The sequence below is a fragment of the Streptococcus cristatus ATCC 51100 genome (assembly GCF_011612585.1).
Classification (GTDB): domain Bacteria; phylum Bacillota; class Bacilli; order Lactobacillales; family Streptococcaceae; genus Streptococcus; species Streptococcus cristatus_H.
Window position 1 is genome coordinate 1,850,343 of sequence record NZ_CP050133.1, and the last position, 57,671, is coordinate 1,908,013.

Annotated in this window: 51 protein-coding genes (2 of these 51 cut by a window edge); 8 read left to right on the plus strand and 43 right to left on the minus strand. The window is 45.8% G+C overall.

Features of this window, described 5'->3' with window-relative positions; all coding sequences use genetic code 11:
• Both HBA50_RS09160 and HBA50_RS09165 read left to right on the plus strand, forming a co-directional pair.
• Positions 1–46: the final stretch of an ATP-binding cassette domain-containing protein gene (locus HBA50_RS09160; protein ID WP_045498015.1), read on the plus strand. Its footprint begins 884 nt before the window's first position; the window shows 46 of its 930 coding nt (coding positions 885–930); its start codon lies beyond the left edge, outside the window; the stop codon is at positions 44–46.
• Entirely contained in the window at positions 43–807 is a 765-nt protein-coding gene (locus HBA50_RS09165) for an ABC-2 transporter permease family protein (protein ID WP_045498017.1), read from the plus strand. Before HBA50_RS09160 ends, HBA50_RS09165 begins: the two co-directional genes overlap by 4 nt.
• A 41-nt stretch (positions 808–848) precedes the next feature.
• On the opposite strand, the gene HBA50_RS09170 is transcribed toward HBA50_RS09165, so the two are convergent.
• From HBA50_RS09170 to HBA50_RS09225, 11 genes are all read right to left on the minus strand, one after another.
• Entirely contained in the window at positions 849–1,724 is an 876-nt protein-coding gene (locus tag HBA50_RS09170) for a sensor histidine kinase (protein WP_045498020.1), read from the minus strand.
• Positions 1,725–1,726: 2 nt separating this feature from the next.
• Positions 1,727–2,407: a response regulator transcription factor gene (locus HBA50_RS09175; RefSeq protein ID WP_005592464.1), complete on the minus strand. Its 681-nt coding sequence runs from the start codon at positions 2,405–2,407 to the stop codon at positions 1,727–1,729.
• A 265-nt stretch (positions 2,408–2,672) separates the two neighbouring features.
• The gene (locus HBA50_RS09185) at positions 2,673–4,112 is read right to left on the minus strand and encodes a 6-phospho-beta-glucosidase (protein ID WP_045498027.1); all 1,440 of its coding nucleotides are present in this window, start codon (positions 4,110–4,112) and stop codon (positions 2,673–2,675) included.
• A gap of 224 nt (positions 4,113–4,336) precedes the next feature.
• Positions 4,337–4,597 (minus strand): SemiSWEET family transporter, encoded by a 261-nt coding sequence (locus HBA50_RS09190; protein WP_001291473.1) that lies wholly within the window; start codon positions 4,595–4,597, stop codon positions 4,337–4,339.
• A gap of 265 nt (positions 4,598–4,862) precedes the next feature.
• The gene (gene spxB, locus HBA50_RS09195) at positions 4,863–6,638 is read right to left on the minus strand and encodes a pyruvate oxidase (RefSeq protein WP_002923229.1); all 1,776 of its coding nucleotides are present in this window, start codon (positions 6,636–6,638) and stop codon (positions 4,863–4,865) included.
• 349 nt (positions 6,639–6,987) lie between these two features.
• Entirely contained in the window at positions 6,988–9,231 is a 2,244-nt protein-coding gene (locus HBA50_RS09200) for a heavy metal translocating P-type ATPase (RefSeq protein ID WP_179856638.1), read from the minus strand.
• A complete protein-coding gene (locus HBA50_RS09205; RefSeq protein ID WP_045498039.1) occupies positions 9,221–9,592 on the minus strand; it encodes a cupredoxin domain-containing protein in 372 nt (123 codons plus the stop codon). The genes HBA50_RS09200 and HBA50_RS09205 overlap by 11 nt, the downstream gene beginning before the upstream one ends.
• Before the next feature lie 18 nt (positions 9,593–9,610).
• Complete coding sequence (locus HBA50_RS09210) at positions 9,611–10,006, minus strand: CopY/TcrY family copper transport repressor (RefSeq protein WP_045498041.1); 396 nt, start codon at positions 10,004–10,006, stop codon at positions 9,611–9,613.
• 148 nt (positions 10,007–10,154) lie between these two features.
• Positions 10,155–10,787 (minus strand): SGNH/GDSL hydrolase family protein, encoded by a 633-nt coding sequence (locus HBA50_RS09215; RefSeq protein WP_045498043.1) that lies wholly within the window; start codon positions 10,785–10,787, stop codon positions 10,155–10,157.
• Complete coding sequence (locus HBA50_RS09220) at positions 10,788–11,615, minus strand: Cof-type HAD-IIB family hydrolase (RefSeq protein ID WP_045498045.1); 828 nt, start codon at positions 11,613–11,615, stop codon at positions 10,788–10,790.
• A 15-nt stretch (positions 11,616–11,630) separates the two neighbouring features.
• Complete coding sequence (locus HBA50_RS09225; protein WP_243746223.1) at positions 11,631–12,713, minus strand: DUF3114 domain-containing protein; 1,083 nt, start codon at positions 12,711–12,713, stop codon at positions 11,631–11,633.
• 202 nt (positions 12,714–12,915) lie between these two features.
• Between HBA50_RS09225 and HBA50_RS09230 the strand changes: the two genes are divergently transcribed.
• The 4 genes from HBA50_RS09230 to HBA50_RS09245 all read left to right on the plus strand — a co-directional run bounded on the left by HBA50_RS09230 (position 12,916) and on the right by HBA50_RS09245 (position 15,666).
• Positions 12,916–13,563, plus strand: a complete 648-nt coding sequence (locus HBA50_RS09230) for a metal-dependent transcriptional regulator (RefSeq protein ID WP_045498050.1) — start codon at positions 12,916–12,918, stop codon at positions 13,561–13,563.
• Positions 13,564–13,668: 105 nt separating this feature from the next.
• The gene (locus HBA50_RS09235) at positions 13,669–14,130 is read left to right on the plus strand and encodes a MarR family winged helix-turn-helix transcriptional regulator (protein WP_045498053.1); all 462 of its coding nucleotides are present in this window, start codon (positions 13,669–13,671) and stop codon (positions 14,128–14,130) included.
• Positions 14,123–14,533, plus strand: coding sequence for an EVE domain-containing protein (locus HBA50_RS09240; RefSeq protein WP_045498056.1), 411 nt, complete (start codon positions 14,123–14,125; stop codon positions 14,531–14,533). Before HBA50_RS09235 ends, HBA50_RS09240 begins: the two co-directional genes overlap by 8 nt.
• A gap of 341 nt (positions 14,534–14,874) precedes the next feature.
• Positions 14,875–15,666: a nucleotidyltransferase domain-containing protein gene (locus HBA50_RS09245; protein WP_045498059.1), complete on the plus strand. Its 792-nt coding sequence runs from the start codon at positions 14,875–14,877 to the stop codon at positions 15,664–15,666.
• Between the two features lie 84 nt (positions 15,667–15,750).
• Here HBA50_RS09245 and HBA50_RS09250 read toward each other — a convergent pair whose 3' ends face one another.
• The 16 genes from HBA50_RS09250 to HBA50_RS09325 form a co-directional block, all read right to left on the minus strand.
• On the minus strand, positions 15,751–24,732 hold the full coding sequence (locus HBA50_RS09250) for an SIALI-17 repeat-containing surface protein (RefSeq protein ID WP_080940865.1): 8,982 nt from the start codon (positions 24,730–24,732) through the stop codon (positions 15,751–15,753).
• A gap of 179 nt (positions 24,733–24,911) precedes the next feature.
• Entirely contained in the window at positions 24,912–25,988 is a 1,077-nt protein-coding gene (locus HBA50_RS09255) for a hypothetical protein (protein ID WP_045498062.1), read from the minus strand.
• Positions 25,975–28,458 (minus strand): phosphoenolpyruvate synthase, encoded by a 2,484-nt coding sequence (locus tag HBA50_RS09260; RefSeq protein WP_045498065.1) that lies wholly within the window; start codon positions 28,456–28,458, stop codon positions 25,975–25,977. Before HBA50_RS09260 ends, HBA50_RS09255 begins: the two co-directional genes overlap by 14 nt.
• Positions 28,458–29,357, minus strand: coding sequence for a UbiA family prenyltransferase (locus HBA50_RS09265; RefSeq protein ID WP_004187163.1), 900 nt, complete (start codon positions 29,355–29,357; stop codon positions 28,458–28,460). Before HBA50_RS09265 ends, HBA50_RS09260 begins: the two co-directional genes overlap by 1 nt.
• Positions 29,342–30,214, minus strand: coding sequence for a phosphatidylserine decarboxylase (locus HBA50_RS09270; protein ID WP_045498075.1), 873 nt, complete (start codon positions 30,212–30,214; stop codon positions 29,342–29,344). The genes HBA50_RS09265 and HBA50_RS09270 overlap by 16 nt, the downstream gene beginning before the upstream one ends.
• Positions 30,207–30,839 (minus strand): CDP-alcohol phosphatidyltransferase family protein, encoded by a 633-nt coding sequence (locus HBA50_RS09275; protein ID WP_045498077.1) that lies wholly within the window; start codon positions 30,837–30,839, stop codon positions 30,207–30,209. The genes HBA50_RS09270 and HBA50_RS09275 overlap by 8 nt, the downstream gene beginning before the upstream one ends.
• Positions 30,826–33,321: a PEP/pyruvate-binding domain-containing protein gene (locus HBA50_RS09280; RefSeq protein WP_045498078.1), complete on the minus strand. Its 2,496-nt coding sequence runs from the start codon at positions 33,319–33,321 to the stop codon at positions 30,826–30,828. The genes HBA50_RS09275 and HBA50_RS09280 overlap by 14 nt, the downstream gene beginning before the upstream one ends.
• A gap of 14 nt (positions 33,322–33,335) precedes the next feature.
• Positions 33,336–33,926: a CDP-archaeol synthase gene (locus tag HBA50_RS09285; protein ID WP_045498080.1), complete on the minus strand. Its 591-nt coding sequence runs from the start codon at positions 33,924–33,926 to the stop codon at positions 33,336–33,338.
• 357 nt (positions 33,927–34,283) lie between these two features.
• Entirely contained in the window at positions 34,284–34,727 is a 444-nt protein-coding gene (gene dtd, locus HBA50_RS09290; protein WP_045498082.1) for a D-aminoacyl-tRNA deacylase, read from the minus strand.
• A gap of 45 nt (positions 34,728–34,772) precedes the next feature.
• Positions 34,773–36,992 (minus strand): RelA/SpoT family protein, encoded by a 2,220-nt coding sequence (locus HBA50_RS09295; protein ID WP_045498084.1) that lies wholly within the window; start codon positions 36,990–36,992, stop codon positions 34,773–34,775.
• 274 nt (positions 36,993–37,266) lie between these two features.
• Complete coding sequence (locus tag HBA50_RS09300; RefSeq protein ID WP_166492642.1) at positions 37,267–37,407, minus strand: hypothetical protein; 141 nt, start codon at positions 37,405–37,407, stop codon at positions 37,267–37,269.
• A gap of 301 nt (positions 37,408–37,708) precedes the next feature.
• The gene (locus tag HBA50_RS09305; protein ID WP_015604291.1) at positions 37,709–38,104 is read right to left on the minus strand and encodes a single-stranded DNA-binding protein; all 396 of its coding nucleotides are present in this window, start codon (positions 38,102–38,104) and stop codon (positions 37,709–37,711) included.
• A gap of 78 nt (positions 38,105–38,182) precedes the next feature.
• Complete coding sequence (locus HBA50_RS09310) at positions 38,183–38,944, minus strand: SDR family NAD(P)-dependent oxidoreductase (RefSeq protein WP_037586376.1); 762 nt, start codon at positions 38,942–38,944, stop codon at positions 38,183–38,185.
• Positions 38,945–38,985: 41 nt separating this feature from the next.
• On the minus strand, positions 38,986–39,612 hold the full coding sequence (gene ytpR / locus HBA50_RS09315) for a YtpR family tRNA-binding protein (protein WP_045498090.1): 627 nt from the start codon (positions 39,610–39,612) through the stop codon (positions 38,986–38,988).
• 30 nt (positions 39,613–39,642) lie between these two features.
• Positions 39,643–39,957 (minus strand): thioredoxin family protein, encoded by a 315-nt coding sequence (locus tag HBA50_RS09320; protein ID WP_005591252.1) that lies wholly within the window; start codon positions 39,955–39,957, stop codon positions 39,643–39,645.
• The gene (locus tag HBA50_RS09325; RefSeq protein WP_045498095.1) at positions 39,957–40,241 is read right to left on the minus strand and encodes a DUF4651 domain-containing protein; all 285 of its coding nucleotides are present in this window, start codon (positions 40,239–40,241) and stop codon (positions 39,957–39,959) included. Before HBA50_RS09325 ends, HBA50_RS09320 begins: the two co-directional genes overlap by 1 nt.
• 126 nt (positions 40,242–40,367) lie before the next feature.
• Between HBA50_RS09325 and pepA the strand changes: the two genes are divergently transcribed.
• Together pepA and HBA50_RS09335 are read left to right on the plus strand one after the other, a co-directional pair.
• Entirely contained in the window at positions 40,368–41,432 is a 1,065-nt protein-coding gene (gene pepA / locus HBA50_RS09330; protein ID WP_045498098.1) for a glutamyl aminopeptidase, read from the plus strand.
• Between the two features lie 119 nt (positions 41,433–41,551).
• Positions 41,552–43,036: a DUF1846 domain-containing protein gene (locus tag HBA50_RS09335; RefSeq protein WP_005591255.1), complete on the plus strand. Its 1,485-nt coding sequence runs from the start codon at positions 41,552–41,554 to the stop codon at positions 43,034–43,036.
• Between the two features lie 54 nt (positions 43,037–43,090).
• Here the strand turns inward: HBA50_RS09335 and HBA50_RS09340 are convergent, their stop codons facing one another.
• The 16 genes from HBA50_RS09340 to rpoC all read right to left on the minus strand — a co-directional run.
• Positions 43,091–43,525 carry a DUF2178 domain-containing protein gene (locus HBA50_RS09340; protein WP_045498101.1) on the minus strand — a complete coding sequence of 145 codons (435 nt, stop codon included), beginning with the start codon at positions 43,523–43,525 and terminating at the stop codon, positions 43,091–43,093.
• A 9-nt stretch (positions 43,526–43,534) separates the two neighbouring features.
• Positions 43,535–43,699 carry a hypothetical protein gene (locus HBA50_RS09345; RefSeq protein ID WP_142322420.1) on the minus strand — a complete coding sequence of 55 codons (165 nt, stop codon included), beginning with the start codon at positions 43,697–43,699 and terminating at the stop codon, positions 43,535–43,537.
• Entirely contained in the window at positions 43,696–43,899 is a 204-nt protein-coding gene (locus HBA50_RS09350) for a helix-turn-helix transcriptional regulator (RefSeq protein ID WP_045498104.1), read from the minus strand. The genes HBA50_RS09345 and HBA50_RS09350 overlap by 4 nt, the downstream gene beginning before the upstream one ends.
• Positions 43,900–44,195: 296 nt before the next feature.
• A complete protein-coding gene (locus tag HBA50_RS09360) occupies positions 44,196–45,233 on the minus strand; it encodes a sensor histidine kinase (protein ID WP_045498106.1) in 1,038 nt (345 codons plus the stop codon).
• Entirely contained in the window at positions 45,200–45,898 is a 699-nt protein-coding gene (locus HBA50_RS09365) for a response regulator transcription factor (protein ID WP_045498108.1), read from the minus strand. Before HBA50_RS09365 ends, HBA50_RS09360 begins: the two co-directional genes overlap by 34 nt.
• Positions 45,899–45,910: 12 nt before the next feature.
• Entirely contained in the window at positions 45,911–46,633 is a 723-nt protein-coding gene (locus tag HBA50_RS09370) for a lantibiotic ABC transporter permease (RefSeq protein WP_045498111.1), read from the minus strand.
• Positions 46,633–47,421 (minus strand): lantibiotic ABC transporter permease, encoded by a 789-nt coding sequence (locus HBA50_RS09375; RefSeq protein WP_045498113.1) that lies wholly within the window; start codon positions 47,419–47,421, stop codon positions 46,633–46,635. The genes HBA50_RS09370 and HBA50_RS09375 overlap by 1 nt, the downstream gene beginning before the upstream one ends.
• Before the next feature lies 1 nt (position 47,422).
• Positions 47,423–48,130 (minus strand): ABC transporter ATP-binding protein, encoded by a 708-nt coding sequence (locus tag HBA50_RS09380; protein ID WP_045498116.1) that lies wholly within the window; start codon positions 48,128–48,130, stop codon positions 47,423–47,425.
• A 134-nt stretch (positions 48,131–48,264) separates the two neighbouring features.
• A complete protein-coding gene (locus HBA50_RS09385; protein ID WP_243746224.1) occupies positions 48,265–49,161 on the minus strand; it encodes a hypothetical protein in 897 nt (298 codons plus the stop codon).
• A 270-nt stretch (positions 49,162–49,431) separates the two neighbouring features.
• Positions 49,432–50,244, minus strand: coding sequence for a 2-amino-4-hydroxy-6-hydroxymethyldihydropteridine diphosphokinase (folK, locus tag HBA50_RS09390; protein WP_045498122.1), 813 nt, complete (start codon positions 50,242–50,244; stop codon positions 49,432–49,434).
• 84 nt (positions 50,245–50,328) lie between these two features.
• Entirely contained in the window at positions 50,329–50,883 is a 555-nt protein-coding gene (gene folE / locus HBA50_RS09395) for a GTP cyclohydrolase I FolE (RefSeq protein ID WP_045498124.1), read from the minus strand.
• Positions 50,864–52,207 carry a bifunctional folylpolyglutamate synthase/dihydrofolate synthase gene (locus tag HBA50_RS09400; RefSeq protein ID WP_045498127.1) on the minus strand — a complete coding sequence of 448 codons (1,344 nt, stop codon included), beginning with the start codon at positions 52,205–52,207 and terminating at the stop codon, positions 50,864–50,866. The genes folE and HBA50_RS09400 overlap by 20 nt, the downstream gene beginning before the upstream one ends.
• A gap of 2 nt (positions 52,208–52,209) precedes the next feature.
• On the minus strand, positions 52,210–53,160 hold the full coding sequence (folP, locus tag HBA50_RS09405) for a dihydropteroate synthase (RefSeq protein WP_045498130.1): 951 nt from the start codon (positions 53,158–53,160) through the stop codon (positions 52,210–52,212).
• A 186-nt stretch (positions 53,161–53,346) separates the two neighbouring features.
• Positions 53,347–53,976 (minus strand): hypothetical protein, encoded by a 630-nt coding sequence (locus HBA50_RS09410; RefSeq protein ID WP_045498133.1) that lies wholly within the window; start codon positions 53,974–53,976, stop codon positions 53,347–53,349.
• A gap of 146 nt (positions 53,977–54,122) precedes the next feature.
• Positions 54,123–54,794, minus strand: coding sequence for a CPBP family intramembrane glutamic endopeptidase (locus HBA50_RS09415; protein WP_005591269.1), 672 nt, complete (start codon positions 54,792–54,794; stop codon positions 54,123–54,125).
• Between the two features lie 255 nt (positions 54,795–55,049).
• Positions 55,050–57,671: the 3' portion of a DNA-directed RNA polymerase subunit beta' gene (gene rpoC / locus HBA50_RS09420; protein WP_080940867.1), read on the minus strand. It continues 1,023 nt past the right edge of the window; the window shows 2,622 of its 3,645 coding nt (coding positions 1,024–3,645); its start codon lies beyond the right edge, outside the window; it ends in the stop codon at positions 55,050–55,052.

Below are 57,671 nucleotides of genomic sequence, written 5' to 3' on the forward strand. Positions count from 1 at the left end.
TTTCTTTACAGATTTACTTGATCAAAACCAGGGAGGTCTATCATGATTCAAACAATTCGCGCTGACTTTTACCGCCTCTTCCACTCCAAGGGCTTTTGGATTACTGAGTTCGTTTTGCTAGCCAATATCCTGCTCGGCGTCCTCTATAAGGTTACCAGCAGATTTGGAACATCCATCTCAACGGATGGACAAAACATCACTCAGCAAGTACCAGTAAAAATGACAGGTATCAATGCTCTTGCCCATTTCTCTGGACATTCTGACAGTATTATATTTTTCACTCTCATTGTCGTCTGCCTCTTATTAGGTGTGGACTTGTCCCGCAAGCTTTATAAAAACAGCCTCGCTCACGGTATTTCACGGACAGAGTTCTTCCTATCTAAAACTTTGGTCTCCTTTGTTGTCGCCATCTTCCAATTCATTCTCTTGCTAGGGCTATCCTTCATCATCGCTAGCTCTATCAATGGAATTGGGACAGCTCCGACAGGTTTCTTTGGCCAATTTTTGCTAACCATTCTCGTCCAGCTCATGATAACCATCGCTTGGATTGGCATCGTGTCTTTCGTTCTCTATCTCAGCCATTCTATTGCTGCGGTCTTTATTACCTATTTTGTCGGAAGCGCCCTGCTCATCTTTCCAGTCTTGCTCTATCCTCATATAGAATGGTTCCGCTATTTAACCTTACAATTTGGAATAGAGATGGCTGCGGATCCTGCTGTAGTTTTGCAAGCTAGTTTAGTCGCGATTGGCATAGCAGTCTTCTTCCTAGGCAGTAGCCTCCTCATTTTCAAGAAAAAAGATCTCTAAAACCAAAGAATCAGCTAATCTTCTGACTAGCTGATTCTTTTTTATAAGGCCACAATCAATTCAAACCAATCGTCCTCTGCTTGAATGGTCAAGTCACCACCTAAGATTTCGACCAGCTGCTGGGTGATATAAAGGCCCAACCCAGACGATTCCTCACTGCTGGAGAGATTTTCAGAATAGAAGCGATTGGTTAGCTTATCCAGATGCAAGATGGGCTTCTGAACCTTATTTTTGACCTGAAAAATAACCTTTTGTCCTTCTTTTTTCAGACTGATGCTGGCTACTTCTCGGCCATGTTTAAGGACATTGCTGAGCATGTTCTGGACGATTCGATCAAAGATATCACTGTCCGTTTCCAAAAGCAGATTTTCAGACAAATCCACATCTAAATCAATCTCTGCTTGCTGAAAGGCATCATAGTAGGCAAAGAGTTGCTGGGTGACCAGCTGGGATAGGTCTACCCGCTGCAACTTCGGTCGAATGGCTCCTTCCATCAAGCGACGGTATTCCATTAGAGCCTCCAAGCGTCTGGATACCATACTTAGATTATCCGCAATCTTTTGCAGCTGCTGGTCCATCTGGTCCTTATCAGCATCTTTAAGTAGCTGTTGCGTATAGCCACTAGCAATGGTCAGTGGCGTTCGGATATCGTGGGCAATGTTACTGATGGCCATATCCAAGGTTTTCTTTTCCTGCTGGGTCACAAAGGACATCTTATCAATTTCCTGAAAAAGCTGCTCCACCTCGTCAGTCAGAGCCACTAGGCTAGGAGATTGATCTCTCAAGGTAAGCCGAACTTGACTTCCTGTACGACGTTTGTCACGGATCTGGCTGGTCAGACTACGAATCGTCAGATGATAACGAACCAGCAAGATTGACAAGAAGAGCATGAGCCCGAAGGCAAAAATCAACCACATAGCTAATCCTCCTTGAGCCGCACGCCCAGACCCCAAATGGTCTCGATATAGTCTGTCGAACTATCCAGCTGGGCTAATTTCTTACGAAGATTGCTGAGATGGGCATTGAGCGTATTATCGCCTGGCAGATAGGTCTCCTCCCAGACCGACTCATACAGCTCCTCCTTGGTAAAAATCTTTTTAGGATGAGCCAGCAAGGTCTGGAAAATCTGAAATTCCTTTTTCCCTAGCCGCATGGACTGGTCACCAGAAGCAATTTCAAAGGTATCTGGCAAAAGGCGGATATTTTTGATTGAGGTCTCCCCAGCAGGCTTAGACTGAGGCTGCTGACTACCTCGCAATTGGACAGTGACACGCGCCGCCACTTCATCTAGATTAAAAGGCTTGACAATGTAGTCATTGGCACCGTCCAGCAGATACTGGCTCACGAGACTCTTTTCGCCCAGGGCGGTCAGCATGACTACCGGCACCTGACTGGTCTTGCGAATTTCCCTCAGCACCTCATCGCCATTTTTTCCCGGCAGCATAATATCCAGCAGGACTAGATGAATCTCTTCTTCCGCAAAAATCCGCAGTCCCTCGGTTCCAGAATAAGCTGAAAACACTACGTGCTCCTGCGTAAAGAGATTTTTCAAAATCTCATGAATATCATTGTTGTCTTCAATTAGTAAAAGATTGGCCATCATCATTCTCCAATAGCTTGATAAAACTAGTGTAGCAAGGATGAGCCAGCAAGTCAATCAAATATAAACGATGCAAAAGAAAGAGAGTGGGACAGAAATCGGTAATTCGTTAGAATTCGATTTCGTCGTCCCACCTCCGCACAGTTGAGTAGGGCTGTAAAAGCTGATGAAATCAGCGTAGTAGAGCCCACTTCAACCACTGCGTCTTGCTCGACAATCCAAAGACAATTGAGAGGCTAGGACTTTTGTCCCAGCCTCCTTGATGTTATTTGACAGATGCTCCATTAGTCGCGATGACTTCCTTATACCAGTCAAAGGATTTTTTCTTGGAACGTTTGAGTGTTCCCCTGCCTTCATTGTCCCGATCCACATAGATAAAGCCATAGCGCTTCTTCATCTCGCCAGTGCCGGCTGATACTAGGTCGATACAGCCCCAGGTCGTGTAGCCCCACAGCACCACGCCGTCTTCATTGATGGCTTCCCGCATGGCCTTAACATGGGCCGCCAGATAGTCAATCCGGTAATCATCAGCCACATAGCCATTTTCATCCGGAGTATCCACTGCACCCAGACCATTTTCCACGATAAACATGGGCTTCTGATAACGATCCCAGATGGTATTTAGCGTAATGCGCAAGCCCAGTGGATCGATCTGCCAGCCCCACTCAGAAGCTTCCAAATAAGGGTTCTTGAGAGAAGCAAAGATATTGCCCTCGGTCAGCTCATTTACCTTAGGATCGCCCGAAGCTACTCTACTAGCATAGTATGAGAAGGAAATGAAGTCCACCGTATGCTCCTTGAGCAGCTGCAGGTCTTCTTCTGTCATTTCGACAGTGATGCCCTCGCGCTCCCAAGCTTTCTTAGCATAGTTAGGATATTCGCCACGCACCTGCACATCAATGAAGAAATAGTTTTTCCTGTCTTCCTCCATACCAGCCCATACATCGCGTGGATCGCAGGTGTTAGGATAATTTTGTCCTGCCGCCAGCATACAGCCGACCTTATTTTCTGGATCAATCTCATGAGCCAGCTTAGTAGCAATGGCTGACGCGACCAGCTCATGATGGGCCGCTTGATACTTGACCTGCTCTTCATTTTCGCCTCCTTCAAAGCAGAGCCCCGCCCCCATAAATGGTGCATGCAGAATCATATTAATTTCATTGAAGGTCAGCCAGTACTTGACCAATCCCTTGTAGCGGGTAAAGAGAGTGCGGCAGAGACGCTCGTAAAATTCCAACATCTTACGGCTCCGCCAACCACCATATTGCTCAATTAAGTGCATGGGACAGTCAAAGTGAGTAATAGTCACCAAGGGCTCAATGCCGTACTTGTGGCATTCCTTAAAGAGGTCTTCGTAAAATTTCAGGCCAGCTTCATTGGGCTCCAGCTCATCCCCCTTAGGGAAAATCCGGCTCCAAGCAATGGACAGCCGATAGGTCTTAAAACCCATCTCACCAAAGAGGGCAATGTCCTCCTTAAAGCGATGGTACATATCAATGGCTTCCTTGGCTGGGTAGAAATAGCCTTCCTCAAAGTCAAACATCCTTTTCTTACCCGTGATAATGGCCAGACGCTCCTCACCAATCGGCACCACGTCTACGTTGGCCAGCCCACGACCATCTGCATCATAAGCACCTTCACACTGGTTGGCAGCTGTCGCTCCGCCCCACAGGAAACCATCCGGAAAAGTCAGTTTTTCAGTCATAATTCTACTCGCTTTCTTATTTGATTGTTTATTTACTTATATTATAGCTCATTCTGTAAACCTTTTCTTATAAAAACTGCGAAATACTGATACTATTCTACTATTTTGTTTTATTCGACAAATTTTCAGGGTTCGGTTTTTTAAAGAGATCGTCTTCAAAGAAAAAGGCAATTAGCCTCTCCTAAAACAAAAAAGAAGACTGAAAACCTGTCTTCTCTGTCCTTTTAAATCAAAGCCGTGATGGCCGTCACTAGGCCAAAAACGATACCAGGTGCATTTGCTGCTGCAAGCGGAATATCTCTTTCTTTTTTGAACAATCCGTAGTAGACCCAAAGGCTACAGTTGATTGCTGCAACGAGCGGCTGGATAAAATTCCCTTTTTGCCCCGCTAGGTTGTTCATGATTTGTGGAAAATAGGACACATACATCATTACGGACATAAAGGTTGCAACCCATCCCAAAATTTTCATTTGTTTTTCAGACATTTTCTATACCTCTTTCATTTTTAGGTTATATTTTATAATGATAGTCCAAAACAATCAAGCCCTTTTATCCCTTTGTTATGAAGATGTAAACTATCACAATCTTGTGATAAGAAAGAAGACAAAGAAAAAGACCGGATTGCTCCGATCTTTTCAAGTTTCTCTCTATAAAAATCATTGAATAAACAAGGCATCGAACCGCAGGCAGTACTGGAGTACGGCAAGGTGAAGATAACGCAGTTTATTCTTTGATTTTCGATGAGAGGAATTATTTAATTGCGCGTGATTGCAAACCTTCTTCTTCCAAGAAGAGACGGAATGGTACGAGTTCTTCCGCTTCGTATTTTTCCTTGAAGGCTTTGATCGCTTCTTCTGAGTGAAGTTTTGGATCGAGTTCAAGCACTTCTACTGGAAGTGGACGGTGTTGCGTGATGCGAGCATCGATAACAACAGTTTTACCTTCTTTGTTCAATTTAACAGCTTCTGCAACAACTGCATCGATATCTTCGATACGGTCAACTGTAAATCCAACAGCTCCTTGAGCTTCAGCGATTTTCGCATAGTCTGCATTAGGGAAGTCACAACCAAACAAGTGTTTGTTTGTGTCTTCGTATTTGTCCTTGATGAAGGCATATTTACCATTTGAGAAGACAACGTTGATAACTGGAAGGTCGTATTGAACGTTTGTGATCACGTCTGGGTAGCACATGTTGAATGCACCGTCACCCATGATGTTCCATACTTGGCGATCTGGATTGTCTTTCTTAGCAGCGATACCACCAGGAAGGGCAATACCCATTGTCGCAAAGAGTGGAGATGTACGCCACATGTTCTTAGGTGTCATGTGAAGGTGACGAGTAGATGTTTGAGTAGTGTCACCTACGTCGATTGAGTAGATAGCATCTTGATCAGCATGTTTGTTGATTGCATTGTAAACTTGGTACAATTGCAATTCACCCTCAGTTTTACCTTCGAGTTTGTTCATGTAATCACGCCAGTTTTGGTTGTTCTTCACGTTTGCACGCCACCATGGAGTTGATTCAACTGGGTTTACTTTGTCAAGGATTGCTTTCGCTGCTTGACCTGCATCACCAAGGATAGACGCGTCAAGGGCATGACGTTTACCAAGTTTGTAAGGGTCGATATCGACTTGGATGAATTTTTCAGTGTTCTTGAAGGCTTCGTACACTTCAGCAAATGGGAAGTTTGATCCAAGGAAAAGAACTGTGTCTGCTTCAAAGACCACTTCGTTGGCTGGTTTCCAACCAACACGGTAAGCAGAACCTGTCAAACCTTCATAGTTCCATTCGAAAGCTTCAAAGTTTTTACCAGTTGTGATGATTGGTGCTTTGATTTTACGTGACAATTCAGTAATCACTTCACCAGCTTTAACACCACCGTAACCAGCGTAGATAACTGGACGTTCAGCATTGTTCAAGATTTCAACCGCTTTGTCGATTTCAACTTCGTTCAAAGCAGGAGCGATGAATGAACGCTCGTAAGAACCTGAACCGTAGTATGAGTTCTCGTCGATTTCTTGGAAACCGAAGTTTACTGGAATTTCAACAACAGCTGGACCCTTTTTAGAAACTGCAGCACGGCAAGCTTCGTCGATTACTTTTGGCAATTGCTCAGCGTAGGCTACACGTTTGTTGTAAACAGCGATACCGTTGTACATTGGGTTTTGGTTCAATTCTTGGAAGGCATCCATGTTGAGTTCATTCACTGGACGTGATCCAAGGATAGCAAGGAATGGAGTATTGTCCATAGCTGCATCGTAAACACCGTTAATCAAGTGAGTCGCACCCGGACCACCTGAACCAACTGCAACCCCGATTGAGCCGCCGAATTTAGCTTGCATCACCGCTGCAAGAGCACCTGTTTCTTCGTGGCGAACTTGCAAGAAGCGGATATCTTTGTCTTCAGCCAAAGCGTCCATCAATGAGCTGAGTGTTCCTGATGGGATACCGTAGATAGTATCTACGCCCCATGTCTTCAATACATTGAGCATTGCTGCAGATGCAGTAATTTTCCCTTGAGTCATTCTAACTCTCCTTTAAATCTATATTGATCCTTTAAAAATGTAGCATAGCGCTTCTACTCCATCTTTGCGATCAGGTTTCGTTTTGAAAATGAGTTTTTTCTGACATTTCTCATGAAAACGATTTACAAAACGATTACAGTATTAATTTATCACAAAGAGATTCACATGTATAAGAATCTGCTCAGAGATACTCAATCCCTATTACATAACAGATGCTCTTTTTGAGAAAATTTCACAAACTATAGTAGAATAGGATATTTTATTATAATTTGCATGCACCTCTAAGACTTGTAGCTGTAGGAAATTAAACAAAAAGCGATACAAAATTCTGTATCACTTTTTATTTCATTTAATCAATTTTCTCAACATTGAGAAGCAGCGAGCTAGTCAAAACAGACAAAGAACTAAGGGCCATAGCAAGACCTGCTAGTTCTGGATTGAGGGTCAATCCCAGTCCTACAAAGACTCCAGCAGCAATTGGAATCCCAAGGATATTGTAGATAGAGGCCCAGAAGAGATTGAGTAAGATCCTGCGGAAGGTCTTTTGACTCATGTCAAAGGCGCGCACAACGCCAAGTAAATCATTTTGCGTGAGCACGATGCCACCGGACTCGATCGCAATATCCGTTCCAGATCCCATAGCGATCCCCACATCCGCGATCGAGAGAGCTGGAGCATCATTGATCCCATCTCCAACAAAGGCGACCTTGCTAGCTTCTTGCAGTTTTTGGATGGCGCTAGCTTTTTCTTGAGGAAGGACATCAGCAATGACGGTGTCAATTCCCACTTGCTTAGCAATAGCTTGGGCCACCCGTTCATTATCCCCCGTTAACATGACCGTTTTCAAGCCCCGTTCTTTGAGCTTTTTGATCGCTTCTTTTGAGCTGGCCTTCGGAGCATCTTGAATGGCAATCAAGCCAATCACTTGCCCATCCACAGACAAACTGATCACTGTTTTGGCCTGCTCTTGCAACTCTACCATCCGTTTTTCAAGCTCCGGATCCATCGCTGTCCCGTCATGAAGTTTGCCATTTCCCAAGGTCACCAACTGCTGGTCGATCTGACCTTGGACCCCTTTTCCTTCAATCGCTTGGAAGTTTTCCACAGGGGATAACACCAAACCTTTTTCTTCTGCTTGGGATAACACCGCTTGGGCTAGTGGATGTTCTGAAAAAGTTTCAAGACTAGCAGCCAGTGTCAAGACACGCGCTTCATCTCCTACAACATCGGTTACAAGTGGTTGGCCAATGGTAATAGTCCCTGTCTTATCAAACACAACGGTTTGAATCTTTTGCACTTCTTGCAGAACTGTTCCATTTTTAATCAGAACCCCCATCTTGGCACTACGGCCGGTTCCGACCATCAGGGCTGTTGGGGTTGCTAAACCAAGGGCACAAGGACAGGCAATAATGAGGACAGAGACTGCATAGAGCATGGCCTCTTGAAGCGACGCGCCCAGAAGCACGGACCAAACCCAGAAAGTCGCAATGGCCAAAATCGTCACCACTGGAACAAAGATACCTGAAATCTTATCCGTCAAATCTTGAATAGGAGCACGACTGGATTGGGCCATTTTGACAAAGTCCACAATTTGAGATAAGAGGGTCTCACTACCGACTTTTTCAGCCTTAAAGAGAATGGTCCCATTGCTGTTGATAGTGGAGCCGATAACTGCATCACCAACTGATTTTTCCACAGGCAAGCTTTCACCTGTCACCATCGACTCATCAATGGTCGTACTTCCTTCTACAATCGTCCCATCAACCGCGATCTTTTCCCCAGGACGGACCCGAATCAAGTCATCAATTTGGATATCTTCTGCCGCCACCTCGACATAGTTCCCATCACGGAGAACTTGAGCCGTTTTTGCCTGCAAATCCAACAACTTTTCCACAGCCTCGGAGGCATTGTTACGCATCCGTTCTTCAAAGATTTGCCCTAAGAGGATAAAGAAGATGATAAAACCCGCAGCCTCAAAGTATACTGGCTGACCAGTAAAAAGGGCAAATACACTATAGACATAGGCTACCAGGGTTCCAAGAGCTACCAAGGTATCCATATTGGAATGGTGCTTCTTAAATGAGGCCCAGGCACTCTTGATAAAAGGAACTCCTGCTACCAACATGATCGGCGTTGTCGCTAGAAAAGTCCCCCAGCGACTGACTGGATGGGATACAAATCCTGCCATCATCCCGATCATCAAGATCAATAAGGGAAGAGTAAAGATACTAGTAATCCAAAAGCGACCCAGTAAACTTAAGACACGACGGCGTTTTTCCACAACCGTGTAAGAACCCTTTTGCATCTTCATTCCACATGAAAACTCGAAGTCCCCTGTTTCTGTCGGGGTAAAGGATATCACCTTATCCACACCGACTTCCAAAGGCTCTAAAATCCCCTGATCTTCAAACAGAATTTCCTTGTAACAGCCGGAAGGATTGACCCGATGGAAGGTGATTTCAGCAGGGATCCCTTTTTGAAGTTGAAATTCCTTTGGACTATAGCCTTTTTCTGCTGTAATACGGATCTTTTGCACTCCGTTTTCCACAACTGATTTTTGTTTTTCTACCATACCTACTCCTTTATTCCACAATCATGTGACCATGCATCATGTTCATTCCACATGAATACCCATATTCGCCCGCTTTTTCTGGCGTAATTTCAATGACATGTTTTTCACCTAAAGGCAAATCTTCATGAACGCCAAAATCTGGAAAGATCACTTGAGCCAGACATGAAGATGGATCCTTGCGATGAAAGATGATCCGGGCTGGAACATTCTTTTTCAGGACAATGGTTTCAGGCGAATAGCCCCCCATGACTTCGACTTCAATTTCTTGATAACCTGATTTCTGACGAGCGTGGCCGCTTACCTTTTCATGCTCTGCAAAGAACCACCAAGCAATAAAAGCAACCACAAGTAAACAAACAATACTAATCAACAATCCAAACATGGAATTTCCTTCTTTCTATTACATACAATTGCAAGGGACTGTTTCGACAGCCTCTGCTTTCTTTTCTTCCAGGACCTGCTGCAGCTGATTAAGATCTGCAAGCGTAAAGTCACTCGCCTGAATCAAGTTTTCAAGCACCTGGACAATCCTTTTGGAGCAAACCTTGTCTTTCACATCCTCAACGACCAAGTCTAAACTCTGGTCCTGCTTCAACAAAGCCGAGTAAACAAAGGCTTTGCCTGATTTTTCTCTAGTCAAACATCCTTTCTCCACCAAGCGGGTCAAGAGAGTCTTGATCGTCGACTTCGACCAGTCAAAGCGCTCGGACAAGACTGCGATCAAATCCGTGCTGGTCTGCTTGCCTTCCATCCAGATAATCTTCATGATGCGCCATTCCGCATTGGAAATTTGCATGACCTCTCCTTTCTAAATCTACATTTGTAAACCTTATGATGTTATTCTACTCCTAAGATTTACATTTGTCAACCAAAAGTTTTAAAAAAAACAAATCTTCCTTTGAAGATTTGTCTGGTTGGGCTTTTTTCACTCCCTATTTTTATCTCTATAACGTTTCCTGCAGAGCTTGGGCTAGGATGCGATACCCGGCCACACTTAGATGGAGGCCATCTGTCGTATAGGCTTCTGCTAACTGCCCCACTTCATCCAATAAAGACGAATACACATCGACATAGCTGACCTGGTAGTAGGCTTGGGCCAATTCTTGGTAGGCACGATTGAGAGCTTGGATTTTCTCATTCGTTCGGATATAAACCGTCCCTTTGTACTGCTCCTGCTCATTCACAGGCAGGACCGACAGCAACTGGATCTGAGCCAGAGGATAGTCACGGGAAATCTCCTGAATAACTGCTTCCAGATTGGCCAGCGTTTCAGCCTGAGCCATCTCCTTGCCAATGTCGTTGGTTCCAATCAGGAGAAAGACCTTGTCCAGAGCCTGTCCAAAGAGATGAGCATCCAAGTTCTCTAGAAGCAAATCAGTCTTGTAGCCACGAATGCCACGATTGACCAAGGTTTTAGGACTTTGTACTAGCTCATGCAGTGGGAAATATTCCACAATCGAATCACCGATAAAAATAATCGCTGGCTCTTTTACTGCAAGCTGATTCAGATCCCGATAATTTTTCTGGATCTTTGCCTGCTCATTTAAAAGCCACTGTTCTAATAGTTGAACTGCCATTTAGACTCCTTTTTCTAAGTATTGCTCAATTACCTGCAAAACACCGGCCTCTGCATTGGCTGGTGCCAAGCGACTGGCAATGCGCTTAATCTTCTCGTCCCCATTTTCCATAGCATAGGAGAAATCTGCTAGTTCCAGCATTTCCAAGTCATTTTCGCTGTCGCCAAAAGCCATGATTTCCTTGCTTTTGATTTGCCACCGATCCATGAGCTGACGAAGTCCCCAAGCCTTGTGAAGACCTTCTTGGATAATGTCAATCGCGCCATAGCCGCTGGTCACGGCACTCAATCTTCCAGCAAATGCTGTATTGATCTGCTGCGTAATCTCTTCCGCTTGCGCTTCATCTACCATAACGCTCATCTTCAGCACTTCTTCAAACGGATGATCTTGCAGATTGGGTACGAAATTTATTCGTTTGTAGAAATGGGCCGCCATTTCTTCTGTCATAATCCTGCTAATCATCGGAAAATCAGTGCCGTCCTGAACAAAGCCACCTTTAGTGGAAGTGACCACCAGATGCACCTCTCGTTCTTGCCCCTGAAAATAAGCCAGCGTGTCCGCAATCAAATCAGACTGCCAGAAAGTGCCCAGCAACATTTCATTCTTTTCAAAGATTCTAGCGCCATTAGCGACGATCAGGGTTATACGCTCTGTCAAATCGCCCAACAATAAACGCATTCTCTGAATTTCATTGCCCGTCGCAATGACAAACTTGATGTTCCGCTCCTCCAGCTGGTCTAAAACTGCTGTCAAACGTGGCAAATCCAGCTCTCCTTTCGGATCCAAAAGGGTACCGTCCATATCCGTAGCGATCATTTTAATCGGCATCTTCCCACCTCATTTCTATAGTCTCAGATACTTATTTTTCACTTTATTCCATAAATATTTGAGATAAGCTTTCCCTTTTAACTTTTCGACTAATGATTTTTCAAAATCTTTTACTTGGGCATCAACTTGACTTTTAACGCTTTTCCCCGCAATTACATAGCAACTTCTAGCCGTATGGTAACCAGCCGATCCTCGATTATTCTGAGGGGCTTTGAAAGCTTGCCCGCCATTCCGAATCGCCAGCCTGCGAAACTGGGGATCCCACTGGGCTGGACTTTTGACATCATAGTAATAATGGGAACCATGATTGAAAAGCGAGGGTTTCTCCCCGTAATTAAAACTAGCTCCATTGACTAGCCCATTTTGACTGCTACTTTCTGGATCTAGGATATTGAGAAATTGCCCTTCCCTATCCAGAATGAACTCGGTATGGAAACGATGGAGAATCTTGATATTGGCCTGATAGGGCTGCTGGTCTGGGTAGGTCACCTTGCCCTTATTGACAAAGGCTTTATTGTGCAGCCGTGAAGATTCCCAGAGCTGGCAATCCAGATCAGGATGCGCCTGAAAATAGGCTAGGAGAGCCTGGCCATCTGTCATCCCCGGCTTACGAAAATGCTCTCTAATCCACTGGGCCTGCTGACTGGAAATGACGTAGCGAAACTGGTGCAACTGACCTTTTAACCTTTGATTGCCACTGTCTGCAATAAAGTCTGCTGGAAAAAAAGCCTGCCGAACCGTTTGAGAAAACTGGCGCCAAAAGGGAGCGTGTGGCGATAAGTCCGGATGTATACGTGAGAGCAAGTGGGTGATTTCTGCTGCTTCCCCACTCAATTCGTCAGGCATGTCTATATACAACATAGCTAGCTTCAACAACTGCTCAGCTTGCTGGGGATGGGCTGCTCGGCATTCAAAAGACCATAACTTCTGAAAGAGGGGACTGCCAAATAGGAAGGCCTCCTCAAAAAGACTCTGGCGGGCTGATTCATACGATAATGACGCCATTTCTGTCAGAAAAACTTTATCAAGAGCAGCTTGAGACCAGCCGATCGCTTGTAATTTTAGGCGGTATTGCTCGATTTCTACTTCCATCACCATCCACATCCATCATATGAAATTTCTTCAGCACCGTTTAGGACTTCACTAGCAGGCTCATGCCGCCTTCGATACCTCTCCTATTACCTCTAAATATGCCAAAATTTCATGTAAAAGTCAACGTACAAAGGAACTTTCGTCCTCAAATTGTATTCTTTCAGCATTTTTTGCTATACTAGTCTTAGGAAAACAACGAGGACAAAAGATGACGCCAAATAAAGAAGACTATTTAAAATGTATTTACGAGATTGGCACGCGCCAGGGAAAAATCACCAACAAAGAAATCGCCCAGCACATGCAGGTTTCTCCGCCAGCCGTGACGGAGATGATGAAGAAAATGCTGGCTGAAGAACTCCTAATCAAGGACAAAAAGGCAGGCTATCTGCTGACCGACCTAGGCCTGCAGCTGGTCTCTGACCTCTACCGCAAGCACCGATTGATTGAGGTGTTCTTGGTTCAAAAGCTGGGCTACACCACGGACGAAATCCATCAGGAAGCCGAAATTCTGGAACATACCGTTTCTGAACGCTTTGTCGCAGGCTTGGAAAAAATGCTGGATTTCCCAGAGACCTGCCCTCATGGTGGCACAATCCCAGCCAAACACCAGCTGCTGAAAGAAAAATACCATCAAACTCTGGCCTCCGCTCAAGAGCCCGGTAGCTACCTTATCCGCCGTGTCCACGACGACTTTGAACTTTTGGCTTATCTGGAAAAGCACAATCTAAACATAGACCAAGAAATCAATTTCCTCCAGTATGACGACTACAGCCAGCTCTATCAACTAGATGTGGACGGCCGAGTAATCCAGGTTAGTCCTATGATTGCCCAGCAGATTTATGTGGAAAAACTATAAACAGAACCCAGTTCGGACTTTTTAGTCTAAACTGGGTTTTTATTGACAAAAATAAGATGTCGGAATATAATAAGTGTACTTATAAAATATTTAGAGGGAAAGCTAATGGAAACATCGCAGTTTAACTCCATCTACAAGGATGAATATAAAAAATCAACCGGTCTACTCTTTATCCGCGCCTACCACAAGTGGCATGGGCTGATTAAAAATGAGCTGAAAACCATTGATTTGACCCATCCCCAGTTTGTCGTTCTGACCACTCTTGCAGCGCTTCTGCGTCAGCAAGAATGGGTGAGTCAGACCGATATTGCCCGATTTTCTGACATGGATGTCATGACCGTATCCCAAATCATCCGCCTCTTGGTCAAAAAAGAATTGATCATGCGGGAAGTCCATCCCAAAGACAGCCGCGCCAACATCATACTTCTAACAGATATGGGGCTGCAAAAGGTTAACCAAGCCCTTCCTCTGGTAGAAAGCATTGATCAGGCATTTTTTGGAAAATTAGGAAATAAAACAGAAATATTGAATCAACTCTTAATGAAACTGGAGGCAGAAAATGACTAGATTTTGGGTGGGTGTCGTATCAAAAGAACACGTCCTAAGAGGTGTAGAGGGAGGCTTTTGCCAAGTCTGCCATGGAAAGAAAGCACCGCTGAACCGAATGAAAAAAGGAGATTACCTTTTGTACTACAGCCCCAAGTATCAGCTGAATGGTCAGGAAAAGCTGCAGGCCTTTACAGCAGTTGGCAAGATTCTAGATGACACAGCTTATCAAGTAGAGATGTTCGAAGGCTTTGTACCATTTCGGCGAAATGTCAGCTACTACCACCCTGTCAAAGACTGCCCCATTGAGAAAGTACGGCCACATCCCGAATGGCGTCAATATGCTTCTCAACTACGTTATGGACATTTTGAAATTTCGAAAGAATTTTTTCTCTATGTCTTTGAACAGATGAAGGGAGAATAGGAGGCTGGGACATCCCGACCTCCTATTGTTCGTATCCGATATCATATACTCTATAATTGTTGTAGTAGGGAAAGTTATTGTAGGAATTATGGAGTTTTTTAGGAAAAATCCTACCTACCTTACTGAAAAGTATAAATTAAATCAATAGAAAGATTTATAGAAAACAACCAAATCACATCACAAACCGCCTAGAAAGACCAAGGCTTTTCTGATCAAAATAATACTCTAGGCACTTCCACTTCATCACGTTTTTTAAAAGAAAGAAAAGATCCCATTTACCCCCTTGCAAACCTTTTCACTTTTTGCTAGAATGATGTCAAAAAATTAAGAAGGACAAAATTATGCCACAAAATCTCTTTAAAGAATTAGCTCAACTGGAGCAAGTTGAAGCTCTGGCTCTCGGAGGATCACGGGCCGGCCAACATTTTGACCAAGACTCAGACTATGATGTCTATGTCTACCTGAGCGCTCCTCTCGAGCCAGCCATCCGCCAGGAAATCCTCAGCAAGTACTGCTCCTATATGGAAATCGGCAATCAATTTTGGGAACTGGAAGACGACTGCGTCCTCAATAATGGTATCGAGATTGAGCTGATTTACCGCTCGCTGGACGACTTTGACCAAGACCTGCGAACTGTCGTTTTAGAGCACCAAGCCCAGAATTCTTACACTACCTGTATGTGGTACAATCTGATCCACAGCAAGATTCTCTACGATCGAGACGGCCGCTATGCTGCTCTCCAGAGCAAGTACAGTCTGCCCTATCCGGCTGAGCTGAAAAGGAATATCATCAGTAAGCAGCTCCTACTTCTCGACCAAGCTATGCCAGCTTTTTCAAGACAGATCAAAAAGACCCTCAAGCGCCAGGACCTGCTCAGCATTAATCACCGCAGCAGCGAGTTTTTCGCCTCTTACTTTGATGCCCTCTTTGCCCTCAATGAGCAGCTCCATCCAGGCGAAAAGCGCATGCTCCAGTATGCCAAAGAAAATTGCTCCCGCCTGCCTCAGGATTTTGAAGCCAATGTCCAAGACTACTTCCAACATCTCTACCAGCCAGACCAGCAACAGAAAGCGGTCCTAGCCTTGGATAGCCTCTTAGACAATCTTAAGCTCTTGATTGAAGCAGCCATCTAGAATTTCAACAGATAAAAAGCTCATGAACCCAGTTTTTCAGCAGGTTCATGAGCTTTTTACTATTTTCGACAAGCAACCTAAGACTTATTTGTTAAAGATTGATTGTCTGAAGTCGTCTGTCTCACGAAGATAGGCATTGTAAATCTTCTTCTTGAGCAGGTTGACCCAGCTAGCTTCAACACGATTTGTCGCATTGGTAATGTTGCGCACATCCTCCGCGACTGCTTCATCCATCAGCTTCTGCATCTCTGCATACGAGCGAATGGTTACTTGCTTGGTACTGTTAGGATTTCTGAGTTCGTACTCGATGGTGATGGGTTTGAGCTTGGTTAGCTGGTCAATCCGCTCTTGGTACATAGCCTTCTTGAAGGCTGCCCACGAAGCATACTCACCTTTGAATACATTTTCCAAGACCTTCTGGTCTGTCACCAGACCAACATCTCTCCTGAGCCAGCCATCCCAAGTTGTCTTGCCTTCTGCAGCAGCCTCTTCGGAGAATTTCCCTGAAACATAAGGGACGAATCCTTCATGGTAGCCCTTGGCTGCCAGCAATTCATAGGCTGTGCGACGGAACATGACGTCACCCGGCGCCCCATTTGGATTGCTCAAGGCTGAGTAGATTGGCGAGAAGAGGCTGAGACTGAGATAGCCATTGCGTGGATACTGTCCGCTATCCTTATTCTCCCGACGGGTGATGACATCATTGTCAATCAGGGACTCGAAGCTCTTCAGCTGCTTGATTTCCTCGGCAGTAAAGCTGCGCGTCTGGTTGCCAGCATGGGTCTGCTTGCCATATTTATCAGTGATATAGTAATTCTCCATCTTTCTAAACCAATGGAGCTTGGCTGCATCGCTCTGCTTGACCATCGATGTCCCCTCTAGGTAATCCAACGTATAAATCATGTCAAACATGCCATGGACATAGTGCTGCAAATCTGCTGCATTTTGGACACGTTCCTTGAAGTTGTAGGTATGCATCCGTGTCTTAGAGTCCTTGTCCGTCTTGAAGAGGGTATTGAGGGTAATGGTAGGTTCATTTGGACTTGGAGTGGACTGCAAGAGACCACGCGCATAGAGCTCAGCCCCCAGTCCTTCACGACGACCATAGCCTTCAAAGTAGATAGAACCGTCGGAGTTATGGGTCATCTCATGGGTGTAGACAGAGTTCCCATAGTCTTCTAACAAGCGAGCAGCATCAAAGTGGGTGACGCTTCCCGTAGCATAGGCATTGTATCCCTTACTTGGATACCACTTGCCGGCTGGTCCAAAGAATTCCTGCATAGCTAGTGATTTCTTGTCATTAGCTGGAGCCCAATATTTTTTACCATCCTTGTCAACCAATGAGAATCCATCGTAAACCAGAACGGAACGGAAGAGCTTGTCCTTGCTTTCAGGGCTTAGGATCTTATACCAGAAATCATAGTGGTCACGCTGCCATTCAGCTGACTTTCTAACTCGGTCTTCGACATACTCAACCAATTCTGCATCTGTTCGCACCCTGTTATTGGCATCAAGGCGGTAGCGATCATAAGCTCCCATGGAGACAGTGGACATATTGGAGATGACATAGACACCCTTCTCAGTCATGGTCAAGAGTGGCAGGAGCATGCCCTTGTGTTCCCAATTGTCCGCAGTAATCTTGTCATAAACACCGACAGAATACTTGCTCTTGCCCTCGGCTGCATCCTGAAGCTGTCTGGCTTCTGGCACATCCGACTTGGCCTCAACGATGTAGGCTTTTGTATTGGTCTTGAGCCATTCGTTATTGGTCTTATCTGGCAGGAAGAGCTGGCGATAGCTTTCCAGATAGTTAAAGAGACCGCGCTTACCAGTCGCTTCAGAGAGCGAGTTATCGTAAGCCAGATGGTTATTTTTGGCCTTGAGATTTTCAAAACCAGACTGACCGAGTGCAATGATAGTGTCTAGTGTTGAAGCATTATGATTTCCAAAGAAGTCAAACTTATAGGCCGATAAATCCTTGACATTGGTCTTGTCATAGTTGATATTATACCAACGGTTGAGATAGGTCAGACCAAGCAGGAAGGCTTCCTTATTGGCTCTAATCTTCTGAGCCACATAGTCCGCCACGACATCGCCTTCAGTATTGATGGACTTGTCCATAGTTAGCACCTTGCGTAACTCTTCTGCCAACTTGGTCTTGACTTGCTCAAAGGCTGTGTCCAGATAGAGATCATCCAGAGAAGCATCCGCATTCACACCTAAAACAGTTCGCATGGCTGGCGAGTCCAGGACAACCTTGCTCAACTCTGGCAGCACTTGATTGAGAACCCTGCTATAGTCTGATAGGAAGGCTTCTGGTGTATAAAGGAGGTCTAAGCCATTTACAGTGTATTCTGCGATAGCTTGATGTTTGAAGTCTCCTTTATAGGTCAGATTTAGATAATCAACCGTCTTATCCTCAAAGTGCAGCATCAGGCGGTTAATCGCAGTCTTGTTGCTATGGATATCGGTGATCATCTGGTCGCCCTTCATCGGAACCACATCCAGCAAGTACTCCGTAGTGAGCTTGTGATTTTCTGGAAGTTTATTTCCGTAAGCAACGATGGTTTCCTTATTGTAGAATGGCAGGAGTTTTTCCATATTAGCATAGGCTATCAGACGGTCTGCACGAGCATTCTTTTCCTTGCTGTAGTCAACAGTATGGAGATTGAGATTGCTGTCTTCTAGCGTGGTCGTGATGTCTAGTCTCGCTAGTTTCTCTTCGGCCTCGTCCAAGCTTAGGGTAGACGTGACAAACTGATCATTGCCTAAAGTTTCGTTTCCTTCAACGGCATAGGCTTCTCTGATGCGATCATTCTTGTAATCTTGGTCGCCAGAAATGCTGTAAACATTTGTACCGCTGACATTGCTGATAACATTGTCAATCAAGCCATTGAAATAATTAGAACCAACTACTCCGCCGATTTGACCATTCTTCGTAGAATTTTGGATCTTTCCAGTCACATAAGAACGGCTGATGCGAGCATTGTCTTCCAAACGACCGACCAAACCGCCGAAGCGATGTTCGTTTGTTCGAGCACCTGCTAGAATGGTCACATTCGCCCTGCTCTGACTGAGCAAGGAATTTCTTCCTTTGAGGTTGGCAACCAAACCGCCGACATTATAAGACTTATACTGCTTGTCATTGGTCTGGATAGTTCCAGTAAAGGAGCTGTTGGTGATTTGACTATTGCTTGCAACAACGACCAAACCAGCCACCTGGGACGCATTGCCCACTACCGACACTCTACCTTGAGCAGAAACATCCGTGATTTGCGCATTATCTGCACTACGAGCCAAGGCAGCAGAGTCATAGGTGCCGACAATATTGACCTCTTTCAGGTCCAGATTAGAAATAGAGGAACCGCTCTTGAGGTTTTCAAACAAAGGTTTGGCTAGATTATAAATCGCATACTGCTTGCCATTGTGATTACCAGTCAGACTGCCTGTGAAGTTTCCTCGGAGATAGACATAATCCGCAGGTGCCAGACTGACCTCGCTCGCATCCAAATCGGCTCCTAGAACAAAGTTGCCAGCCATATTTTTCTTCATGGCGTCTACCAAACCAGCAAAACTCGTATAGACATTTTGCTGACTAGGCACTGCCCTGCTGATATAGAAGTCATAGCCAGACTTGTAGCCTGTGTCGCCCTCTTGTACCAGCTCAGGTAGAGAGACCCTTACCTTGTAGACAGCCTTGCCATCCTTCTGGCCTTCTGCCATGCTGTGAACCGGCAGGAGCATGTCCTTGGATTCACTTGATTTGACTTTGACAAAGTAGTTAGCCAGGTCCGTAGGTATAGCGCTCATGGAAACGACACGCTTGAACTGATCCTTTTCTTTTCTGTAAAACTCTGCCGAATCAATATCACGGAAGGAAATCTTCTTGTATTGCAACTCAAAGTTGCGGCTATCTTTTTCAAGGTCAGTCAGGCTGCCAGCATCAAGTTCATAAGTCAGCTTGGTTTTTAGCGTATAGCCTGTGTAGTAGTCTAAGTCGTCAATCTTCAGACTTCCTGTCACATTGTCAATCGGAAGCGAGTGGACAAGCTGGTCTCCCTTGTACAATTCAGCTGTCGCTGAGCGCAAGGATTTTGTCTTGTCTTCCAATCTGTATTGAACCGTGACCGACTTGTCCTCTGGATTTTCTGTCAGACTTAAGATTGAAACTGTCGGCTTAACCTTAGGCACACCATTTAGAGCCGTCTTGCTTGCTGTCAGGCTGGCAAAAGCTTGATTGACCTGCACTTGTGTAGCGGTTTGATTATTCAGAATTCCTTCTGCCTTGGCCAATTCGTTTGTATAGGCTGCTTTCTTATCTGCATCAGCATTCTTATATTGGACGGTCGTCTGCACAGTGCTACCCAAATCATGTTCATTCCGCAAGCGTGTTTTGTCTACTTCAAGACCCTGTAACTGAGCCTTTGCTTGATTGATTTGGTCCACCAGCTGATTGACTTCTTCTTGGCTGGCTTGTGACTGATTGAGAAGCGTATGACCTGCCGCCAAAGCAGTATCATAAGCTGCTTGGCGACTTTGACTATCGTTGAAATAACGAGCCTGAGCCTTGATTTGCTCCGCTTCTGTCAGTAGATTGTGAAGCGAAATCAAATCGAACTCTTTCAAGGCTTCCACTTGCGGTGCATCGCTTGGTACCATGTGCGGTTTTATTGTGCCAACTTTGACAAGCTGAGCAACTGCTGCCCGCGTTTCCTCATTGGACAACTCTTTACGGTCAATTTCCTGACCGTTGGAAGTATAGATACGAGTCTTGATGGTCCGTTCGCCCTGAACACCTGGAGTGACGATTTGACGAGCACCTTGGACAAGTTCATCCGTTTCTTCCTCTCGCGTGGTGAAGGCGATTTTCTCTACTCGCGTTTCATCCCTATAAGTCAGCGGATATTCTGGTAAAGCGGGCTCTTGTGGCGCGGGGCTCGGTACCATATGTGGCTTGGCGGTACCGATTTTGACAAGCTGCGTGACTGGAGCCAATGTCTCCTCGTTGGACAACTCTTGACGGGCAAGTTCTTGGCCGTTGGAAGTATAGATACGAGTCTTGATGGTCTGTTCACCCTGAACACCTGGAGTGACGATGTGGCGGGCACCTTGGACAAGCTCATCCGTCTCTTCCTCTCGCGTAGTGAAATCGATTTTCTCTACGCGCGTTTCATCCTTATAAGTAAGTGGATACTCTGGTAAAGCGGGCTCTTGCGGAGCGGTGCTCGGTACCATATGTGGCTTAGCGGTGCCGACTTTGACAACCTGCGTGACAGGGGCTAAAGTTTCCTCGTTAGACAACTCTTGACGGGCAAGTTCTTGGCCGTTGGAGGTATAAACTCGAGTCTTGATGGTTCGCTCGCCTTGAACACCTGGAGTTACGATTTGACGAGTGCCTTGGACTAGCTCATCCGTTTCTTCCTCTCGCGTGGTGAAATCAATTTTCTCTACTCGCGTTTCATCCTTATAGGTCAGTGGGTACTCTGGTAAAGCGGGCTCTTGCGGCGCAGTGCTCGGTACCATATGTGGCTTGGCTGTGCCGACTTTGACAAGCTGCGTGACTGGGGCTAGCGTCTCCTCGTTGGACAATTCTTGGCGGGCAATCTCTTGACCGTTGGAACTATAGATACGAGTCTTGATCGTACGTTCGCCCCGTACACCTGGAATGACGATTTGACGAGCGCTTTGGACAAGTTCATCTGTTTCTTCTTCTCGCGTAGTGAAATCGATTTTCTCTACTCGCGTTTCATCCTTATAGGTCAGCGGATATTCTGGTAAAGCAGACTCTTGCGGAGCGGTGCTCGGTACCATGTGTGGCTTGGCTGTGCCAATTTTGACAACCTGCGTGACGGGGGCTAGCATCTCCTCGTTGGACAATTCTTGGCGGGAAATTTCCTGACCATTAGAAGTATAAACTCTAGTCTTGATGGTACGTTCGCCCTGCACACCTGGAGTGACGATGCGACGAGCGTCCTGAGGTAACTCATCAGTATATTGTTCCTCGATGTTAAAAGCAATCTTCTCCACACGAGTTTCATCCTTTGCAACCAACTCTAACTCAGGAAGTTCATGGACTGGAGCGGTATCAGGGACTGTTCCATAACTAGTAAGCTCAGGAACCTCGTGCACAGGAGCGGTATCGGGGACCGTGCCATACACAGTTAACTCAGGGACTTCGTGCATAGGGGCGCTATCTGGAACTGTACCATAAACAGTTAATTCAGTGACTTCGTGTACGGGAGCGCTAGCAGGGACCGTGCCATACACAGTTAACTCAGGGACTTCGTGCACGGGGGCGGTATCTGGAACGGTGCCATACACAGTTAACTCAGGCTTCTCGTGCACGGGAGCAGTGTCGGGAACCGTGCCATAATCAGTTAACTCGGGTTTCTCGTGCACGGGGGCGGTATCGGGAACCGTGCCATAATCAGCTAACTCAGGGGTCTCGTGCACGGGAGCTGTATCGGGAACCGTGCCATAACTAGTTAGCTCGGGGACTTCATGCACGGGGGCAGTAGCAGGGACTGTTCCATAATCAGTGAGCTCGGGAACCTCGTGCACGGGAGCGCTAGCAGGAACGGTGCCATAGCCAGGCAACTCGGGTACCTCATGAACCGGAGCGCTATCTGGGACTGTTCCATAGGCAGTTAACTCAGGGTCCTCGTGAACTGGAGCGGTATCTGGAACTTTGCCATAACTAGTGAGCTCTGGAACTTTATGGATTGGAGCACTAGCAGGAACGGTGCCATAGCCAGTTAACTCGGGTTTCTCATGGACTGGAGCACTAGCGGGAACCGTGCCATAGCCAGTTAACTCAGGGACTTCATGCACGGGAGCTGTATCGGGAACCGTGCCATAATTAGTGAGCTCTGGTTTCTCATGGGCTGGAGCACTAGCGGGAACCGTGCCATAGTCAGTTAACTCGGGAACTTCATGCACGGGGGCGCTAGCAGGGACTGTGCTATAACTAGTAAGCTCGGGTACCTCTTGCACAGGAGCGGTATCGGGAACCGTGCCATAGCCAGACAAATCTGGTTTCTCATGAACTGGAGCTACATCTGGAACGGTGCCATAACTAGGCAACTCAGGCTTCTCGTGCACGGGAGCAGTGTCGGGAACGGTGCCATAGCCAGTTAACTCGGGAACTTCGTGTACAGGAGCATTATCAGGAACTGTACCATAATCAGTGAACTCGGGGACTTCGTGTACAGGGGCATTAGCAGGAACAGTGCCATAACCAGTTAACTCGGGTTTCTCATGCACAGGAGCGCTATCCGGAACCGTGCCATAACTAGTAAGCTCGGGAACCTCGTGCACAGGAGCGGTATCGGGGACCGTGCCATAGCCAGTTAACTCAGGGACTTCGTGCACGGGAGCGGTATCTGGAACCGTACCATAATCAGTTAATTCAGGAACTTCGTGTACAGGAGCATTATCAGGAACGGCGCCATAATTAGTGAGCTCTGGGACTTCGTGTACAGGGGCATTAGCGGGAACAGTGCCATAACCAGTTAACTCAGGCTTCTCGTGCACAGGAGCATTAGCAGGAACGGTGCCATAGCCAGTTAACTCAGGAACTTCGTGCACAGGGGCATTAGCAGGAACGGTGCCATAACTAGTAAGCTCAGGGACCTCCTGTACGGGAGCGGTATCAGAGACTGTGCCATAGCCAGACAACTCGGGTTTCTCGTGCACGGGAGCGCTATCGGGAACCGTGCCATAATCAGTGAACTCGGGAACCTCGTGCTCGGGAGCGCTATCCGGAACGGTGCCATAGCCAGACAACTCGGGTTTCTCGTGCACGGGAACGCTAGCTGGAACAACGCCATAGCCAGTTAACTCGGGTTTCTCATGGACTGGAGCAGTATCGGGAACGGTGCCATAACTAGTGAGCTCGGGAACTTCGTGCACGGGAGCAGTATCGGGAACGGTGCCATAATCAGTGAGCTCAGGAACTTTATGGATTGGAGCTTCTTTAGGAACAGCCTTATTTGCTGCAGTCCCGACTAAAACAACTTCTGAAACAGGCTCAGTGGTTACTTGATCAGAAATCTGCTTGCTCTCTACGACTTTTCCCTCAACACTATAGTGGCGTGTTACGATCTTGCGAATCCCTGGAATGCCCGCACGGATCACTCGAGATTGTCCTTCGGCTAAGTCATCTGAATACTGATACTCCGTTTTATAGGGGATTTCTTGAGTCTGGGTCCTTGCTTGACTTGTAAATTGCAGCTCTGGTCGCTCATGAACAGGTGTTTGACGAGCAAATTGTCCTTCTTTAGCAGCAATCTCCTCCCTTTCCTTCTGGGAGAGATAGTCTCCGCCAGCAGGCTGCGCCTCTTTCGGAGCCTCAGACTTGCTAGAACGACTTGCTAGATCTTTCAACTGCTGATCAGGCTGACTCGCTGGAGTTTCCTTTTGCGGAGCTGGAAGCTGAGAATTTCCAGTTTGAGCTAGTTGATGCTGCGCTTCTTTTTTAAGGTAACCAATATACTGGTAGCCAGCAATTTTCAATGGTTCTGGCAACTGATCGCCAACGGCCAACGTCAGACTTTGATTATAGGCAGCCAAATCCATACTGCTGATTGCCAAAACAGAAGCTGGCAGAAGCACAGAACCCAAGCCTGTCACAAGCAAAATAGAAGACAGGTATCTCTTGCCATTTTTCCCTCGCGCCAGCACCAAAACAACCAAGGCCAGACCTGTAGCTGCAAAAGCCGATCCCAAAAGGCCTGACTCGCCTGTCTTAGGGAGCTTTCCTAACAAGCTTTCCTGCCTTGTCGGACGGTAAACCAAATAATAAGCTTCCGAATTTTCTTCCGCAAATTTGGGTAGTTCCTTCACGATAGCAGCTTTTTCAGCCTCAGTCAGATCGCTCTCTACCACATAGTGATACTGAACGAGGGTAGACTGATTGGCAGACACTTCCGCTGCCTCAACAGAGCTGACAGCTCCTCCCATTGTGGTACACAAAAAGAAGCTTCCGATAGTAGCGGAAACTAGACCTACAGACAGCTTTCTAAAAGAATAGCGCTGGTATATGTCACCAGTGACTCTTTTTTTCATAAAATTCCCTTTTCTTCATATAATAAACTAATAAAAATTTTACTGGATTTTACTCTAAATTGCAATCCCTTAGCCTGATAAAATACTCTTCTTTCAGTTGTCGACAGGGAGAAACCCCCTTTCATTTTCAGCGAAAAGTAAAAAGCAGATTCCCTGGGAGAGAACCTACTGTTTACAGATCATCCAAGCCCCAAATCCAACTCAAAGAGGCCGTACTCATGCTTGTCCCCTTGCAATTCTGCTGCATAATGGCGCGTGACGGTATTTTGGTGAATCAAGGCACCGATAGCCGAGGCTTGCCGTTTCTGCGCTTCTTTAAAAATCGGATAGGCCAAGGCAGATCCCAATCCCAAGAATTCTTCATCCACTCCTAGATACATAATCGTATAACGTTTGGCAAAGCGCTTGGTCCAGAAAAGCTTGGCTAGGTTGAGAGGAGTCGGTTTTTGATAAACCAAAGAGCCGTAGTCCGGCATGGTAATCAGAAAACCAACTAACTTGCCCTCCTTATAGGCCAGCTTAACCATGGAAAAATCAAGAATATACTGGTATTTTTGAAAAATCTGACTGAACTGCTGACTGGAAATAGACCGATAAATTGGGAAATCTTGATAGAGGCGATTGAGGAGCTCAAAAACCTGCAGCGAAGCTTCTTCCCAGTCCTTCTTTTTGGGAGAGCAAATGGTGAAACCCGCTTTTTCAAAAGATTCAAAACGATGAGCCAGCTTGTCCTGATGAGTCTGATTGCTAACCTTGGGATAAAAATTGGACAGATAGAGTTCTTTGATCTCAAAACCAGCAGCCTGCCAGAGCTGGGGGTAATAGGCTGGATTATGAGGTTCTCCAGTAAAAGGGAGCTCCTCTGTTCCAGTCAGCTGCATTCGATAGCCCAGCCAAAAACTTGCTTGTACGGGGCCGATTATCTTAATCGCTCCGAGACTGCGAGCAAAACCTGCTAAATGTTCGATAAAAGCAGATGAAATCTGCTGGTCATTGATCGACTCGAAAAATCCCAAGTAAGCAGTCTCATCCCCTGGATAGAAGGTCAGAAGCCCTCGAATACAAGGCCGACTGTCCACATATCCAATAAAAGCATAGGTTTCTAAGTCAGAACTCAGCGGGTGACTGCCCTCAATCAAAGCCAGCTCTTCCTCTTCCGACTGCATGAGGTGGTCTGGCTGGTAAATCCGCTTGGGCAGAGCTAGAAAATCATCCAGCCCTGCAGTATTGGGTTTGACAGGTTTAATTTGCAGCATGGTCTTCCTCCTTGATCAGTCGAATCTTGCCAGTAAGGCCATCCATCTCAATCCAGTTGCCATTTCGCAGCTGGCTGCAGGCGCCTCTGACATTGACAATAGAGGGAATACCCAACTCGCGGGAAATAATAGCCGTGTGCGAGAGCAAAGACCCCTGCTCAGCAATGACACCCTTGGCTTGGGTCAGAAAATAGACCCAGCCTGGATCGGTCATCTTGGTCACGATAATCCGATCCTGAGCAGACTCAATCTCCTGCACATCTTCCACGACCAAAACCTGAGCCTTAACGCAGCCAGGCGAGCAGCCAATTCCTTGTAAGGCTTGATTGCCCGTATTGTGACTGCTGGTGTGGTTTTGCGGTTTCAGGTATTTCTCAAAGACCTGTCCAGCAAAAACATAGCGACTAAAGGTTGGTAGTTCCTTATCAGCCTCCAACTTCTCCCGACGCTCGGCTATCAAGCCACTAACATCTCTGGGCTTTCTGGTCAACTCAAACAATTCTTCCTTGGTCAAGTAAAAAACATCGTCAGGCGTAGCCAGCAGCCCTTGCTCGGCTAATTGCTGACCAAGTGTTCGGAAAATCTGCCGCATCATGCCGTAGATCCGTGTGCGGTTTAAGCGGGAGCTTTCCCGATATTTAACACCAGTCATGGCTCGCTTGCGAAGAAAATTCGCCCACCAGCCTGATTTTTGCACCTCTTCTTCAAGTTTCTGAGGGGCCAGCTTCTTCTCCTCTTGCTGGCACATTTGCAGCAGGAGCTTAAGCAGACGCTCTGGGTGCGTTCGGAAGGTTGGAGTTTCTAACTTCAACTCTTCCGGAGCTCGATCACCAAATTCATGGATAAAATGGGCAATTTCTTGGATCAAAGGGTGCTGACGACTTAGAAAGACTGCTGGACTTTCACTTGCCATGGCCTGTCTAATCGCTGCATTTTCTTCCGCTTTCAACTGAGCTGTTAAAGACTGCAGCGCCAAAGCCGGCCGCATACTTTCAATCTGCTCAATTCCTGCAATCTCAGCCTGAACAGCACCGCCGCGACGCGACTTCTTTAGGAGTCCAGTATAGACAAAAGCATAGAGGTCATTGACCAGCGTAATGTCCCAGTGAGCCAGAATATCCTCTTTTAGCTTGCTGACTAAGGCAATTAAGGTCTCTGCATCTGCGTCAGGAGAAAAGCTCGCTTCGTATTCGCGCTGAATCTGGGCAAACTGCTCTTCCAATTGCCTCATTTGCTTGGGTGCCGTCCAAAACTCTCGAATAATGCGAAGCATGATTTGCAGGCGTTTGAAAGCAGATAGGTGCACCGGCATCTGAGGTACCTCTGTCTCTCTCACTCCCAGCATATCCTGCCAGATTGGAATGATTTTCTTTGAAAAAGGCAGAAGCTGCAAGAGCTGATACCAGCTCTGAATCTGGTAATAGACTCGGCTATTGACCGGCTGCAGCATATTTTGAAAGGTGACTTCATAGGCAACCAACTCTGGAGCATCCTTGCCAACCAAGCGCTGGGCCAAACTTCGAAAAATACTGGCATAGGCCTCTTGGATAAAGCTAATGGTCAGAGGACTGGAAACGCCCGGATAGCTCTCTACAATGTTGCTGTTATCCAGAATAATCCGCTGTCCCTCTGGCAAGGTGGTAATAGGTCGTGCCTGCAAGAGATAGAGTTGGCCATTTGCGAAGGTGAACTCCATATCCATATAAGGTCCGAAAAGCTGACTCACCTGACTAGCCAAGGCCTGTAACTCCTCGAGTTGTTCCAGTGATAAGTCTGGTGAGTCCTCCGTCTGCTCCGTATAAAAGAGCTGGTCCTTGGGATGAAGCGTCACCATTGTTGTAGGAATCTTATCCTCGACAACCTTATTGCCCAAGCCCCGACCGATGACAATGATATGCTCGTTCAGAATGCCCTTGGGATTAGCTGTGAAGTAAATCCCAGACAAGTCTCCCTCCTGCATAACTTGAACAAGGCAAATCATCTGTGCCTGCTTCAAGGATAGTCCCTGCTCAAACAGATAACTAAGAGCTGACTCCTGATAAAGAGAGAGCAAGGTCGCTTGAATAGCTTCTTTAAGTCCTTCTGGCTTCACATTGAGCTGGCTTTCAAACTGACCGGCAAAGGATGAAGCCTTGCCATCCTCAATAGTAGCTGATGAGCGGACTGCAAAGCGACAGTCTGTCTGAGAAAACTCCTGCCGAATCCAGTTTTCTGCCGCTGTCAAATCTTCCCGCGCAAACTGCTCTTTAGCCCAGTCCTGCAGTTGCTGACTGAGTTGGGACAAGTCCAACTCTCCAGACCGATAAGCTTCTTCCATCCGCTCCAAGTCAGCAGAGCTGGCAGATTCTTGAAAAAAGTCAAAAGCAAACACTGCAAAGTCAGGAATCGGCAAACCAGCAGCCTGCATTTTCAGCAAATGATAGGCCTTGCCTCCGACCTGGTCAAGCCCTGTCTGCTTGATCCTTTTCATCAAAGTACCCCCATCAAGAGATAAACAGCAACGGACAGAACCATGGTCGTCTCCGTGATGTAAGTATAACGCTCCACCCGCTCCCGTATATTAAACCGAGTCGGATCCTTGATAAACTGCTCAAACTGGACAGTCATCCAGATAACATTCAGCACCAAGACCACCACTCCGACATGGGAAATATTCCAGAGGAGAGCGAAATTGGTCAAGATATCCAGCAGAGTCACCACCTCGATAAAGCGAGTGGCTTTTTTGTAGCCAAAAAGCTTAGAATAGGTTACATACTCTGTCTCATCTTTTGGCGCCCGAATCTTGCGGCAGACTTCCCAGATCAGACTTGGGAAATACATGGTAAAGGCCAACAAGACGGTCGGCAGGGACAAGAGGGGCAGATTGTACTTGTAGCAGACAAAAGAAATGGTATAGAGATTCAAAATCATCATGACCGGATTATGGGTCACCAGAGCCAGTGGCAGAGAATTTTGAATCTTGTCACGCTTGAAGAACCAGAAGGACATGAGAGTTCCGTAGATATAGAGAAAGAGGAACCAGCCGATATTGTTCATAAAGAGAACATTGAGAAGCACAGACACAGTTACGATAAAGCTGAGGGCAATAGCCAGGTCCTTCTTTTTCACTCGTCCAGATGGCAGAGCCCGATGAGGAAAGAGACGTCTGTCGGTCTCGTAGTCCTTGAAATCATCTGCGATCCGCAGAATCATCAGAAAGACAAAAATCGTAAAAATCCCAATCAACTCCTGATGGTCAAAGTGAAAGGTGGTCACTCCGTCATTGAGCAGGAGAACAAAATAAATCTCAAAAAACATGATGGCAGCCACAAAAAAGCGCGGCAGCAAAGGAAACATTTCCTTATAATAAACAGCTAATCGTTTAAACATAGCTTTTCTCCAATCTTTTCACCCATTTGAATCTGGGTTTCTATTCCGAGGTCTGAGTAAGTCAGGATATCCTGATCCAAGCGAATCGTGCCTGTCGGATAGAGAACAAGAATGGTTGAGCCGCCCAGACCAAAGCAACCCTTCTCCTGCCCCCTGACCAAACTGTCCTGACTGTGATTGTATATTCTTCCGACCAAGAGAGCCCCTACTTCCATCTGCAGGACAGGTCCTAGGTCGGTATCTAAAAGACAGTATTCTCTTTTATTTTCCTTGTAAATCAGGCGCCACTTCTGGGCTACCTGCCTGACCGTATGCAGGCGGCCCTTGATTTTTTGTCTTTGGGTAATTCTGCCGGATTCAGCTGCCAGATAGCGGTGCAGGTCTTCCACTCCCAAACGATAGACAAGCGCTGTTCCGCCACTGAACAGCTGAGCCAACTCCTCATCCAGCAGTAAATCAGCTAGCCTGTATGTCTGCCCCTTTATCGTCAGCTGCAAGTCCTGACTGATGGTAAAAGCTTCTAGCTTGGCATCTGCCACTGCCAGTACTTGACGGTCAGGACAGATTGGACGCAGAGCGGGCTTGATTCTTCGCTGGAAGAAAGCCGCGAAGCTAGAATAGGGGCCATCTTCATAGTCAGCCAGATTCAGCTGATAATTTTCCACAAAAGCTGCTATTTTCTTGCGAGAAAAAGGAGTGTAGTCTTTCAAAGTCAGAAGATAAGACAGGCTAGGTCGGGTCAAGATAGGCAATAAGAAGCGACCCCAAGCAGTACCATAAAGCTTGTCTAACAGACTCGACTTGTATTCTGTCGGTTCCACTACTTGGCCAGTCCTTCTCTGATAGACCTTAACCATGGGGGAGAACCCCCAGACCAATCAGACTTGCAACAGCTAAAATCGCGAAGGCTAGATAGGCCAGTTTATTAGGCTTGGGAATGCGGCAGTTGTAGACAAATAGAAAGGTCAGCAAAAGAGACAGGCCCAGCCATACCCAAGCAAATAGAGCAGGCGCCATCCATTGACAGACCAGATAGGTCAGAGGGAAAAAGAGGGCGCTGTAAGTCACGGGCAAGCCGATAAAATAAGAGCCAGATCCTTCATCATGCTTGGCCAAGCGGTTAAAATGCGCCAAGCGCGTGACCGCAGCCAAGACATAGAGAACAGCCAAGATGATATTGGCCGCTCCCAAGGGTAGCTGGGTCATGAGGAGCACAGCCGGAAGAGCCGCAAAGCTAATCATGTCGCAGAGCGAATCAATCTCAATGCCGAAGCGCTTCTGACTTTCAGTCCGCTTCATCCGTCGCGCCACCACGCCATCAAAGAGGTCACAGATACCGCTAACGATAAAGGCCATCATGGCCAGACGCAGCTGGGACTGAATGACGGCATAGACTGCCAACAGTGCAAAAGCAGCGCCAATATAGGTCAGGATAACAGATTTATCGTATTCACCGATAAACAAAGGTTCATTCTTCTTCATGAATTCTTATTTCTCCTCTTCTTCCATCTAGAGTAACCAGCATGCCAGTTTCTAGCAGCTGAGTCGCATTCTTGGCGCAGACCAGAGCTGGAATCCCACATTCCCGAGCGACAATAGAGGCATGGCAGAGAACCCCACCGTACTCTGTCACAAGACCGCCTAGAATACCAAAAACATAGCTCCAGCCCGTATCTGTATAGCGAGTGACAAGAATTTCTCCCGGTTCAATCGTCTCAATATCAGCCAGATCCAGGAGGACTCGAACCCGACCGGTTACCTGACCGCTGCTGGCTGGCATTCCCGTCAGCAGGGCCTGACTCTCATGGACCACCTCTTCCAAGCTCATCTCTTTGTCGGTCAAATCACCCACTGGCCCAAAATTCCGATAGGCCTGGCAATAATGCCGATTATCAGCTGCTTCTTCTTGAAGCTGGTCTGCAGTCTTTTGCCCTTCCATAAAGGCAGTCAGACTTTCTTTCTTAATGTAAAAAATATCTTGTTTATTTTTCAGAAAGCCTCGCTTTTCATAGGCTCGGCCGAGTTTGAGGCTAATCTGACGAATGAGGTGGTAATAGCGCGTGGAAATATCCTTGAACTCCTCTCGCCACCAGAGCAAGTTCCGCAGGTCTTGACTGATTTTTTCTATCTTTTTCTGCTTGGATCGAGATAGATGAGCCAAATCCAGCTCAGACTCTGAGACAGGACTGAACGAAGCTTTGGCCGCTTGGTAATACGCTGAATCAACAACTAACTGTTGGACCGCTGTCAAAACCTGATGAGCAGCTTCTTCATAACTAGCTACTCGCAAGTCCAGCTCCCGTGCCGAGTGATAGCCAAAGTCCTTTTGGAAATCCTGAATCTTAATAAAATCTGCTCGCTCAGGATATTGCGCTGCAAGTCCCTGCAACTCTTCCACCGATAGCTTCAACCAATCGTTTGTCAGTTTCTCATCTGCCAAAACAAGATCCGCAGCTTCCAACATCTTAGCTAGAGGCTTGGTATGCGAAACATTTCCCAACTTAGCTATCAGTTGGAAAAATTCATCAACCGTCAGCCATTTGAGGAGACTGGTCTTTTTCATGGACAGCTGGACCGTATTGATGTAGGCCTGCCAGAAATAAGTTACCTCACTGTCTAAATAAGCCTGATTTAGCACGAACTGCCAAAGACTCTCGACCTGATGTAGCGGGCTTTGGTCGTTCAGTTCTCCTATTTCTTGATTCAAGCGGGTAAATTGCTGGCGCAGCTCTTGAAGCTTCTGTGGTGCCTGATGCAGAAAAGTCTTAGTTACTTTTTGCGTTTTCAAAGCTACCTGCAGGAAATTCAAGAGCAAGGCTGGACTTAATTTACTGGTAAAACCTTGACCTTGGTAGTCTTTATTAACTCCTAGCTCATCATCAAAGTCTCGCTCAATATAGCCCGGAATCTGCTCCATGCCTTGCTTGACCACACCTAAGTTCCAGAAGGGCCGGGCATAGTGCAGACGCATCAGCGGTGGCATCACACCATCTGGCTCTAGGCCAATTGCCAGCAAAAAGCTAGAAAGGGCCTCTTGCCAAGAATGGCGGTAAAGGCTCCACATCAAGTTGGGACAAGGCTGAGCCGCCACTCCTCCATCCCGAAAATTAGCTGTCGTCCAGCGGCCACTGTCAATTCTAGTTGGTACTGTTGTGATGGGCCGAGCCTGCAGCAGATAGACTTGCTCTTGGACAGCACACCACTCAATATCCATAGGCCGACCAAAATACGCTACAATCTGCAAAACTTGCTCGTGCAGCTTCTGCAAGACTGCCAGAGAGATTTCAACATTTTCACACTGGCTCCAGTCTGGCTTGTACCAAGGAAGTGTCAGCTGCTCAGGATTGACTTGACCACTAACCAAGATATCAGCCGATCCTTTTACATACTCCAACAGAATGGTCTGGTCCTGATTAGTCGCTACGTCTAGGGAAAAGCAGACGCCGCTGAAGTCAGGTTCTATCTGCTCCTGAATCAGCACTGCCATGGCAAAATCCTTATCAGCAAGATCCTGACGCTGCCAGTAGGCCAAAGCTTCTGGATTAAAGAGGGAGAGCAGACAAGACCGAATGCCCTGCTCAATTTCTGACAGTGTCCGGCAATTGCCAATCGAGTCATATTGACCGGCAAATGACATGACCTGTCCGTCTTCTAAAAGGGCACTGCTGCGAACAATATAGGTTTGGTTTTCTTGACAAAAGTTTGCCAACTCCTCCTGCCAAGTTGGGTCCAAGGGATAGTGCTGTAAACGCTCCGCAATTTCCTCTTTGCCCAGTTCAATTAATTCTTTAAGTCCCTGTTTTGAGTATTCTGGCAGAGCTGCTCTTAGCCAAGTCATGACTTGGTCCGCGGGCAAAATCAAACTCTTAGGAACCGAAAACCCCAGTTGACAGAGGCTGATTAACTGATTGATTTTACCGCCATAGACGGCCGAAGGCTCTTTTTCCAGCCATAGTTCTTTCATCAAAAACTCCCATCTCACATACGATTTTTTCTAAGCTTAGCCCAGTAGAGCAGACGATTGACTCCCAGATGCGTACCCGCCCCTAGGATTAGAATGCCCAACATCTGCTGCCAAGACAGAGGGATATAGAAAAGCAAGAAAATAATACAGCCAATCAAGGAATCAATCTGGTCAATCCAGATAAATGTCCATTTCCAGCCATTCTCCGCCGTCTTGCCCTCTCTGATTTTCAAACGGCGCTTGATAAAGCTATTGGGCAGTTCAAACAAAACATAGGCCAGCCCCAAAAGAGCCCCAAGCACCAGATTAAACAGCACGGTATTTTCGTAGAAGGCATAAACTAAATGCAGTTTCTCTAGACTAGGAAGACTCTTCAAGAGCAAGCCCCAAAGGATCTGAGCCAAAGCTCCCCAGACAATCATGCCAAAGAAACCTTTCCAGGTCTTGTTAGCCCCAAACAGCCTCTTTCCGTCCTTTAAAACCAGTCCAGCATCCATGGGTCGATAAGCCGCCTCTAGCAGTGAAGACTTGCAAAAGATCATATTGAGAACCCCAGCTAGAATGACCGGCATCAGGGTGATATATAAAGCAAGAATCGAGAGCATACTTATTTCCTATTCTTTTTATGAAGATCAGTCTGAAAAATCAAGAGATTCCTCAAACTTTTATATATCATTATACCATAAGTCGTAAAGCCCTTTTCCAATAAGCCCGACACATCTGTCGCATCTGACAAGGAGCAACCATGTCTGCCATTCCGCTTTATCAACTCCAAAGCCGCCTATTAGAATAATATCGCCTTTAAACCACACAAAAAGCCTCATAAGAACTTCTAAGGAAACCAGCATCTGGTCTATTAAAAGTTACTTATGAAGCCTATGAAATGCTCCTTGTCTCTAGAAAGAAGTAAGCTATTTTTGCTTGGTCGTAAACCACTAACCTTCAAAAGGCGCGCAATTCTTTCATCTATTTTTAGTGTCTAGCAGAATGGTCACTGGTCCATCATTTACCAATTCAACCTGCATATCTGCTCCGAACACGCCCGTCTTGACTGGCACTTGCTCAACTAACAGCTGGTTAAACATGTCATAAAAGGGACTAGCCATATCCGGCTTGGCTGCACCTGTAAAGGCTGGCCGATTTCCCTTTTTGGTATCTGCATGGAGGGTAAATTGGGAAATGGAAAGAATTTCCCCTCCAATATCTTGAACAGAAAGATTCATCTTATCTTCCGCATCGGAAAAAATCCGCATATTGACAATCTTCCTGACCGCATAGTCCATATCTTCCTGACTATCATCAGGCCCGACACCTACCAAGAGCAGGAGACCTTGTCCAATGCTGTTGTGCAGCTGCTGGTCAATACTGACCTGAGCACGTTTGACGCGCTGAATGACAATTTTCATATCTTTTCCTTTTTCTGACTACTATCTACTCTGACAGGCTTGCACTTAGCCATTGGTCCGTTTGACCGAGTAGACCTCTGGTACACTCTTAATCTTATCCACCACCGTCGTCAGCATGGACAGGTTGGCAATGCCAAAAGAAACATGGATATTAGCAAATTTCATATCTTTAGTTGGCTGGGCATTAACCGTTGAGATATTTTTGGTGGTATTGGACAGCACCTGCAGCACATCGTTAAGGAGGCCAGACCGATTAAGACCATAAATATCAATGTGGGCTATATACTCTTTAGTCGAATTATTTTCTTCCCATTCCACATCAAGCAAGCGCTGTTCGTAATTTTCCTGAGCCTTGAGATTCATGCAGTCCTGCCGGTGGATAGCCACACCGCGCCCCTTGGTAATATAGCCGACAATGTCGTCACCCGGTACAGGATTACAGCATTTGGCAATCCGAATGAGGAGACCAGATGCTCCTTGAATGACCACACCGCCTTCATGCTTGACCTTGAGGGTGTCTTTTTTGTTCTCGACCTTGACTTCGCCGCCCTTGACCAATTCCTCTGCTTCTGCTCTAGCCTTGGCTCGCTCTTCCTCACGGCGCTCTTTTTCTGTCAGACGGTTGAAAATACTAATGGCACCGATCTCACCGAAACCAATTGCCGCAAAAAGCGCTTCTTCGGTCTTATAGCTGGTTTTTTGCAGCACTTCTTCCATGTGCTTCTTGTCCATGTACTTATTGGCTACATATCCATTCTCCTGAAATTGAGCCTGCAAGAGCTCCCGTCCTTTAGAGATAGATAGCTCCTTGTCTTGATTTTTAAAGAACTGACGGATTTTATTTCTAGCCTTGCTGGTCTTGACAAGATTAAGCCAGTCACGACTCGGTCCAAAGGAATTGGCATTGGTGATGATTTCCACCTGATCCCCAGTCTTCAGCTTGGTATTGAGCGGCACCATGCGGCCATTGACCTTAGCTCCTGTCGCCTTCTCCCCAACCTTAGTATGGATCTCATAGGCAAAATCAATGGGTCCTGAGTCCTTAGGCAAAGAACGCACTGCTCCATCTGGTGTGAAGACATAGATTTCCTCAGCCAGATAGCTTTCCTTAACCGAATCAACAAACTCCTTGGCATCACCAGACTGATTCTGCAATTCCATCAATTCCTTGATCCAATTCATCCCGATGGCAGATTCCTTGCCGTCAACCTGACCCTTAATTCCTTTTTTATAGGCCCAGTGAGCAGCGACCCCGTATTCTGCCACTTCGTGCATTTCCTTGGTCCGAATCTGAAACTCAATCGGACCTTTAGGACCGTAAACGGTCGTATGGATGGACTGGTAGCCGTTGGCCTTGCGATTGGCAATATAATCCTTGAAACGCCCCGGCATGGGTTTCCAAAGCTCATGGATGTAGCCCAGCATGGCATAGACATCACTGTGAGTGCTCAAAATGCAACGAATGGCAATCAGATCGTAGATCTCATCAAATCGCTTCTTCTTGTCCTGCATTTTGCGGTAGATGGAGTAAATATGCTTGGGACGACCATAAATCTTCCCATGCAGATTGCGCTCACCCGCGTAGGTTTCAATCTTGTGGACAACTTCCTCTACCAGAGCCTCCCGCTCTCGACGCTTCTCCTTCATCATGTGGGAGATTTTATAAAACTCCGTTGGATTGAGATAACGGAAAGACAAGTCTTCCAATTCCCATTTGACACTGGAAATCCCCAAACGATGAGCCAGAGGAGCATAGATTTCCATAGTTTCCTGCGAGATCCGCTCTTGCTTGTCTGGCCGTAAATGATTCAGAGTACGCATATTATGCAGACGGTCAGCCAGCTTGACCAAGATCACTCGAAGGTCTTCTGACATGGCCATGAGCATCTTGCGATGATTTTCCGCCAACTGTTCTTCGTGAGACTTGTATTTGACTTTCCCAAGCTTGGTCACACCATCCACAATCACGCGCACATCATGACCGAATTCCCGCTCCAGATCGTCCAAGGTCGCCGCCGTATCCTCTACGACATCATGCAAAAAACCACAGGCTACTGAAACAGCATCCAACTTGAGCTTGGCTAAAATTCCCGCCACCTGAATCGGATGGACGATATAGGGCTCTCCCGACTGACGAGTTTGCCCGCTATGACATTCCATCGCATAAATCAACGCTTTTTGAACAAAAGCCACATCCTCTGCAGCTAAATATTTTTTTGTTAGGGCTACAACCTGATTCCCCGTTAAATTTTCTTCTTTTGGCATGCATTCTCTCCGCTTTCTTGCCTACTATTTTAACATTTTTAAATCAATATGAAAACCAAGAGGACTAGAATAAAAGTACGGTGGCAGAATAGAACTGCGTTTTCAAAGTTTTAGCTTACCTCCCTCGTTTCTGAGCCAAGACTTAAAAAACTTTCCTAGAGCGATAAACAGTCCCAGCCCTGCAAAGCTGCACAACAATCGATGGCTATTGAGCAAGCGGCTGCAACCTAAAGGATCTCTTTATAATAAAAAGCGAGGTCGAGACACTTTTGTCTCAACCTCCGTGATGAAAATGATGTACTTTCTCCATATGAGCTATATCTTTTAGAAACTCATAATAGGCATAGATGAGGTAACCAGCAGAGACCACACCCAAAATAGCTATTGATACTTCAAATAAGGTAGACAAAGACATGATAAACCTCCTCTCCTTATTTCAAACTACAATGTGCAAAGCGACCATCAGCGGCTGTTTCGTTTCCGATTTTTTCCTTTCTAGCCTGCCTCCGGATTCACCTTTATTATACCAAATTTAAGATAGGAAAACAATGGAAATCCCTTTATAAAAACAATTTTCCCTGACAATTTTGTAAAGCTTGATGCTACTTCCGTTGCTCATTTCTACACCTAAACTTACCCTTTAACCAAAAAAGTTAGGAACACTTTCCTAACTTTCTTCTCTTTTATCATGAACACTCAAGACCAGAAAACCACTTTTAAAAAGGGAGTTCCTCCTCTTCCAGCACCAAATCTGCTAGATCTGCCCCAGTATTATTCTCACGGAGTGCTCTCTGGGCTCGGCTTTCTAAAAGCTGAAAGCCGCTGCAAAGAACTTCTGTCACATAATGAGTGGTTCCATCCTTTTCATAGCGGCGGCTCCGCAATTCTCCGTCCAGAGAAATCAAACTCCCCTTACTAGCATAACTTGCCAAGGTTTCAGCCAAGCGTCCCCAGACAACAAGATTGATAAAATCCGCTTCACGCTCTCCGTTTTGGCTCTTGTACCGGCGATTCACCGCCACTGTCGCACGCGCGACCGACTTATCATTTGCTGTCTTGTGTAACTCTGGTGTAGCCGTCAGCCGGCCAATGATGATGACTTTATTATACATATTTTCTTCCTCCTACTTATCTATTCGCAGGGAATCAAAAAAAAGTTACAGAAATTTGTAACTTTTCTCAGAAATTTTTTACTTTTTATGAACCATGAAACCTGTCGCCTGTTGATTGGCCATAATGGTCATATCTGTAATCTGAACACGACGGGGCTGACTGGTCACATAAACAACCGTGTCTGCGATATCCTGAGCTTGCAAGGCCTCAATTCCCTGATAGACCGTCGCCGCCCTCTCTTTATCACCGTGGAAACGTACTCTAGAAAAATCTGTTTCGACAATTCCAGGCTGAATAGTTGTCACCTTGATGTCCGTTGCGATGGTATCAATTCGCAGTCCATCTGAAAAAGTCTTAACTGCTGCCTTGGTGGCTGAATAGACAGCTGCACCTGCATAGGCATAGATTCCTGCGGTTGATCCCATGTTGATAATATGACCTTGATTGGCTGCTACCATAGAAGGCAAGAAACAGCGAGTGACTGCCATCAAACCTTTGACATTGGTATCCAACATGGTCAGCATATCCAATTCTTCATAGTCTTGATAGGGAGCCAAGCCAAGAGCTAGTCCAGCGTTATTAACCAAAATATCAATCTGCCTTATCGTTTCCAAAATATCGGAGCAGACAGTCTTGACCATAGCCATATCCGTGACATCCAGTGGAAAAGTCCAAACTGTTTGATTTGGATAGGTTACTGCAAACTCTGATTTGAGGGCTTCCAGTCTGTCTGTCCGTCGCCCTGTTAGAACGACATTCTCCCCCTGCTCCAGATAAGCTCGCGCAATGGCTTCACCGATTCCAGATGTCGCTCCTGTAATCACTACATTTTTTGCCATCTTATCCCCCTCTATCTGGTCTATCAAATACTGACAATTTCCTAGGCAGTCCAGTGTTTGGCTGGGTCAAATGGAGTTCCGACAACTTGGTCTTCTGATAATTCAATAACCCCACGTTTTTGCGGCGCATTTGGCAGCTGGAGCTCCCGTGGGCTGCACATCATACCAAAACTCTTTTCGCCACGGAGTTCTCCTGGGAAGATGAGATTGCCCTTCGGCATCATAGCGCCAGATAAAGCCACGATCGTCTTGAGTCCGACACGAGCATTCGGAGCACCAGCCACGATTTGAACCGTCTGATCAGCTGCCACCTGCACTTGGCAGATATTCAGGTGGTCACTATCTGGATGGGCCACCATCTCAAGGATTTCCCCTACAACAAACTTAGGAACACGGTCGTTAACCAGCTCCGCTTGGAAGCCTTCTTTGGTCAATTCTTGGTTGAGAATCGCAACTTGCTCATCTGTCAGCTGAACCTGTCCGCGCTCTGTAATTTCAAAAAGATCTGATAGTTCAAAAATGTTCCAAGCTACTGTCTGTACATTATCTTCGCGGTAAACACGCGCAACATTTCCTTTGCGCTCAGCAGCCAACTTAGCTCCCTGATCATCAGCAGCGATGACCATGAGAACATCTCCAACATGCTCTTTGTTATATGTAAAAATCATTTCTTCCTCCAAAAATACTTTTAAAACTTCTTACAAATTTGCTAAAAAATCATTGATTTGACTCTTGGTCTTGCGGTCACGATTGACATAGCGACCAATCTCTCGTCCATCTTCCACGACAACCAGACTAGGTATCCCATAAACATCCCATTTTTGGGCCACAGCCATACACCGATCCCGATCCACCTCGATAAAGATGAAGTCAGGATTTTCAGCTTCTATCTCTGGCAGAAAAGGCTTGATGAAGCGACAGTCTCCGCACCAATCTGCTGTAAAAAAGAAGACAGTCTTCCCCTTATGATCCACATAAGAAGCTAGCTCTTCCATACTTTGCGGCCGAATCATCACTCTTCCTCATAGGTCAGCTGACCATTTTCATATACGAAGGTGAAATGGCGGTCGTCTTCTAGGACAACCCCTCCAACTGTACGGCTGTCGCTTGATTCATAAAGTTCTACATAGACCGTTGCAATCGGTCCTCGGCTGGCAAAAAATTCCCGCACGATCTGAACAATTTCTTCTCTATTACGCAGTCTTTTCTGCTCCTGCACAAGCTTGGCAGCTCCAAAGGCCACAGCTCCTGCTCCCAAAAGAGCGGTTGTCGTTAAAATGATTTTTTTAGCTTTCATGTAGAATATTTTAACACAAAAGCGCAGAGGCGACAAACAATATTACAGATTTCTCAGCTTCTTTTAGTTCATCCTGTTCTTCCCTCTAAAAAAGTGATAAAATAGAATCAGAAAGAAGGTAAACTTATGTCCGATTTATTTTCAAAAATCAAGGAAGTGACTGAGTTCTCAGCAATCTCCGGTCACGAGGCACCTGTCCGCAGCTATCTGCGCGAAAAAATCACTCCTCACGTCGATGAAGTCGTTACCGACGGCCTAGGCGGCATCTTCGGGGTTCGGCATTCCCAAGCTGAAAATGCTCCCCGCGTTCTGGTTGCGGCTCACATGGACGAGGTTGGCTTCATGGTCAGCGAGATCAAGCCCGACGGGACTTTCCGTGTAGTAGAAATCGGTGGCTGGAATCCGCTAGTCGTGAGCAGCCAACGCTTCAAACTCTTTACCCGCGAAGGCCGAGAAATCCCTGTCATCTCAGGCTCTGTCCCTCCTCATCTGACACGTGGTTCTGGCGGACCAGTTATGCCACAGGTTGCGGACATTGTCTTTGACGGCGGCTTTGCAGATAAGGCAGAAGCTGAAAGCTACGGCATCCGTCCAGGAGACACGATCGTGCCAGACAGCTCTGCCATTCTCACAGCTAACGGTAAAAGTGTCATCTCTAAAGCCTGGGACAACCGCTACGGCGTCCTTATGGTCAGCGAATTGGCTCAAGCCTTGTCTGGTCAACCACTAGGCAACCAACTCTATGTCGGCGCCAATGTTCAAGAAGAGGTTGGCCTGCGTGGTGCCCATGCTTCAACGACAAAATTTGCCCCTGAGGTCTTCCTGGCTGTGGACTGCTCCCCAGCGGGCGACATCTACGGCGGTCAGGGGGCCATCGGTGACGGAACGTTGATTCGCTTCTTTGATCCTGGTCATCTCATGCTGCCAGCTATGAAGGACTTCCTCTTGACAACCGCAGAAGAAGCTGGCATCAAGTATCAATACTACTGCGGCAAGGGCGGAACGGATGCTGGTGCTGCCCATCTCCAAAGCGGTGGCGTACCATCTACCACCATTGGTGTCTGCGCCCGCTACATTCATTCCCACCAAACTCTCTATGCCATGGACGATTTCCTGCAGGCCCAAGCCTTCCTGCAAGCGCTGGTCAAAAAGCTGGATCGCTCAACCGTGGACACGATTACCAACTACTGATTTCGAGAAGCAGCCCGTTCTTCATTCGGGCTGCTATCTATTTTATATAATATAATCTCTTTTAATTTTCCAATTTGAAGAAAATTTTGTTATAATGCTTAGCAGAGGTGAAACTACACATGAAAAAAATTGCTTTTGATTCAGAAAAATACTTAAACCTGCAGCGCGACCATATCTTGGAGCGCATTAATCAATTTGAGGGCAAATTGTACATGGAATTCGGCGGTAAAATGCTGGAAGACTTCCATGCTGCCCGCGTCTTGCCAGGTTATGAGCCGGACAATAAAATTAGACTGCTCAAAGAGCTCAAGGACCAAGTGGAGATTGTCATTGCCATCAATGCCAATAACATCGAACACTCTAAAGCACGTGGGGACTTGGGCATTTCCTATGACCAAGAAGTGCTGCGCCTAATCGATACCTTTAATGAGCTGGATATTTATGTGGGCTCAGTGGTCATTACCCAGTATTCTGGCCAGCCAGCAGCTGATCTCTTCCGCGCTCAGCTAGAAAAGAACGGAATTGACTCCTATATCCACTATCCAATCAAGGGCTATCCTACTGATATGGACCATATCATCTCACCTGAGGGAATGGGTAAGAACGACTACATCAAGACCAGTCGTAATCTAGTCGTAGTGACCGCACCTGGTCCTGGTTCTGGTAAATTAGCTACTTGCTTGTCCAATATGTACCACGACCAAATCAATGGCATCAAATCAGGCTACGCCAAGTTTGAGACCTTCCCAGTTTGGAATCTGCCCCTGCACCATCCGGTCAATCTAGCTTATGAGGCAGCGACGGCAGACCTGGACGATGTCAACATGATTGACCCTTTCCACCTGCAAACCTACGGCGAAACCACTGTCAACTACAACCGTGATATCGAAATTTTCCCAGTCCTTAAGCGTATGCTGGAGCGCATCCTAGGCAAATCACCTTATGCTTCTCCAACAGACATGGGCGTCAACATGGTCGGCTTTGCCATTGTAGATAATGATGCGGCTATCGAGGCTTCTCAACAGGAAATCATCCGTCGCTACTACCAGACGATTCTAGACTTCAAGGCAGAGCGCGTTTCTGAATCTGCTATCAAGAAAATCGAACTCTTGATGAATGACTTGGGCATCACACCACTGGATCGTAAAGTAACCGTTGCTGCGCGTGCCAAGGCTGAAAGCACTGGCGAACCAGCTCTTGCTTTGGAATTGCCAAATGGCGAAATCGTAACTGGTAAAACTTCTGAACTCTTTGGTCCTACGGCTGCTGTATTGATCAATGCCATTAAAAAATTAGCCAATATTGCCAAAGAAACCAAGCTGATTGAACCCGAGTACGTTAAACCAATCCAAGGTCTGAAAATCAATCATTTGGGCAGCCGCAATCCGCGCCTCCACTCAAACGAAATCTTGATGGCTCTGGCAATCACAGCCATGGAAAATCAAGACGCTGCACAAGCCATGCAAGAGCTTGGAAATCTCAAGGGCAGCGAAGCTCATTCAACCGTAATGCTGACAGATGAAGACAAAAATGTCCTGCGCAAACTCGGCATCCATGTAACTATGGATCCTGTTCATCAGTATGATCGCCTTTATAGAAAATAAAAACAAGCTCTGTTAAAAGCTTGTTTAGAAAGCTGGTCCTGCCAGCTTTTTTTGTTAATAGCGCTTGGACAGGAGAAAACGTAAGAGGTAGTAAAGTCCCAAAACCAGGATAATGGTCAAAGTCAGAAACTGATTGAGACTTAAGATGATTGGGAAAACCATGGACAAAACGCTCAAGCACGCTGCCAGTAGCAAAAGGATATCAAACAGCAGAGTGCGAGTCTTTTCGTCAATCATCCGATTGCGTTCATCCGTCACCTGAATGTAGAGCCTATTAAAAGCTTCCTCCCGTTTCAAGGTAAGATTATAACGCAGAACCATCAAGGAAAGCCCCAGAAGCAGACCAACCATAATGCCTTCCTCTAAATCATCCAGAGAATGAACGTAGCTCCATCCCAGCCCCAGCCAGAGGACTAGGATTAGGATGCGGCCGATGATAACCTTCCTTTGAAGTTTTTTCCGAAATTCTTGTTTAGTTACTATTTCCATGTCAGCCTCCTATTTTTCATACGCTTGAAAAGTTTTCAAGATCACCACAATCAATATAAGCCCCACAAAAGGCAGGATTTCCTTAGGGATAAGATTGGCTTGCAAATGGAGGTAAGACAAGCCAACAACCACCAAAATAGCCAATATCCATTTACACAAATAAGTCCATTTCATGATTCATCCTCCCCAAAGAGAAACACTTCTTCAATCCTTAAATTGAAAAAGGATGCAATTTTATGAGCCAAAAGTAGTGAGGCATTGTAGCGGCCTTTTTCCAAAGAAATAATCGTTTGTCTCGTGACCTCTAGCTTCTCAGCCAGCTCCTCCTGGCTGAGCTTTTTTCTTTTTCGTAATTCTTGAATTCGATTTTCCAAGGCTTCCCCCTTTTTATGATGTAAAACGGCCTTTACTTTTCAAACATAGTATAGTCTCCTTTACATCTTTTGTCAAGAAGAAAGCGGCAAAAAAGAGGCTGGGACAAAAGTCCTAGCCTCTCAATTGTCTCTGGATTGTCGAGCAAGACGCAGTGGTTGAGTGGGCTCTATTACGCTGATTTCATCAGCTTTTACAGCCCTACTCAACTGTGCGGAGGTGGGACGACGAAATCGAATTCTAACGAATTACCGATTTCTGTCCCACTCTCTTTTATCATCTTTATTGACTTCCTTTGTTATTTGCTTTTTAAAGCCACAGTCAACTTGACACAAGCTCCTCCTTGGTCTGGATTGAGCAGGGTCAAACGACCACCATGCAAGAGAGCGACCTGCTTAGAAAAGGCTAAGCCGATTCCATGATGGGGATTAGCTGAATTGCGACTTTGGTCACTCTGATAAAAGAGCTGTTCCGCTCCCAGCAGCATCTCCTCTGAAAATGCAGGGCCATTGTTCCAGATAGCAAAAACCAACTGGTCCTGCTGTACTGATACCGTCAGCTTGACTTCTTTTTGGTCTTGGTCAGCATGTTCAAGCGCATTTAGTAAGATATTGAGTAAAGCCCGCTTGAGATAGTCCAAATGAATCGACAAAATCAGACTAAGATCGCAATCTTCTTGGAGATAAAAACGATAGCTTTCCTGTTTGCTGAACAGTGCCCAGTCGTCCTGTAGATCAGCCAAAAAGTCCCTTAAGGAAAGCTGACTAAACTGATTAGCATCAATCTGAAAAGTCTTAGCGTAATCAATCAAAGAGCCACAATACTCTTCCATCTTGTGACTAGCCTGCAAAATCTCAGCAGCATAGTCTGCCTGTGGATGGCCCAACTGCGCCAATTCCAAGAGCTCAGCGTTCCCTTTAATCACAGTTAGGGGCGTCTTCAAATCGTGCGATGTCGCTGATAGCTGTAAAATCAACTCCTGATTATGCTGCTGCTCTCTTTCTAGAAGACGAGCATTTTCTTGGTGGCTGCTCCGTAAATCCCTATAGACTTCTAGCATTTCCTCAATCCGAAAAAGCTTGCTTTGATTTTCTTCTAAAAGCTTCTCGCTCTTTAGCATTTTTATTTCCCTGTCGATTTTTCGGAGCAATTTCAAAATATGATAAAAAGTAATCAGCAGCAAGCTCCCTGCCCAAAAGAACAAGGTGAAAAGGGCATAATCGCTGCCTTGTGTAAATTCATAACCTATAAGCACAAAAATCAAAACATGAAAAAAGACGATTTTTAAACTTGTTGTCCAGACTAGGCTTTTGAAATTTCGGGTTCTAATTGCCATCTATAGCCTACTCCTCTCACTGTTGCGATTGCTTGCAGCCCTTCTTGTTTGCATTTTTGACGAATCTGATACACATATTCTGAGATGGAGCGAAGCTGTGTTTCTGAGCTTTCTGGATAAAGCAAGGTATGCAGGCGTTCAGCTGAAAAGGTCTGCTTGGGATTGCTAGCTAGTAAATGCAGCAACTTAAACTCTCGCTCTGAAAATTTCAAGACTTTACCAAAACAGGCAACTTCATAGCGCTCTGGATAAAATTGACAAGAAGCAATCTCAGAATAGCGCTCCTCCCGTCTTTCCTCCCGCCGAAGATGAGCTCTGACACGCGCCAGCAATTCTTTGGTCCCAAAAGGTTTGACAATATAGTCATCTGCTCCGCGAAAGAGCCCTTCCACTTTGTCCGCCTCCAACTCCTTGGCCGTCAGAAAGATGATGGGACACGAAAAATGAGGACGAATATAGGAACACAGCTCAAAACCATTAACAGGCTCCATCATCACATCCAGCAGAATCAAGTCATATCCGACAAAATGCGTCAGCTCTAGCTCTTCTATCCGATCAAGCGTCGTCACATCATAAGCATCAAGCTCTAGGACGTTTTTCACCAGCTTCAAAATGCTCCGGTCGTCATCAACCACCAAAATACGATACTGTCTCATAATTTCCATTATAGCATACCTCTAGCGAACATCTCGTTTCAAGGTTAAGAATATAGCAGAGCCCCAAACCAAAGCTAGCCAGAACAGCTGTGTTCCCAGCCCTGATAGATCTATTGAATGCTGAAGGCCTTCATACTCAAAAAGATTGAGGGTAGCCAGATCGGGCAGGTATTTTGCTTCCTTGATAAAAGTTGCCAATAAACGGCTGAGACCAATCAAGAGAGGAAAGAGCACCGATACCGGCACAACCCAAGATTGAAATAGCAAAGCGAGTCCAGCAGCTAAAAAAGCCAGAAAAAGATTACTGAGAAGACCAAAAGAGCTGTAATAAAGGAATTTCCCCAGTAAGGACCAGCTAAAGTCCAGGTCAAAACGAGCCAGCATAACAAGGAAACAGCTACTTATAATGACACTATAGAGAACCAAGAGCAATAAGCTCAAAAATGAGATTTTCCCAGCCAACCAAGCCCTTCTATTTGATACGGTTAGAAAATTCGTTCGCATCCCAGACTTGACAAACTCCTGGGCAAAATAAAGGGAAGTAAAGATGACAATGACAGGCTGCGCCAGATAGAGGGCATGCAAAACCTCGCTCAGAGCCTTCGTCTGGCCAACTGCTGTCTGACTGTAGTCAAGATTCATTAGAAAAAATGGAACAGCTACCAGAGCCACCAAGGCTGCACCAAGAGCGAGATAGTAAGAACGGAACTTAATCCATTCACTTTTAAGCAGAGCTATTATCATCAGTATCGCCCTCCTAAATCCGTCTTCAAAAAGCGCAGAGAGGTCATGCCGCCGATGACTAGTAACCATGCGCCTAGTATCAATAGTCCTTGCAAGGGATTGTTAGCATATTGGGAAGTTGGCGTTGCAGTAAACAACTCTCCTGCTGGCTGTGGCAGATAAGCTCCCCAACTCGTGTGAGCTGCCAGGTAGTTTCCCAGATTATATATCTGGGGTACAAGAAAAAGCAGAGAAACCAGCATGGTCCGAGCCAATAAACCTAACAAAAATGAAAGGATTCCCAATAGAGTTAGAGATAAGGTTTTCCACAAAATCAAACTCCAAGCTGCCTGATTGAGCAGAATCGGATCAAGCCCTTCCCTTCCTAAAGCCAGATGCATGACCATATAACTAAAGTAGATTGATAAAAAGCTACTGGCAAGAGAAAAGTAAGTGAAGGTCATGAGTTTTCCGACAAGCAGCTTCAGGCGGTTATTACAGGATAAAAGACTGGTTCTCAAGCTATGAGACTTAAATTCCATAGCTCCCAAAATTCCAGCTAAGATGACCAAAACCATGCCTGCCATAGAGGCACCATTGAGGCCTAGATATTCCAACGGGTCAATGGCTTCTGCCAGACCGGGAACTGTCTCAGGGGTGGCATCCAAGCCAATAGATAAATACTGTCGGCCCTCCAGCCAGGATACGGCAGGCACCAATAGCAGCATGAAGGCCATACTCACTCTGAAAGCCTTGGTTGAACAGATTTTCAACCATTCTGAATGCAATAAAGACATCGTTTCTTTCATTTTAAACCTCCTCTGTCAAATCAAAGAAGAGATCTTCTAGGCTGTCTGAATCTTGCAGCACCTCTTCCAATTGTCCCTGCTCAATAATTCGCCCATGATGAATCAAGACGACATCATCTGTCACCATTTGCACCTCTGACAGGATGTGGGATGATAGAAGTACCGTTTTCCCTAAATCAGCCTGCTGACGGATGAACTTTCTAAACCACTTAATCCCACTTGGATCTAGTCCATTAGTCGGCTCATCTAATATAAGAAACTGAGGATCACCCAGCAAAGCTGCTGCCAAACCCAAGCGTTGACCTTCCCCCAGAGACAGGCTTGACAAAAGGTCCTTCCTCTTATGAGCGATTCCAGTCATCTCCAAAACCTCATCGATCCGAGACTTGGAAATAGCATTACTCGCCGCAATAATCCTCAAGTGGTCATAGACCTTTCGATTGGGCAGACCGCCAATGCCGTCAAAGGCTGCACCTACTGTTCTGAGCGGATAGGTCATTGACTGATAGGTTTGCCCATCAAAAGTCGCAGTCCCAGACGTCGCCCGATCTAATCCCAAGAGAATCCTCAAGGTCGAACTTTTACCAGCACCATTTGGACCCAGAAAAGCTGTAATACGACCGCTTCTAGCTGTAAAAGAAATATCTTTTAAAATCTGCTTGCTGCCATGCTTTTTGCAGACCCCTTCTATTTTCACCATATGTTCCATACTGAACTCCTTTTGATTTTTCTTTAGTATACAGGGGCAAGTTCAGAGAAAGTTCAGACAATAAAAAAACTTGCCTTGCGACAAGTTTCTTTTCTATAATTCCAGTTTTCTCAATATGAATTTCTTTTCTTGACTTACTCACTTATCTCACCACCCTTTCCATTATAGTATTGTTTAAACTCTTTATAAGAGTGAATCTCATGTTCTTGACCATCTACAGAATAGTCAGCTTTGATTTTAACCCCAGACAAAGTTTCCTCTCCCTTAGGCGCAAACCAATGAAGGAGTGTATCGAAGACCTCTGCATTCCCCATTCGATCATAACGCATGGATAACTTTTCATCTCCTTTAATTATCCCCTTCTCTATATTAGGGAATATACTGAATAAGTTGATGTTAGAATCAGGTTTCCCATTACTAGAGTTAATAATACTTCGATAATTAGCTGAATAGTAGTATCCTCGTTCAGAGATACAATCAATTAGATTAGTTAAAGAAAGTGTAACATTATCTAGGTCCTCTGTGCTAGGAATTCTATCTGAATCAGTCGGACTATAATAGTCTTCCTTTCCTAGATTATAGTAAAGTTTTTCCACTTCGGAGATAGGTTTTCCAGCTTCTAGCACCTCAATATAAATAGTATCTTTATAGGCTGGTCCCCCAAATGTAGGAAGCCCAATACGTATAACTTCATTTTTTTTATTCTTTTTTCGAACCTTTTCTAACACATTGACCGTAGAGGCTTTCTGAGTATCTAAATCATAGTAAGAAAAACTAATAAATTCTGTATTTGTGCTCTTAGAATCTTTCAATTCTCTTTCCTTGTAGCTTCTACCAAAAAGATACCGTCCTCCAACTAAAACTGTATCAGCACCAGAAAGAATGTATTTCTTTTCATCCCCTAGCACTTTAATTTTATTTATATCCAATTCATTTACTGATTTAATAATTTTGGGTTCAGATTCTTTTTCTGAAGAGCTCTGATGAAAATAAACGACTCCAAGAACTATAAAAGAAATTGTTACAATCATCCCAATCCAATATCTATATCTCATCGTCTCATCCCCTTATATCAAAACGTTGTATTAGATCCTACTAAATTTGAAAAGTACTTAGAATCCGTCGTTTGCCAATCTACATAAGAGAAACTTCCTGTCTTAGATAAACTCTGCAATCCGTCATATACAACCTGAAAACTAATTTCTTTCTTATTTTTATCACTTTTTTATCACTAATAATATGATTATAATTAACTTGAAATAATTCCTTTACATTAAAAAGTCTTACAACGAGTTCTTAGTTTATTTTTCGATCGCATCCCAGAGCTGGCGGATGCTTTTTTTCTGCACGGGATCGACAAAGTGTGGAGCGATTTCCACCAAAGATTGCAAGACAAAAGCTCGCTCAGCCACATAAGGATGAGGAACAATCAAATCTGGACTGTATATCTCCTCCTGCCCTATGTAAAGGATATCCAGATCAATCACACGCGGTCCCCATTTGATCTCCCGCACGCGCCCTAGATCTGCTTCGATAGCCAGTAAGGTCTGCATTAATTCCTCAGGATTGAGCCAGGTTTCAACTTCAACAACTTGATTAAGGAACGGATCCTGCTCAACGCCACCCCAAGGCTCCGTCTCAATACGGCTTGATGCCTGCAAAATTCTCATATTTTGCTCTGCTATTTTTTCCAAAGCTGCATCCAAATTGGCAGCTGGGCTGCCTTGATTGCTTCCCAGAGCGATAAAAGCCTTCCGCTTTTGACGCACCAGCTTGACTGAGCAGGTCTCTAAAGGCAACGGGACCGGTGCCCAAGGCTTCTTGACCTCCAAGCTGACCTTCTGCACCAAAGGATGAGTCAGAAAAATCCGATCAATCAGCTTGTAAGCCAACGTCTCAATCAAGTCTTCCTTGCTTTCCTGACACCAGTGAGTCAAATCCTGAGCTAATTCTCCATAGTGGATAGAAGCTGTCAGGTCGCCTGTTTTGGCAGCACGAGTCATATCATAGTCCAAAATCAGATCCAGCACAAAACGCTGGCCCAATTCCTTCTCTGCTCCAAACAGACCGTGATAGGCATACACTTCCAAATCCTTAATGCGCAGCTGATCCATTCTCTTATCCTTTCTGATTCAAGTTTCTGCATTTCATCCTTGATAAAACTATCTAGTTCTTGACATGCTCCATCACTGATAAAATCAATGTCCCATCAGTTTGTAAGCTTCATTTTTTAGGTCCTTATCCGTCGCTAAAACGCCACGCGCTGCTGTAGTAACCGTTGCAGTGCCAGGCTTTCTGACTCCTCGCATATTCATACACATATGCTCAGCTTCCACCCAGACCAGGGCCCCTTGAGCACCCAGATAGTCCATCAAGGCTTCAGCAATCTCTACGGTCAATCGCTCTTGAATCTGCGGTTTCTTAGCATAGACTTCTACCGTTCGAGCCAGCTTGGACAAGCCTGCTACCCGACCATTAGGCACATAGGCGATGTGAACCTTCCCGTAAAATGGCAGGAAGTGGTGCTCACACATGGAATGAAAGAAAATATCCTTCTCCACCACCATATTATTGTCAATGATTTCAAAAGACTTGGATAGATGCTCCTCAGCCGTCTCGCCCAGCCCAGCAAAAATTTCCTGATACATCTTGGCAATGCGCTGTGGCGTCTCCTGCAAGCCTTCGCGATTTCCGTCTTCGCCAACCGCCTCAATAATCTGGGCAACTGCTGCTTCAATTTTCTTCGTGTCCATATTCACTCCTAGATTCTTTTTCTTTGTCAATGATATAGGCCCTGACCTGAGCCAAAAAATAAAGGGAGCCCGTAATCAGCAAGAGCTCATCGGTCCCATGCTCAGCTTTCAAATAAGCCTCTAAAAATCCATGCCAATCAGCATAATACAAGCTCTGCTCGCAAGCTAGCGCCTCCATTTTTTCTTTGGAAAAGCTCCGTGGATCTGCAAAATTGGTCAAAATTAGCTGACTCTTAGGCACCTGCTTGAGCTGACCCACCATTTCCTCCAGAGACTTGGTCTGGATACAGCTGAAAAGGATTTTCTTATCCAAGTCTGGATAATGCTGGCTCAAGGTCCTCGTCAACCTCTCCATGGCATGTGGATTGTGGGCGCCATCAAGCAAAATACGAGGCTGATGTGAAATCTGCTCCATCCGACCCGGCCAACTTGTCGCCACTAAAGCCGCGCTAACTTGTTCTTTTGTTAACAGCGGTAGCTGCTTGAGCTGACAATAGAGGTCACAGAGCTGAATCGCCAAACCAGCGTTGTCTACCTGATGTTGCCCCAACAGAGGTGTCAGGTAAGGCTCCGCCTCCCGATGCGCATTAGAGAAATTAAATTGTTCTCCTGATTCAGTCCCGCCCAAGCTCTGAACTTGATAAGACTGCCCATAAACATAGTGGGGAGCTTGCTTTTGATGAGCCTTGTCCTCGATAACCGCCAGAGCTTCTGGCTCAATCCGTCCAGTCACCAAGGGCATATTTGGCTTAATAATCCCCGCCTTCTGCTCGGCAATCGCTGCCAGAGAATGCCCCAGCAAAGCCACATGATCTAAGCCAATGGTCGTAATGGCTGTCAAATCAGGGCGGCAGACATTGGTACTGTCCAAGAGGCCGCCCATGCCGACCTCCATAATGGCCACATCAACCCGCTCCTGAGCCAAATAATCATAGGCCAAAGCCGTCATGATTTCAAACTCAGTCACTCCCTGCAAAACCTCATCGTTCGCTTGCTCTTCAAAGAGAGCTCGATAAGTCTCTAGAAGGCGCGACAAATCTTGATTGGGAATAGGCCGGCCATTGATGGCGATTTGTTCATTGTAGCTGATCAGATAGGGGGAAGTAAAGGTCCCTACACGCAGACCCCGCATTTCCAAGAGTTGACGCAGGTGGGCAATGGTTGAGCCCTTCCCGTTGGTTCCCCCTATATGAATCACTGACAGCTGCAAATGAGGATTTCCCCGCAGCGCCAGCATCCGCTCCATCCGCTCCAAGCCAAAATTAGGACTATCCGTCCGATAGGCTTCCAGCCAGCTTAAATCTGGCAATTCTTCTTTTGTCATAGTCACTTATACTGCCGTAAATTTAGATCTTCCATTTTCTGAGCCAGTCGAATAGCATCACCTATTTCAGCTGCCATTCGGTGAACCTCCACATCATGCACTCGGACAGCCTCAACACCTTGACTAGCTGCAATGCTGGTCAAATGAGCTGAAGCCAGGTCTCTGTTTTGAAAACCTGTTTCCGTCTCTGGGTCAGTCTCAAAACCATTTTCCTCCAAGATATTGACCAAAAAGCGCTTGCGAGAGACACCCAGAAAAATAGGAAAGCCAGCCTGATGAATGCTATCCAACTCCTGTAAGAGCAAGAGATTTTCCCGTTTGGTCAAGCCAAAACCAATCCCTGGATCCAGCATGATTTGCTCCCGCTCCAGCCCAGCTTGCTTAGCTTTCCCCAGTGTTCTTTCAAAAAATGCCCACATGAGCGCCTGAATACCCAGCTGTTCAAAATCCGCTAATTCTGACTCCGTAAAAGCGGCCTCAAAGCCAAAAGTCGGAAAGATTTTCGAGCTAGCATGTTGGGGCCGAGCCATGACTGGATTGAACATGGCGATAACTGGCGCTCCAGCCTTGGCAGCCACAACTGCCATTCTCTCATCACCCAAGACTCCCGTGATGTCATTGATGATATTGGCTCCAGCGGCCAAAGCTGCTTCTGCAACTGGTGCCTTCCAAGTATCTACAGAAATGAGGATATCAGTCTCCCGACGAAGAGCCTCAATGACTGGCACCACACGACCTATCTCCGCTTCGATGTCCACAAAATGGCTGCCCGGACGAGTCGACTCACCACCGATATCCAGCAGATGAGCTCCCTGAGCTATCATCTTGCGTGCTTGCTCCAGAGCCTTTTCCACCGTATTATATTTGCCCCCATCCGAAAAGGAATCTGGGGTAACATTAAGGATCCCACAAAGGGCCGTCTTGCCCTCTGGAGCAAGTTGTCTTAGATTCATCGTATTTCCTTTCCTCTTGCTACTACTACCTTTCAACAAAAAAGGCACACCCATCTAGTGTACCGCAAAGCCAACAGCAGATGCAGCATCAGTTTTACAAACTGCACTTGATCCTACAAGCAGTCCTCTCAGACTCTTGTTTCATTTATCATTTTACCACAATTCCGCTATTTAAGAAAACACTTTTTACAAACAGAAAGGCAAAAGGAGGATCAGAAGTAAATTCCGAAGAAGATGAGCCAGTAAGGACAATTCCAGAGATCCAACCCAAGCTTTTAAGAGCCGGACAAAAGCCATGCCTAAACTTAGATAAATTAGAAAGCAAGATGATTCTCCGGGATTTCTCAGGAAAGCAAAGAGAGCAATTCCCAAGGCAATACGCCAACTCTTTCTGTATTTCATCTGCCTGTTTTGCTTAGCCTGTGATGACATACCAAATAAATCAATGCCAAGCAATAGCAAGGAGGACGCGGAAAAACTGTTTGAGATAAGCTGCTGCAAAGGCGTTATCTCAGAACTCGACTGCCCACAAAGGAGAACAAGACTCGCTGCGTTGCTTGCAATCATCAAAAAATAGAGGTAGCGCAAGTATGGAAACCGCTTGGAAGCACGCAACTCTATCTTAAAATCCCGCCACTCACGAGAAAAATAAGAGGCATACCCTAAAAGAATGAACAAAAACAGAGAGATAAAAAGCAAGTTAGGCCTCGATAAAGCAAAACGATTGGTCATCGGATAAACCAAAAGCAGCAAGACCGATTGCATTAGCATAGCTACTAATAATATTTGGATAGATTTTTGAAATGTGAGCCTCATTTTTTACTCCTTAAAGCTAAGATACAATTCTCATTATAGAACAAAAGATTCGCTTTGCTAGCTCCATGTCCTCAAAAGTCACTTTTTATCCCTGAAATGTCAAAAAAGAGGTCAATCTGACCTCTTCATCCATGAATGATATCTAGTTAACTTTGTGAAATAATCATCACCAAAATAGCAATGGCATTCCGTAACATATGGGCTAAAATTCCCATTTCCAAACGCTTAGTCTGGTGAACCACCAAAGCTAGAACGCCCCCCATACCAGCATAAAGGACAAAACTACCGATGTTGGTCGGACCGTGGAAAAAACCAAAAAGGATAGAACCAACTATCAGACCAATCAACTCATGCTTTGGAAACAGCTTTTGGGGAATCAAACCACGGAAAATAATCTCTTCCAAAATTGGCGCTGAAAAAACAGCTCCCACAATAAGCAAAACAACGGGCGTACTCTGAAACAAGTTTTGCAAAGCAGTTTGATTGGCTGTCGTTCCTGAAAGTTGGCCCTCTAGAACCATAATAATCGCAGCAAAAATACTAACTCCGAAAGTTATCAGATAGGATAATACTAGCCAGATTACCGATTTTAAGTTAAAAAAACTAAAATCAAGGGTCAGTAAGCCTTCTTTTTTAGCCATTCGCAGGGCATAAAAAATGATCAGCAAATAAATCATCAGGATAAGCAAGGTGTATCCCATTGAAAAACTTTGATCTCGACCTTTGTAAAACTGGATCAGTACAAAAGGAACTTGAGTCTGTACGGCTAAAAACAAAGCCAGTAAACTATATTCCACTTTTTGCAAAAAAATTTTCATTTCTTCCTCCTTTTACTTAGTATATCGAATTTTTCCCTTCCTGTACAGCTAAGAGCCATATAAAATCAAAAAATGTGCCATCTGCTCACTAGGAAGCTCCTTCCCTAAGCTTTTGATTCAATCTGGCAGCAAAATAGAGCGCTAAAATTTCAATTTTTATTATATCTTCACCAATTCAGTGCACCTAGCAAAAAAGGAAGAGAATACAAGATTCTCTTCCTGATAGACTTTTATATTGTAAATTCAAGCAAGTTTTTATGATTCTACGCTTGTTTCAACTTCTTCAGTCTCTGCTGTTTCCACAACTTCGTCAATGATTTCAACTTCATTGATTGCTTGTGGTTCCAAGTTACGGTAACGAGCCATACCAGTACCGGCCGGGATAATCTTACCAATGATAACATTTTCCTTGAGACCGAGCAGGTGATCCTTCTTACCACGGATAGCCGCATCTGTCAGAACACGAGTTGTTTCCTGGAAGGAAGCTGCAGACAGGAAGCTGTTAGTTTCAAGGGAAGCTTTGGTGATTCCCATGAGGACTGGACGAGCTGTCGCAGGTACACCGCCTGAGATAACCACATCACGGTTAGCATCTGTAAAGTCAGTGATATCCATGAGAGTTCCCATGAGGAGATCTGTATCACCTGGATCCATGACGCGCACCTTGCGAATCATTTGACGAACCATTACCTCAATGTGTTTGTCGCCGATTTCTACCCCTTGGCTACGGTAAACTTTTTGTACCTCAGCAAGCAGATAGGTTTCAACAGACAAGACATCACGGACAGCCAGCAAGTGCTTAGGCTGAATAGAACCTTCAGTCAAGGCAGCACCACGAGAAACTTGGTCCCCCACTTCTACCTTCATGCGAGCTGTGAATGGCACCACGTATTCGCCTTCGCCAGTTGCACCTGTAACAAAGACTTTCTTGGTACGAGTAGATGCATCTTCTTCGATAGCAGTAACTTCACCCTTGACTTCAGTGATGACCGCTTCCCCTTTCGGATTGCGGGCTTCAAAGATTTCTTGGACACGAGGAAGACCTTGTGTGATATCGGTATTAGAGGCAACACCACCCGTGTGGAAGGTACGCATGGTCAACTGTGTACCTGGCTCCCCGATAGACTGGGCAGCGATGGTTCCGACTGCTTCACCAACTTCAACCGCATCGCCAGTCGCCAAGTTGATACCGTAACAGTGACGGCAGACACCATGGCGAGTGTTACATGTAAAGACAGAGCGGATTGTCACTTCTTCAACACCAGCATTGACGATTTCACGCGCCTTGTCTTCGGTGATCAATTCATTTGGACCGATGATAACTGCGCCAGTTTCTGGATGTTTAACCGTTTTCTTAGTGTAACGACCATTGAGACGTTCTTCCAGAGACTCGATCATTTCCTTGCCTTCTGTGATAGAAGTGATGAGCAAGCCGCGGTCTGTACCACAGTCGTCCTCACGTATAATCACGTCTTGAGCAACGTCAACTAGACGACGAGTCAAGTAACCTGAATCGGCTGTCTTGAGGGCCGTATCGGTCATACCTTTACGGGCACCGTGAGTAGAGAAGAACATTTCCAATACAGACAAACCTTCGCGGAAGTTTGAAAGGATTGGCAATTCCATGATACGTCCGTTCGGAGCAGCCATCAGACCACGCATACCGGCAAGCTGTGAGAAGTTAGAGATGTTACCACGCGCTCCAGAGTCCATCATCATAACGATTGGGTTCTTCGGATCTTGGTTGGCAACCAAGCGTTTCTCCAGTTTTTCACGGGCAGCACGCCATTCAGCTGTAACAGCATTGTAGCGTTCGTCGTCAGTAATCATACCACGACGGAATTGCTTGGTGATTTGTTCTACACGCTTGTGAGATTCTTCAATAATCTCTGCCTTGTCTTCCACGACTGGAATGTCAGCAATACCTACTGTCAAACCAGCCAGAGTAGAATGGTGGTAACCTAGGTCTTTCAAGCGGTCCAGCAGGGCAGATGTTTCTGTCGTACGGAAGCGTTTGAAGATTTCAGCAATGATATTTCCTAGATTTTTCTTCTTGAACGGAATATTTAACTCTAGGGCTTCAATAGCAGACTTGATGTCTTTACCTGGCTCCAAGAAGTATTTAGCTGGTACACCTGCTGTCAAGTTAGCATTCGTTGGTTCTTGCAGGTAAGGCAGCTCTTCTGGCATGATATCGTTGAAGAGAATCTTACCTACTGTGGTCATGAGGATCTTGTGTTTTTGATCTTCTGTCCAAGGTTTGTTGAGGCTATCTGTCGCGATACCCACACGAGTGTGCAGGTGGACATAGCCATTACGCAAGGCCATCACGGCTTCATCACGGTCTTTAAAGACCATGCCTTCACCTTCACGACCTGCTTCTTCCATGGTCAGGTAATAGTTACCCAAGACCATATCTTGAGATGGTGTTACAACTGGTTTTCCGTCTTTCGGATTCAAGATGTGCTCAGCAGCCAGCATGAGGATACGAGCTTCAGCTTGAGCTTCTTCAGACAATGGAACGTGAATGGCCATTTGGTCACCGTCAAAGTCGGCATTGTAGGCTTCACAGACCAGCGGATGCAAGCGAAGAGCCTTACCATCGATTAGAACTGGCTCAAAGGCTTGGATCCCCAAACGGTGAAGGGTCGGCGCGCGGTTAAGGAGCACTGGGTGTTCTTTGATAACATCTTCCAAGACATCCCAGATGCGCTCATCGCCACGTTCTACCATGCGCTTAGCAGCTTTCACATTCTGTGCATAGTCACGGGCAACAATTTCCCGCATAACAAACGGTTTGAAGAGCTCGATCGCCATTTCACGTGGCACACCACATTGATACATCTTCAATGTCGGACCAACGGCGATAACGGAACG

Bases quoted from the DNA above. Each gene is read 5' to 3' on its own strand.
- HBA50_RS09165 (WP_045498017.1), top strand. From the start codon at position 43: ATGATTCAAACAATTCGCGCTGACTTTTACCGCCTCTTCCACTCCAAG.
- HBA50_RS09170 (WP_045498020.1), bottom strand. From the start codon at position 1,724: ATGTGGTTGATTTTTGCCTTCGGGCTCATGCTCTTCTTGTCAATCTTG.
- HBA50_RS09175 (WP_005592464.1), bottom strand. From the start codon at position 2,407: ATGGCCAATCTTTTACTAATTGAAGACAACAATGATATTCATGAGATT.
- HBA50_RS09185 (WP_045498027.1), bottom strand. From the start codon at position 4,112: ATGACTGAAAAACTGACTTTTCCGGATGGTTTCCTGTGGGGCGGAGCG.
- HBA50_RS09190 (WP_001291473.1), bottom strand. From the start codon at position 4,597: ATGTCTGAAAAACAAATGAAAATTTTGGGATGGGTTGCAACCTTTATG.
- spxB (WP_002923229.1), bottom strand. From the start codon at position 6,638: ATGACTCAAGGGAAAATTACTGCATCTGCAGCAATGCTCAATGTATTG.
- HBA50_RS09205 (WP_045498039.1), bottom strand. From the start codon at position 9,592: ATGTTTGGATTGTTGATTAGTATTGTTTGTTTACTTGTGGTTGCTTTT.
- HBA50_RS09210 (WP_045498041.1), bottom strand. From the start codon at position 10,006: ATGCAAATTTCCAATGCGGAATGGCGCATCATGAAGATTATCTGGATG.
- HBA50_RS09215 (WP_045498043.1), bottom strand. From the start codon at position 10,787: ATGGCAGTTCAACTATTAGAACAGTGGCTTTTAAATGAGCAGGCAAAG.
- HBA50_RS09220 (WP_045498045.1), bottom strand. From the start codon at position 11,615: ATGCCGATTAAAATGATCGCTACGGATATGGACGGTACCCTTTTGGAT.
- HBA50_RS09225 (WP_243746223.1), bottom strand. From the start codon at position 12,713: ATGGTGATGGAAGTAGAAATCGAGCAATACCGCCTAAAATTACAAGCG.
- HBA50_RS09230 (WP_045498050.1), top strand. From the start codon at position 12,916: ATGACGCCAAATAAAGAAGACTATTTAAAATGTATTTACGAGATTGGC.
- HBA50_RS09235 (WP_045498053.1), top strand. From the start codon at position 13,669: ATGGAAACATCGCAGTTTAACTCCATCTACAAGGATGAATATAAAAAA.
- HBA50_RS09240 (WP_045498056.1), top strand. From the start codon at position 14,123: ATGACTAGATTTTGGGTGGGTGTCGTATCAAAAGAACACGTCCTAAGA.
- HBA50_RS09245 (WP_045498059.1), top strand. From the start codon at position 14,875: ATGCCACAAAATCTCTTTAAAGAATTAGCTCAACTGGAGCAAGTTGAA.
- HBA50_RS09250 (WP_080940865.1), bottom strand. From the start codon at position 24,732: ATGAAAAAAAGAGTCACTGGTGACATATACCAGCGCTATTCTTTTAGA.
- HBA50_RS09255 (WP_045498062.1), bottom strand. From the start codon at position 25,988: ATGCTGCAAATTAAACCTGTCAAACCCAATACTGCAGGGCTGGATGAT.
- HBA50_RS09260 (WP_045498065.1), bottom strand. From the start codon at position 28,458: ATGAAAAGGATCAAGCAGACAGGGCTTGACCAGGTCGGAGGCAAGGCC.
- HBA50_RS09265 (WP_004187163.1), bottom strand. From the start codon at position 29,357: ATGTTTAAACGATTAGCTGTTTATTATAAGGAAATGTTTCCTTTGCTG.
- HBA50_RS09270 (WP_045498075.1), bottom strand. From the start codon at position 30,214: ATGGTTAAGGTCTATCAGAGAAGGACTGGCCAAGTAGTGGAACCGACA.
- HBA50_RS09275 (WP_045498077.1), bottom strand. From the start codon at position 30,839: ATGAAGAAGAATGAACCTTTGTTTATCGGTGAATACGATAAATCTGTT.
- HBA50_RS09280 (WP_045498078.1), bottom strand. From the start codon at position 33,321: ATGAAAGAACTATGGCTGGAAAAAGAGCCTTCGGCCGTCTATGGCGGT.
- HBA50_RS09285 (WP_045498080.1), bottom strand. From the start codon at position 33,926: ATGCTCTCGATTCTTGCTTTATATATCACCCTGATGCCGGTCATTCTA.
- dtd (WP_045498082.1), bottom strand. From the start codon at position 34,727: ATGAAAATTGTCATTCAGCGCGTCAAACGTGCTCAGGTCAGTATTGAC.
- HBA50_RS09295 (WP_045498084.1), bottom strand. From the start codon at position 36,992: ATGCCAAAAGAAGAAAATTTAACGGGGAATCAGGTTGTAGCCCTAACA.
- HBA50_RS09300 (WP_166492642.1), bottom strand. From the start codon at position 37,407: ATGTCTTTGTCTACCTTATTTGAAGTATCAATAGCTATTTTGGGTGTG.
- HBA50_RS09305 (WP_015604291.1), bottom strand. From the start codon at position 38,104: ATGTATAATAAAGTCATCATCATTGGCCGGCTGACGGCTACACCAGAG.
- HBA50_RS09310 (WP_037586376.1), bottom strand. From the start codon at position 38,944: ATGGCAAAAAATGTAGTGATTACAGGAGCGACATCTGGAATCGGTGAA.
- ytpR (WP_045498090.1), bottom strand. From the start codon at position 39,612: ATGATTTTTACATATAACAAAGAGCATGTTGGAGATGTTCTCATGGTC.
- HBA50_RS09320 (WP_005591252.1), bottom strand. From the start codon at position 39,957: ATGATTCGGCCGCAAAGTATGGAAGAGCTAGCTTCTTATGTGGATCAT.
- HBA50_RS09325 (WP_045498095.1), bottom strand. From the start codon at position 40,241: ATGAAAGCTAAAAAAATCATTTTAACGACAACCGCTCTTTTGGGAGCA.
- pepA (WP_045498098.1), top strand. From the start codon at position 40,368: ATGTCCGATTTATTTTCAAAAATCAAGGAAGTGACTGAGTTCTCAGCA.
- HBA50_RS09335 (WP_005591255.1), top strand. From the start codon at position 41,552: ATGAAAAAAATTGCTTTTGATTCAGAAAAATACTTAAACCTGCAGCGC.
- HBA50_RS09340 (WP_045498101.1), bottom strand. From the start codon at position 43,525: ATGGAAATAGTAACTAAACAAGAATTTCGGAAAAAACTTCAAAGGAAG.
- HBA50_RS09345 (WP_142322420.1), bottom strand. From the start codon at position 43,699: ATGAAATGGACTTATTTGTGTAAATGGATATTGGCTATTTTGGTGGTT.
- HBA50_RS09360 (WP_045498106.1), bottom strand. From the start codon at position 45,233: ATGGCAATTAGAACCCGAAATTTCAAAAGCCTAGTCTGGACAACAAGT.
- HBA50_RS09365 (WP_045498108.1), bottom strand. From the start codon at position 45,898: ATGGAAATTATGAGACAGTATCGTATTTTGGTGGTTGATGACGACCGG.
- HBA50_RS09370 (WP_045498111.1), bottom strand. From the start codon at position 46,633: ATGATAATAGCTCTGCTTAAAAGTGAATGGATTAAGTTCCGTTCTTAC.
- HBA50_RS09375 (WP_045498113.1), bottom strand. From the start codon at position 47,421: ATGAAAGAAACGATGTCTTTATTGCATTCAGAATGGTTGAAAATCTGT.
- HBA50_RS09380 (WP_045498116.1), bottom strand. From the start codon at position 48,130: ATGGAACATATGGTGAAAATAGAAGGGGTCTGCAAAAAGCATGGCAGC.
- HBA50_RS09385 (WP_243746224.1), bottom strand. From the start codon at position 49,161: ATGATTGTAACAATTTCTTTTATAGTTCTTGGAGTCGTTTATTTTCAT.
- folK (WP_045498122.1), bottom strand. From the start codon at position 50,244: ATGGATCAGCTGCGCATTAAGGATTTGGAAGTGTATGCCTATCACGGT.
- folE (WP_045498124.1), bottom strand. From the start codon at position 50,883: ATGGACACGAAGAAAATTGAAGCAGCAGTTGCCCAGATTATTGAGGCG.
- HBA50_RS09400 (WP_045498127.1), bottom strand. From the start codon at position 52,207: ATGACAAAAGAAGAATTGCCAGATTTAAGCTGGCTGGAAGCCTATCGG.
- folP (WP_045498130.1), bottom strand. From the start codon at position 53,160: ATGAATCTAAGACAACTTGCTCCAGAGGGCAAGACGGCCCTTTGTGGG.
- HBA50_RS09410 (WP_045498133.1), bottom strand. From the start codon at position 53,976: ATGAGGCTCACATTTCAAAAATCTATCCAAATATTATTAGTAGCTATG.
- HBA50_RS09415 (WP_005591269.1), bottom strand. From the start codon at position 54,794: ATGAAAATTTTTTTGCAAAAAGTGGAATATAGTTTACTGGCTTTGTTT.